The sequence below is a fragment of the Streptomyces sp. NBC_00250 genome, assembly GCF_036192275.1.
GTDB lineage: Bacteria > Actinomycetota > Actinomycetes > Streptomycetales > Streptomycetaceae > Streptomyces.
In genome coordinates this window covers 974431-1030978 of record NZ_CP108088.1, presented here as the reverse complement: position 1 = coordinate 1030978, position 56548 = coordinate 974431, and the positions used below count along the sequence as shown (strand labels likewise).

The window sequence follows — 56548 nt, the reverse complement described above, 5'->3', positions numbered from 1 at the left end:
AGAGCAGCACCGGGTCGGGGTCGACCAGCGCGGCCGACAGCACGTGGCGGGCGTCGTCGATCGTAGCCGGCGCCAGGACACGGAGGCCGGGGATGTGCGCGTACCAGCCTTCGAGGCTGTGGGAGTGCTGGGCGGCCAACTGCCGCCCCGCGCCCGTCGTCATCCGGATCACCAGCGGCACGCCGAGCTGCCCGCCGGACATGTGTCGCAGAGTGGCGGCGTTGTTGAGGATCTGGTCGAGGGCCAGCAGGCTGAAGTTGACCGTCATGATCTCCACGACCGGCCGCAGCCCGGCCAGCGCGGCGCCGATCCCGGCTCCGACGAACGCGGACTCCGAAAGAGGCGTGTCCCGGATTCGCTCCGGGCCGAACTCCTCCAGGAGACCGAGGCTCACCCCGAAGCAGCCGCCGTAGCGGCCCACGTCCTCGCCCATCAGGAAGACCCGGTCGTCCGAGGTCAGGGCCTCGCGCAGAGCCTCGCGCAGGGCCTCCCGGTACGTGGTGGAGCCGTCGTCGGGATGCGCCCGCGGTCGCGTACGCGTGCTCATGCCAGAGCCTCCTCGTGTCGGCCGGTGACATGCAACAGCAGATCCTCGGCCGGCTCCTCGGGGGCCTGTTCGGCCGCCCGGACGGCGTCGTCGATCTCCTCGGCGACCTGGTGCTCCAAGTCCTCCAGCGTGGCGGCGTCGAGGAGTCCAGCCGTACGCATGCCGTCGGCGAGGCCGGTGACGGGGTCGTGCCGCTTCCACTCCTCGACCTCGTCCTTCGGCCGGTACCGGTCCGGGTCGTACATCGAGTGCGCTCGGAATCGATACGTCCGCATCTCCAGGAAGTGCGGTCCGCTGCCGGCGCGCATGGACTCGACCGCCCCGCGCGCCGCCTTCTCCACGGCGTGCACGTCCATGCCGTCGACGGCCCAGGCAGCCATGCCGTACGACGCCGCCCGCATCGCCAGGTCCGTCTGGGCGTGTTCGCGGGCGAGGGCCGTCCCCATCGCGTACAGGTTGTTCTCGCAGACGAAGAGCACGGGCAGCCCCCAGAGCGCCGCCAGATTGGCGGTCTCGTGGAACTCGCCCTCGGCGAAGGCCCCGTCACCGAAGAAGCAGCAGGTGACCCTCGGCTCGCCGCGCAACCGGTCGGCGAGCGCCAGGCCCGCCGCGAGCGGCAGCCCGCCGCCCACGATCGCGTTGCCGCCGTAGAAGCGGCGATCGGCGTCGAAGAGGTGCATGGACCCGCCGCGGCCGTGGCTGCACCCGGTGGTCTTCCCGTACATCTCCGCCATCACGGCCCCGGGCGGGATCCCGCGGGCCAGGGCGTGGCCGTGTTCGCGGTACGTGGAGACGACCGCGTCCCGCTCGTCGAGAGCCTGGTGGACGCCGACCGCCACCGCCTCCTCGCCGATGTAGAGGTGGACGAAGCCCCGGATCGCCGCTGCGCTGTACAGCTCGACGCACCGCTCCTCGAACCGCCGGATGAGCAGCATCCGCCGCAGCAGGTCCAGGTCGTGGGCCGCCGCAGGTGTGCGGGAGGGTGCCGCGGATCCATGTGCGCGACGGGGGTGCTTCGTCTTCGGTGTTCCGGCGGACGTACCGCCGTGTGCGGTGGCCATCACGGTTCCTTCCCGGAGAGCTCGGCCGTCGCGGCCGGTCCGGGTGTCTCCAGCGTCGACACGTCGCCCTCGGGCAGGCCGAGTTCGCGAGCCCGCAGCAGGCGGCGCATCACCTTTCCGCTGCGGGTATGGGGCAGGTCCTCGACGAACTCGATCTCCCGGGGGGCGACGGCCGGGCCCAGGCGCCGGCGGGCGAACGCCAGGACATCGCGCCGCAGTTCGGTGTCGGGCGGATACTCGGGGCGCGGCAGCACGAACGCCTTGACGATCGCGCCGGCCAGCGGGTCAGGGCGTCCGATGACACCGGCTTCGGCGACGGCCGGATGCTCCATGAGCGCGCTCTCCACCTCGAACGGCCCGATGAGGTGCCCCGCGGACTTGATGACGTCGTCGGCGCGGCCCACGAACCAGTACCAGCCGCCGGTGTCGCGGCTGACGAGGTCGCCGGTCAGGTACCAGCCGTCGGCGAAGCACGCCTCGTATCGGCGCGGCTCGTGCAGGTAGGCCCGGAACATCGACGGCCAGCCCGCCCGCAGGGCGAGCTCGCCCTGGGCACCCGGTTCCCGGAGGACGTGGACCCGCCCGCCGGTGATCGCGGCCCGGCCGTCCTCGCCGCACGCCAGGACGGCGGCCTCGACGCCGGGAATCGGTCGGCCCATCGAACCGGGCCGCACGGGATCGGCCGGGAAGTTGGCGATCATGATGGCACCGGTCTCGGTCTGCCACCAGGTGTCGTGGACGGGTAGCCCGAGCGCCTCCCGGCCCCAGTGCACGGCCTCGGGGTTCAGTGGCTCTCCGACGCTCGCGACGAACCGGAGCGACGAGAGGTCGTGCCGCGCGGCGGGCGTCGGCTCGCCGCCGCGTGGTGCGGCCCGCATGAGCATGCGCAGGGCGGTGGGCGCCGTGTACCAGACGGTGACGTGCTGGTCGGCGAGGATTCCGTACCAGCGCTTCGGGGCGAAGTCCCCTTCGTCGACGACGGTCGTCACCCCGTGGGTGAGCGGGGCGATGATGCCGTACGACATGCCGGTGACCCAGCCGGGGTCGGCGGTGCACCAGAAGACGTCGCCCTCGTGCAGGTCCAGGGCGTAGGCGGCGGTGACGTGATGGGCGACGACCGCCTCGTGCACGTGTACCGCGCCCTTGGGGGTGCCTGTCGTGCCGCTGGTGAAGTGCAGCAGCGCCGGCTCCGCCGGATCGGTCGGTCCCACTGTGTACGCGTCCGGCGCGGCGGCCGTGAGAGCGGGGAAGGAGAGGGTGTCCGGGGGCGGGTCGGTCCCGGGGTCGAGAAGCAGGACGTGCCGCAGGTGCGGAAGACGGGACCGTACGGGGGCCACCTTGCGTTCGTACAGCTCGCGGGTCGTGACCAGCGCCCGGGCGTTGCCCAGCTCCAAGCGCAGTGCGACGGGTTCGGGCCCGAAGGCGCTGAACAGGGGACACACGACTCGGCTGGCCCGCAGCGTTCCGAGGACGGTGCTGTACAGCTCGAACCGGCGGCCGAGGAGGGTGAACACCCGCTCGCCGCGTTCCAGGCCGAGCGTCTCCAGAACGTGCGCGAAGCGGGAGCTCTCGGCTGCGAGCCCGGCGAAGCTGACCGTCTGGACGGATCCGTCGCGGGCGATGCAGCGCAACGCAACCTGTTCGCCGTGGCCCTCGCGCAGGTGCCGGTCGACCGCCTCGTACCCGATGTTGATGCCGCCGTCCGGCAGCCCGGCGAGCCGGGACCGCTCCCGTCGCCAAGAGAAGACGGCCCGGGCGCTGTCGTAGTCGGGCATGACCGGTGCGACCCACAGGGCGTTCATCGCGGTGGCTCCACGTCGAGCGCGAGGTTGTCGTAGGCGTACTCGATCGATTCGTGCAGGGCGACGACTCCGTCGACCGAACGGCAGAGCCGCACGATCACGCGGATGTCGGCCCGCTCGGCGACCCGGCCCGTCAGCCTGACGACTCCGTCGTCGACGGTCACGCGGATCGTATCGGGGGCCAGGCGCAGCGTGTCGGCCAGGACGTCGTGCTCGATCTCGTCACGGATCGCGGTGTCACTGCGCAGGAAGGGCCGCAGCAGGTCGCTTCGGCTGATGATCCCGACGAGTCGACCGGTCTCGTCGGTCACGGGCAGTCTCTTCACAGCCTTGCGCTGCATCGTCCGGGCCGTCTCGACGAGATTCCAGTTCGCCTGTGCCGTGACGGCCGGCGAGGTCATCAGCTGGGCGGCGGTCTCCGCATCGGGCAGCCCGCGCTCCTGGGACAGCAGCCGGACGCCCGCCCAACGGCCCTCCAGGTCGGGGAGCTCGGCGGTGGCCCGCAGCAGGTCGGCCTCCGAGACCACACCGAGCAGGCGGCGGTCGTCGGCGACGACCGGGACCGCCGAGACATCGTGTTCGGCGAAGAGCCGGGCGATCTCCTTGAACGGGGTCTCTGGGGCTGCGGTGACCACGTCGTGGGTCATGACCTCGAAAACCGTGCGGTGCTGCATGACGGTCCTCCTTCACGGGACGCGGCCGCCCCAGTTCTCACTCTGCTGCGCGAAGCCCACCCGGGGCAGTGCCGAATGGTCCCCTTCGGGGACTTTCGGCCCCTATGGCGACCGGCCGGCCGGGACGCACGGTGGAGAAGGCGAGAGAGCCCGTCTCGGGAGGACCGCGGCCGGGCGCTCGTGCCGGGAGGCGAGAACCATGACCGCGACCGGAGCACGACAAGGCCAGGAGAAGCCCCGCGCCGGGTTGTGGGCTCGCGTCGGTGACCGGCTGATCGTGGGTGGTGCCACGGTCGGGGACGAGGGGCGTGACGGTGAGATCGTCGGGCTCCACCATCCGGACGGCACTCCGCCCTTCGATGTCCGATGGTCGGACACGGGCCGGGTCACCGAGGTGTTTCCGGGCCCGGACGCGCGCGTCCAGCACTTTCCGCCACACGGCACGAGAGAGGCCGGACCCGTGAAGGCGGCTACGCGGTCGTGAACTCCGCCGTCGCAGCCACCACGCCAGGCACCGACCGGGTCAGGCGCAGGGCCAGATCCGCCGGAACGGACTGTGGCAGGCGTCCGGCGAGCGTCACCGCGCCGTTCTCGACCCGTACGGTCAGTGCCGCGTCACCTTCGGGGATCAGGTGCGTGAGGAGCTCGTGGCGTACGTCCTCGGCGAGCTCGGCGTCGGAGCGAAGGTAGATCTTGAGCAGGTCGCCCCGGCTGACGACACCGACCGGGCGGCCGTCCTCGTCCACCACGGGAAGTCGCTTGAGGTGGCCATGCGCCATCAGCCGCGCGGCCCCGGCGATCGTGGCATCGCGCGGAATGGTGACGGCCGGAGCCGACATCAGGCTGCCCGCTGTCACCGATCCCGCGTCGTCCCGGGCCTCTCCCGGAACCTTGCCGAGTACGTCCGCCTCGGACACCACGCCGACCACTCGTCCCTGGGCCGACAGCACGGGGACTGCGCTCACGCCCCAGCGCCGCATGGACCGGACGATCTCCTTGACCGGTGCGTCGAGCCTGGCGGAGACCACCGCATGGGTCATCACGTCGTCGACGGTACGTGGGTGCTTCATGACCGGCCTCCGGTGTTCCGGCGCCCAAAGTCCTGTTGCTGCGAGGGTGTCGACTTCGGGCGGCTGACGACAAGGGCCGAAAGGGGCACGTCGGGACCCGGGCAGCACTGGCACGGACCGTCTGCCGATGCTTTCCTGAAAGTGAGGAGGGGGCCCGAGTGACGCGGGGAAGCGGCTTCGAGCCGCGCACCGCGCGATCAGGATCCGCGAGAAGCGGTTGGCCCCTCCTCCCGTCGTGTCTCCGCGTCGCCGCCACATCTGGTCCGGGCGGGCCGCGCCCGGGACCGACCGGCCCTATTCGGTCACTCCCGCCCGGTGCGAGCGTGGCAGCAGACCACCTCACGACCCGGAAGGCGGTGGGCACGATGGAATCGCCCCTGGTGGTAGGAGTCGACGGGTCCGACGCCAGTCTCACGGCCTTGGACTGGGCCGTCGACGAAGCGGTACGGCACGGGCTTCCCCTGCGCATCGTCCATGCCTCCCTGTGGGAACGCTACGAAGGAGTCGTGCTGGCCTGGACCACGGACCGACCCTCGGGCCAGGTCCTCGCAGAGAACATCGTCGGCACGGCGGCCGAACGCGCCCGGCGCCGGGCACCCGACCTCCCCGTCACCACGGACGTCCTCGCCGAGGACGCGTCCACCGCGCTGCTCGGGGAGGGCCGGGAGGGCACGATCCTCGTCGTCGGATCCCGCGGGCGCGGCGAACTCGCCGACCTTCTGCTCGGATCCGTCGGCCTCGTCGTGGCAGCCCGGGCCCACTGCCCGGTCGTCGTCGTACGGGGGCACCGGCAAGCCCTCGAAGCACGCCACGGGCGTGTCCTGCTCGGCATCGGAGAGTACGACGTCGACTCGCCGGCCGTGCGCTTCGCCTTCCGCGAGGCAGCCGTCCGGGACGCGGAACTCGACGTCGTCCGCACCTGGCAACGGCCGGCCCATGAACCGGCCGACCACCTGCTGATGAGGCGCGCCGGGGCGGCCTACTTCACGGAAGGGTCCTCCGAACCGCTCGACAAGGCCCTTGAGGCCGCGGCGTCCGAACATCCCCAGGTGCGCCTGCGCAGGAGCACGGTCGAGGGCTCCGCCCACAAGGTACTGACCGAGCGCTCCACCGCCGCCGACCTGCTGGTCGTCGGCGCCAGGCGCCGGGACGCGCTCGTCGGCCTGGAGCTCGGCAGGGTCGCCCACCGCGCCCTGCACCACGCCTCGTGTCCGGTCGCCGTCGTACCCCAGCGGCGCCCCGTGACCACGGAAGGAGACCAGTGATGAACACGCCCGGTGAGCCGCACTCCTCGCACGCCACGAGCGACCTCGGCCGCCGCGTCGCGTCCAGGCGCACCCGGCTCGGCCTGTCCTGGGAGGACGTGGCCGAACGGGCCGGCTCGACGCCCGGCTACATCGCCTACGTGGAGGAGCAGGTGGCCACCCCAGGGATCGAGTTCCTGGTCCGGCTTGCGAACGCTCTGGAGACCACTGTCCAGGAGCTCACCGGGTACACGGCGGACCTCGCGCCAGGAGGAGCCCGCGCCGGGTACCGGGCACGGATGGAGGAGATCGGCGAGGCCGAGTGCTGGGAGCTGCTCGACGGCCACGGCGTCGGCCGGGTCGCTGTCGAAGGACGGGACGGGCTGACGGTGTTCCCCGTGAACTACCAGGTCGTCGACGGGGACATCGTCTTCATGACCGCTGCGGACTCGACCCTCGCGCGCGCCTCGACGTCCGGCGCGGAGGTCGCCTTCGAGGAGGACCACCTGGACGAAGCTTTCAGCCAGGGCTGGAGCGTGCTCCTTGTCGGTACGGCACGCACGGTGTTGGAGGAGACCGAGGTGCGGAGGATCAAGGATGCTGTCCACTCGGTGCCGTGGGCGGGGGACGGGCGGGACACCGTGGTGACGCTTTCACCGCGCCGAGTGACCGGACGGCGCATCCAGGTGTCGGGCGCGCCCGGCGCGCCGTGAGGTTCTGCTGACCGAGGGACCCTCCCGTACGTGGCATGGGTTCCGGCCCGTCAGTTCCCCTGGAGCATCTCGCGCATGTCGGTGATCTCGGCGGTCTGGGTCTTGATGATCCGGTCGGCGAGGTCCTTGGCGGGGCCGTATGCGCCGTGCTGCTTCTCGGCCTCGGCCATGTCGATGGCGCCTTCGTGGTGTTCGATCATCATGGTCAGGAACATGGTGTCGAAGGTGCGGCCGGAGGCGCGGTCGAGGTCCGTCATCTGCCGGTCGCTCATCATGCCTGGCATGGTGCCGTTCGGGTCGCCCCCGCCGGGGTCGTGCATGTCGTGCATGCCTTCGGGGACTTCCTCACCCCATGCCTTGAGCCAGCCGGTCATGGTCCGGATCTCCGGTTCCTGCGCCTTCTCGATCTGTTCGGCGAGGTCCTTCACATCCGGGGTGCCTGCGTGGCTGCGGGCCATCTGGGACATGACGACGGCCTGGCGGTGGTGGGGGATCATCTGCTGGGCGAAGGCGACGTCCGCCGCGTTGTGGGCGCCGGACTGGGCGGTGGCCGGTACCTCCGCGGAAGTGGCGGGCGAGGTACTGGCTGGGGGACTGGTGTCGTTGCTGTCGCAGCCGGCGAGGACGAGGCCGACGGTGAGTGCGGCCGCGGCGGTGAGGGCGGCGAGTCGGCGGGTGGACGTGCGGGTGGGGTCCATGGTGTGCCTCCAGCGGTGCGGCCGTACCGAGGTCCACGGGCGACCGCGGTCATACGCCGCTGATAGGGGGCCTTATCGAGACGGCCGCGGCAATCACGGCCTCCTTCTTCCCTCTCATCGTCTCGCCGGCCGGCGAGACGATGAGAGGGGCCGAACGGGTCCGTTCTGCGGGGCCGGTCAGGCCCTGCCCGGCCGAGGTGGCCGACGTGGATGCGGCGCGGGAGGCTGGAACAACCGGTGTGCGAGGAGAGGCGAGTGCCATGTCTGTCGCGGATGTGATCGTCGTCGTGGTTGCCGTCGGCCTCATCGCCGTGCTGGGCCGGTATTTCTTCGGCCCGCGCAAGGCCGGCACGGTTCGCGTGGAGGACGGGGTGCAGCGGGTCGACGTGACCGTGCGGGGCGGCTACAGCCCGAACCTGATCAAGGTCCGCCAGGGCACACCGGTCGAGCTCGTCTTCGACCGGCAGGAGGCCGGCGAATGCACTTCCCGCGTCGTCTTCCCCGATCTCAGGGTCGGGGCCGGCCTGCCCGCCCACACCCGCACGACCGTGCGGCTGAGCCCTGACCGGCCCGGCACCTACGGGTTCGCCTGCGGCATGAACATGATCCACGGGACCCTCGTCGTCGAACCCGCCGACGGCGGAGCACCGGAACCGGGCACGGTGTCAGGCGGAGAAGCGGCGCCGAGTGCGGGGGAGACGTCGGCCGAGGACGCGGAGGCGGCCGACATCGCCGAGCGCCAGGAGGAAATCAAGGACCTGACCCGCCGCGTCGTCGTGGGCGCAGTACTCACCGCACCGGTCCTCTTCGCTGTCATGGCGCACGAGCTGTTCGGCGCCGACTGGGTGCCCGGCTGGATGCTGAACCACTGGTTCCAGCTCGCACTGATCACGCCGGTGATGCTCTACACCGGCTGGCCCGTGCACTCCACCGGCTGGCTGGCCCTGCGCCACCGGTCGGCGGACATGAACTCCCTGATCACCCTGGGCACGAGCGCCGCCTTCGGATTCAGCCTGCTCGTCACCCTCGCTCCGGGGCTGCTCCCCGAGGACGTGCGGGAGGTGTACTTCGAAGCGGTCGGCGTCATCCTGACCCTGATAATGCTGGGCCGTCTTCTGGAGGCCCGGGCCAAGGCCGGCACGGGCGAGGCCATCCGCGCTCTGATCGGCCTGCAGGCCCGCACCGCGCGCGTCCTGCGGGACGGCACTGAGACCGAGATACCCGTCGAAGAGGTAGTCGTCGGGGACGAGGTCGTCATCCGCCCCGGGGAGAAGATTCCCGTCGACGCCGACGTCCTGTCGGGCTCGTCCGCCGTGGATGAGTCGATGGTGACGGGCGAGCCGATGCCGGTCACGAAGCACGCGGGCGACGGTGTCATCGGTGCCACCGTCAACACCACCGGTTCCTTGCGGGTGCGCGCGGCCAAGGTTGGCGCGGACACCACGCTCGCGCAGATCATCCGGTTGGTGCAGCAGGCCCAGGCGTCCAAGGCGCCGATCCAGCGTCTTGCCGACGCGATCTCCGCCTACTTCGTCCCGGCGGTCATCGCCATCGCGATCGCGACGTTCGCTCTCTGGTACACGATCGGACCCGCACCGGCGCTCACCCTGGCCCTGGTCTCCGCCGTCGCCGTCCTGATCATCGCCTGTCCTTGCGCCCTTGGCCTGGCCACCCCGCTCTCGGTCATGGTCGGCACCGGCAAGGGCGCGCAGGCGGGCATCCTCATCCGCTCCGCCGAAGCCCTGGAGACCGCCCACAAACTCGACACCGTCGTGCTCGACAAGACTGGCACGGTCACCATCGGCAAGCCGGTCCTCACCGACATCCGCCCCGCCGCGGGAGTCGACGAAGCCGAGCTGCTGCGGCTGGTCGCCGCCGCCGAGGCCGACAGCGAGCATCCCCTTGCCCAGGCCATCGTCTCCGGCGCCCGCGACCGTGGCCTTCAGCCGCCGACCGCGACCGGCTTCGACTCCGTCACCGGCAAGGGCGTCCACGCCAGGGCCGACGGCCACACCATCATGGTCGGCACCACCCGCCTCCTCCACGACACCGGCGTCGACACCTCCCCTCTCGACGCCGTCGCCGCGAGCCTCGCGGCCGAGGGCAAGACACCCGTCCTCGCCGCGGTCGACGGCCACCCCGCAGGGGTGCTCGCCGTCGCCGACACCGTCAAGAACGACTCCGCCCAGGCCATCGCGGCCTTGCGACAGCTGGACGCCGAGGTCGTCATGCTCACCGGCGACAACGCCCGCACCGCCGCCGCCATCGCCGCTCAGGTCGGCATTCCCCGGGTCCTGGCCGAGGTACTGCCCGAGCACAAGACCGATGAGATCCGCCGACTCCAGGCCGAGGGCCGGACCGTCGCCATGGTCGGCGACGGCATCAACGACGCCCCTGCTCTCGCCCAATCCGACGTCGGACTCGCCATCGGCACCGGCACCGACGTCGCCATCGAATCCGCCGACATCACCCTCATCTCCGGCTCCCTCGCCGGAGTCGTCACCGCCATCCGCCTCTCGAAGGCGACCATGCGCAACATCAAGCAGAACCTGTTCTTCGCCCTCGTCTACAACGCCGTCGGCATCCCTCTCGCCGCCGGCGCCCTCTACCCCCTGTGGGGCATCCGCCTGAGCCCGATCATCGCCGCGGCCGCCATGGCCCTGTCATCCCTGTCCGTCGTCACCAACGCCTCCCGCCTGCGCCGCTGGCACCCCGCACCGCTGCCGGTAGGGGGCGACGCACCGACGCGCCCCGAAGTCGAGACCGCCACCGACACCACGCGGCCCAGGGTCGGCCCGGACGGACGCGAGATGACCGTCGACCCCGTGTGCGGCATGGAAGTCGACCCCACGACCGCACCCGAACATCGGGACGGCCCCGCAGGCCCACTGCACTTTTGCTCCACTCAGTGCGCCACCGCCTACGATGCCGCTCCCGACCGTTACACGCCTTCCATCAGCCGCCGCCATCTGTAGAGCGTCGAGCGAGACGGTGTCCACCCGTGCGCAGTCCAAGGCCGAGTGGCCACCATCCGCTCACGTCAAGGGGACGACGGCGACCGGCGCGGGGCTGTGGTGGATGACCGCGTGAGCGACATGGCCCAGATGCGGGCCGAGGGGGACGCTCCGACTCCGGCGTCCCACGATGACCAGTTGCGCGGTCTGTGACGCCTCGACCAGCTGGTACGCGGGCGAGCCCACCACCGACTTGGCCTCCACTTCCACCCCCGCGTAACGCTTCCGCCACGGCTCCAGCGGAGCGTCCAGCCCCTCGAGGAGATGGCTGCCGAGCTCCTCGCCGATCCCCGGGTCCACGATGGCCGCGTAGCCGTACGAGGCGGGAAGCGTCCAGCTGTGGAGGAACCGCAGCGGCGTGCCTTTCCGGGCGGCTTCGGAGAAGGAGAATGCGAGCAGGGCTTCGCACGGGTGGTGGATGTCGACGCCCACCACGATGCCGCCTTCGGGAGCTTCCCGGTCGTCCGTCGCGCGTACGAGGACGACCGGCTGTCGGGCCGCGCCGACGACGGCAAGGGAGACCGAGCCGACGGTGAAGCCGCGGACGCCGCCGAGTCCGCGTGAACCGAGGACCGTCAGATCCGCCTCGTTCGCGGCGGCCGTCAGTTCCTCGGCTGCCCGGCCATGCGCATGCTCCGTGATGACCTCGAGGCCGGGATGGTTCTTCCGCGCTCGATTCGTCTCCTCTCGCATCAACCTCTCGGTCTGCTCGCCGTGGGCGAGTGTGCGGGCGTACGCCATGGGTACTTCCGGCATGCTCGGCCATTCCTCCACGTGCACCAGCCTGAGGGGCACTTCGCGCAGCACCGCTTGCGTCGCGGCCCAACGGGCGGCGGCGAGGCTTTCAGCAGAGCCGTCCAGACCTACGGTGACCTGGGCTGTCATGGCGTGCCTCCCTCGTCGAGCCTCTCCGCCCCGCCCCGACTCCGGATCGGACAGGACATCTCACCTTTCAGGTTGGTGCCCCGTCGCTTCCGGCAGCAGGGCCGGGCAGGCCTCGATCGGGGCCGAACGGCCCATCCCGAGGAGTCCCACCACGATGTCAGTGTGGGAGATGTCGCCCCTCGGGACGCGCTTCCGAGCCTCGGGTGTACCCCGGAGGAGGAGCCATGACCAGCGAGACCCCCGCCCGACCGGAGCTCGGCAACGTCGTCGTGGGAGTCGACGGGTCCCCCTCCGCGCGCACGGCCGTGCTGTGGGCCGCTGACGAGGCGGACCGACGGGGGCGGTCCCTGCATCTCGTGCACGCCGCCGACACCGACCGTCGGGCCATCTTCTCCAATGCCGAGACGATCCAGGCGGTACGCGAAGCGGGTCGCGACCTGCTGACCGAGACCGCGAACGCGGTCCGTGACCTCTTTCCGGACCTTGCCGTCACGAAGGAGCTGGGCCGTCAGGAGCCGGTCGCCGGTCTCCGGGCGGCCGCCGGGAACAGAGGCACGATCGTGGTGGGCAGCCGGGGGCTCGGCGGCTTCTCCGCGCTCATGCTCGGATCCGTCGGTCTGGGCGTGGCGGCCCGCGCCGAAGTGCCCGTGATCGTGGTCCGTGGTGCCGGTGACCGGCCGGCGTCGGGCTCGGTGACAGCGGCCGTGCACGGTGCTTCGGATCTGGGCTGGCTGCTTGTCGCGGCCGCCGAGGCCGACGCCCGTAAGGCGGCGTTGCGGCTGGTGAGCGTCTGGAACGTGCTCACCCATGTCGGCAGCGTCGCGACCATGCTGGACGACCTCGACGAGATCGCGCGGCAGCGCGTGCACGAGATCAAGTCGCTCGCCGACCTCGCGCAGGAGTTCTACCCCACCCTGACCGTCGGCCATCACGTCGAGACGGGCACCAGCACGCCCGGGATCCTGGTGGAGGCGAGTGCCCACACCGATCTGCTGGTGATGGGAAGACAACACCGCGCCCTGGGCGCCGGCCCGTCCCTGGGCCGCGTCGCCCACGTCCTGCTCCACCACGCCCACTGCCCGGTGGAGATCGTCCCACCTGCCTTCGCCACCCGGGTCGAGGAGACGTGAACGAGATGGTGCTCGGGGTCGACCCCCGGGAGCAGTCGGTCCCCGCTCTCGTCTGGGCCGCCGACGAGGCCGTACGAAGAGGGCTGGTGCTCCGGCTGGTCGTCGCCGTACCGCCTGCCCACGACGGGCTCAGGTACGACGCGATCGCCCGCCAGAGCGCCCTGTGTATCCGTGCGGAGTCGGCGATCGCCAACGCGGAGGACCTCGTCCGGGAACTGCACGACGGTCTGCGGATCGCGACGGAACGCGTGAACGGTGTGCCGGCGACCGTGTTGCGCGACATGGCGCAGCACGCCGCACTCGTCGTCGTGGGCTCTCGCCGTCTCGGCAGGCCGGCCGAGATGTTCAGCGAGAGCTCCGTGGTCGTCCCGCTCACGGCGCGGGCGGACTGTCCCGTCGTCGTGGTCCGCGCACCTGAGCACACCGCCGTGCATCCACCGACCGTCGTCGTCGGCGTGGACGGAAGCGCCTCCTCACAGGCCGCGGTCGCCTTCGCCGTCGAGGAGGCGAGCCTCCGCGAGGCACGGCTGCGGGCGGTCTGGGTCTGGCCCCGTTCCGTCCTCGCTCACGACGACGGTGAAGGGGGCCTGGCCGAGCGGCGTCGGCTGCTCGCCGAGTCGGTGGCGGGCTGGACGGAGAGGTATCCGGATGTCGCCATCTCCCAAGAGGTCCTGCGGGGGCACCCGGTCGAACAACTCGCCCTGGCGTCCCAGGAATCCCTCTCTTTGGTGGTCGGTCGCCGAGGCCGTGGCGGCTACTCCGGCATGCGGTTGGGTTCGACGGTTCACGGCCTGCTGCACCGTGCCCCGTGTCCGTTGATCACTGTCCCCCTCCCGCAACGCGAGCGCCGGACCGCCGACCCGGCATGGGCCGACCGGTCCCGTTCCGGTACGACCGACCGTCCCGGGCCCACTGCCCCGCTCGGCACTGGGGCGCGACCACCTCCACGCGGGACGGTGGGGCGAGAGGACGCCCCCGGTCCGTCGGAGGGTTCTGCGGAGAGATGAGCATCATGCAGCGCATCCTGATCAGCCCCCGGCCCCAGCATCCCCGCAGGCCCGCCCCCCTCGACCTGCGTACGCCAGCCGGCCGGCCGCTGCCGTACTGAGGAGGCCCGAGAGCAGTGGAGGAGACCATGGGACCGATACGATACGTCGTACCTTTCACGGAACTCGGGCGGCACGACGTCGGCCGAGCGGGTGGCAAGAACGCCTCGCTGGGCGAGATGACCACCCGGCTCGGAGGCGCGGGCATCCGCGTACCTCCGGGATTCGCCACCACCGCCGAAGCGTACGAGGAACTGCTCGGTTCCCGAGACCTCCGCCGTCGCGTGGAGGTACAGATCGAGAGACTGCACGCGGGCGCCCCACTCGATGAGGTCGGGGCGGCCATCCGGTCCCTCTTCCTCGCGGAGTCGTTGCCCGTGCCTCTGCGGGATGCCGTGCTCGCGGCGTACGAGGGGCTGGCCGAGGAGATCGGCCGGGAGTCGCCCGAGGTGGCGGTGCGCAGCAGTGCGACGGCGGAGGACCTGCCCGAAGCGAGTTTCGCCGGGCAGCAGGAGACGTATCTGAACGTCAGCGGCGCCGACGCGCTCCTTGAGGCATGCACCCGCTGCTACGCCTCTCTGTTCACCGACCGGGCGATCGACTACCGGGAACGGATGGGCTTCGACCACCTCGCCGTCGCCTTGTCCATCGGCGTCCAGGCCATGGTCCGCTCCGATCTGGCCGGCTCCGGTGTCGCCTTCACCCTCGACCCGGAGAGCGGCTTCCCGGACGTGATCGTGGTGAGTGCCGCCTGGGGGCTGGGGGAGACCGTCGTCAGCGGCCAGGTCGACCCGGACGAGTACACGGTGTTCAAGCCGAGCATGAAGGACCCGGAGCTCGACCCCGTCATCGATGTGCGGATCGGAGCCAAGCGGCTGAAGGCCGTGTACGCGGACACCGGGTTGACCCGCACGGTCGACACGCCCGACGGTGAGCGGAACCAGCGGGTCCTCGACGACGCGGAGATCCGCACGCTCGCCGGCTGGGCGGCGGCCGTCGAGGAGCACTACGGCTGCCCCATGGACATCGAATGGGCCAAGGACGGCCTCACCGGCGAGCTCTGGATCGTCCAGGCCCGCCCCGAGACGGTCCAGTCGCGTCGGCGCACCACCACCCTGACCCGCCGCCGGCTCACCGCCACTCCTGGCGAACCGCTCGTCGAAGGCATCGCCGTCGGCGAGGCCATCGGCCAGGGCCGTGTCGTGGCGCTCGACGCGCCCGTCGACCTCGACCGCTTCCCCCAGGGCGGCGTCCTCGTCACCGGCGTCACCGACCCGGACTGGGAACCCGTCATGAAGAGGGCCTCCGCCATCGTCACCGACCACGGGGGACGCACCTCACACGCGGCCATCGTCAGCCGCGAACTCGGAGTCCCCGCCGTTGTCGGAACCGGAAACGGGACACGGATCCTGCGTGACGGGCGCTCTGTCACGGTCTCCTGCGCCGAGGGAGGGAGCGGACGTGTCTACCAAGGGCTGCTCCCGTACGAGGAGACCCAGACCGACCTCGCGGAACTGCCTGCCACCCGAACCCGAGTGATGCTGAACCTGGCCGATCCATCAGCCGCGTTCCGCTGGTGGCGGCTCCCCGCCGACGGCGTGGGACTGGCGCGCCTCGAGGTCATCGTCGCCCACCAGGTGAAGGTCCACCCCATGGCCCTACTGCACCCGGAGCGGCTCGAACCACACGACCGGCATGTCATCGAGCGGCTCACCGAGGGCTACCTCGACCGAGGTGACTACTTCGTCGACCGGCTTGCCCACGGCATCGCCCGGATCGCCGCCTCCCGCTGGCCGACGCCCGTCGTCGTGCGCACCAGCGACTTCAAGACCAACGAGTACGCCAAGCTCCTCGGCGGCCGACCCTTCGAACCGGACGAGGCGAACCCCATGATCGGCTGGCGTGGCGCGAGCCGGTACTACAGCGACGGCTACCGCGAGGGCTTCGCCCTCGAATGCCGCGCGCTGCGCCGCGTGCGCGAGGGGATGGGGCTGACGAACGTGGTCGTCATGATCCCCTTCTGCCGCACCCTCGGCGAGGCCGATCAGGTGCTCGCGGTGATGGCGGACGAGGGACTGGTACGGGGCGAGAACGGGCTGCAGGTCTACGTCATGGCGGAGATACCGGCCAACATCATCCTGGCCAAAGAGTTCGCGGAACGCTTCGACGGATTCTCGATCGGCAGCAACGACCTCACCCAGCTCACCCTCGGCGTCGACCGCGACTCCGAGGCCCTCGCCCATGTTTTTGACGAGCGGGACCCCGCGGTCGTCCGCAGCATTCAGACCCTTGCTGTCCGCGCCCACGCGGCGGGCCGGCCGGTCGGGCTGTGCGGGCAGAGGCCGAGCGACGATCCGGCGTTCACCGCGATCCTGGTCGAGGCGGGCCTCGACTCGATCTCGGTGGCGCCGGACAGCTTCGCAGCGGTCAAAGGTCACGTGGCCAGCGCGGAGACGACGCGCGAGACCGGTACCGGACGAAGGGAGGAGTGACCGAACCGTCAACTGCCGCAGGAAGGGGCGATGGGGCGTCCCTGGCGCCCGGTGCACACCGTCAGGGTGCCGACGCTGATCGTCTGAACCAACGGCGAATCGGCACCGGATCGCGAGCAGGGGGGCGAAAAGGAGGACGTGGTCATGACGACCGCAAGGGAGATCATGCACTCCGGTGCGAGCTGCGTGCAGGAGAGCGAGAACCTCGTGGACGCCGCACGCCGCATGAGCGAACTGGATGTCGGCGCGCTGCCCATCTGCGGGCCGGACGACCGGCTGCACGGCATCATCACCGACCGGGACATCGTGGTGAAGTGCCTCGCCAAGGGCAAGGACCCCCACCGGATGACGGCCGGGGACCTGGCCCAGGGGAAGCCGGTGACCGTGGACGCGGGCGCCGACAGCGAAGTGGTGCTCCGCACGATGCAGGACCACCGTGTCCGCCGCGTGCCCGTGATCGACGACCACCGCCTGGTCGGCATGATCAGTGAGGCGGACCTGGCGCGTCACCTGCCGGAGGAACGGGTGGGCCATTTCGTCGAGAAGATCTGCTGCTGACAGCACCAGCGACGTGACGCCATGGGCCGGTCGGTCCCCTCCTGGTGAGGCCCGTTCGGCCCTGTCCTTCAGCCCCGTTGGGCACTGCGCCACGCGACGTCACGGGTGGAAGAGTGGGGTACGGAGTCGGACCGGGCTCCGCAACCCGATCCGCCGCCTGATCCGCACCTACTCGGGTCCACGACGACCGTCCTGGGCCCCGACACGAGGAGCAGAGCAATGGCCGGAGGCAAGGTGGAACGCAGGCACAGCCTCTTCCCCGACTTCAACGACTGGTTCAACCGGGAGTTTCCGGGGCTGCCCGGGTGGCGACCCGCGACGGCTGCTCACTCCATTCCCGTGGAGGTGACCAGCGGTCACGGCGTGTACGTGCTGCGGGCCGAGCTGCCGGGGATGGACCCGGACGACGACATCGGCATCACCGTCGACGACAACCTCATCACGGTGAGTGCGGAGCACATCGAGAGCACGGAGGACAAGGAGCATTCGGAGTTCCGCTACGGATCGTTCCGCAGGACCGTGCGCCTCCCGGGCACGATCCCCGCCGACGACGTCGAGGCGTCGTACGCGGACGGCATCCTCACCATCCGCATCCCGATGCCCGACGAGGAGACCACGTCCGTTCGGACCGTTCCGGTGAAGCGGGCCGACAAGCCGGCCGAGGGCGCGGAATCATGAACGCCAAGCGTGTCCTGGTCGCCTATGGCAGCAAGGCCGGCGCGACCGCCGGTATCGCCGAAGAGATCGGCCGGACGCTTCGGGACGACGGCTTCGACGCTGTCGTCCTGCCTGCCGACACCGTCACCGACGTGAGCGGCTACGCCGGCGTCGTTCTCGGCGGAGCCCTCTACGCCGGGCACTGGACCGGCAAGGCGCGACGGTGCGCCCGGCGCAACGCCGAACAGCTCAGGCACCGGCCTCTTTGGCTGTTCAGCAGTGGTCCCGTCGACAGTTCCGCGGAGCAGCACGACATCCCGCCCGTGCGAGGAGTCGCCCGGCGCATGAAGAGGCTCGGCGCTCGCGAGCACATGACCTTCGGTGGCGCCGTGACCGCCGAGACGCCGGGCCCGGTCGCCCGCGCTCTGGTGCGCCGGGGCAAGGGCGGCGACTTCCGCAATCCGGAACGGATCAGGGCATGGGCCCACCACATCGGAACGGAACTCGGCGCCACCCACTGAATCGGGCCTCTGACAGATGGGCGAGGCCACCCCGACGGGAGGTTCGGCATGCTCCACCAGGAGTCGGGGAGCGGGACCACCCCGCCCAGGAGACCCGCGAGGCGCGCCGCCCTGATCTTCGTGCTGTTGATCGCTGTGATCTGCGGTGCTGTGGCCGCCGGGAGCCTGTGGTCGGCGGGATCCACGACCGACCGTGAACTCGCCGCGCACCGACATCAGGTGACCGCGACCACCACCGGGCCGGCGAAGGACCCGCCCGTCGCCACCCGGTACGGCTCCAAGGCGCAGGCCGTCGCTCCGGCGGTGTGGGAACAGCCCGAGAACGTCCGCCGGTCCGGGAACATCCACGTCCCGTCCCGGACGCCGGAGGGACGCGCCGTGACGATCTGGGTGGACGACGCAGGGTCCCCCGCCCGGCCACCGGGCAGTTCCGCGGACCGCGCGTTTACCTCCCTGGCGGGCGGTACGGGGGCGGCGGGCGTGGTCGGGGTGGCAGGCGTCGCCGTCGTCCTCCTCGTACGGCGGCGGACCGAAGGCCACCGGCTCGCAGGCTGGGAACGCGAGTGGGAGCAGGTGGAACCCGTATGGTCCGGCCGACTCCACCGGGGCAGCGGTGCAGGGGACGACGATGACTGACCGTGCCGGCAGCCGCGCCGGACCGGAGCGGACCGCTTCCTCCACCCCCGCGCTGCCCTTCGACCCCAGTGAACCGCTGCCCCGGCTGCGTCGTGAGCTCGCCACGGGCCCGGATGGTCTCTCGGCCCGCGAGGCTGCCCGGCGCCTCGCCGTCCACGGACCGAACGAGGTACGGCGAAGAGCGCGCTCCTCCTTCGTGCGCGAGCTGGTCGGGCAGCTGATTCACCCCCTGGCCCTACTGCTGTGGGCTGCCGCCGCCCTCGCCTTCGTCGCGGACCTGGCGGTCCTTGGTTGGGCGATCCTCGCGGTCATCGCCGTCAACGCGGGTTTCGCCCTGCTCCAGGAACATCAAGCGGAGCGGGCGGTGGAGACGCTCGCCCGCTATCTGCCCGAGCACGCCCTGGCCGTACGCGACGGGCAGCCCCACGTCGTAGAGGCCCGTGACCTCGTGCCGGGCGATCTGATCCTCCTGGACGAGGGCGACAAGGTCCCCGCCGACGCGCATGTCACCGAGGGCGGGGTCGAGGTCGACCTGTCGATGCTCACGGGCGAGTCCGTGCCGGCTGAACGGATCGCCTCAGCCGGGATCCTCGGCGCCCCGCTGCTCGAGGAGCCGAACCTCGTCTTCAGCGGGACGACCTGTGTCGAGGGGCAGGCCCGCGCCATCGTGTTCGCCACCGGAAACCACACCGAACTCGGCCGGATCGCCGCGCTCAGCCAGCGGACGCGGCGTGAGGCGAGCCCTCTGGAACGGCAGGTCAAGCGGGTCGCGTGGCTCATCGCCGGCGTCGCGACCGGCATGGGTGTCGTGTTTCTCGTCCTCGGGGTGGCGGTCGGGCTTCCGGTCACCGACTCCCTGACGTTCGCCATCGGGCTGCTCGTCGCCAACGTCCCGGAGGGACTCCTTCCGACGATCACGCTGGCCCTGGCCGTCGGCGTTCGAGCCCTCGCCCGCCGGGGTGCCCTGGTCAAACGGCTCAGTGCCGTGGAGACCCTCGGTTCCACGAGTGTCATCTGCACAGACAAGACCGGCACACTCACCCGCAACAGCATGCGTCTCAGGGCGCTGTGGACGGTCGACCACGGGTCGGAGCCGGGCCCCTGGGCGGAGGACCTGGCGAGGGCGGGCGCCCTGTGCACCACGGTCACGCGAGAAGCCGACGGCGAACTGCACGGCGACCCCACCGAGGCCGCCCTCGTCGCCGGGGCCGCCGACCACGGGGCTCCGCTGGACCTGGGTCGGCGCGACGCGGGACGGCGGGCGCTGTTCCGCTTCGATCCGCGGCTGCGCCTGATGTCGGTCGTGCAGGGCGGGGAGACGCAGGGCGGAGAGACGCAGGGCGGAGAGACGTGGGGCGGGGAGACGCAGGGCCCCACGCGGATCGTGGTCAAGGGAGCGCCCGAGGCGGTGCTGGACCGCCTCCTGCCCGGAACCGCGGCGGACTCGGCCCGCGCGGCGGCCGAGGAGCTGGCCCGGGACGGCATGCGGGTCCTGGCCGTCGCCGTACGCGACGTGCCGAGTGGCGCGGAGCTGCCGTCACACCGCCAGGACGCGGAGTCGGGGTTGACCCTGCTCGGGCTTGTCGGGCTGTACGACCCGCCGCGCCCCGAGGTGGCGGAGGCTGTCCGCCGCTGCCACGAGGCCGGGATCCGGGTACACGTCGTGACGGGCGACAACGGTGCCACCGCCGCGGCCGTCGCGCGGGAGGTCGGCATCGGAGTGCCCCGTCTGCACGTGGTCGCGGCGTCGGAGTCGCTGGGCGACGACGAGCTGGACCGGCTCCTCGTGGAAGGCGACGACGAGATCGTCTTCGCCCGGTCCTCGCCCGAGACGAAGCTCAAGGTGGCGGACACCCTGCGGGAGCACGGCCGGATCGTCGCCATGACGGGTGACGGCGTCAACGACGCCCCCGCGCTGCACCGCGCCCATATCGGAGTGGCCATGGGACGCTCCGGCACCGACGTGGCCCGGGAGGCCGCCGCGATGGTGCTCACCGACGACGACTTCGCCACCATCGTGACCGCGGTCGAAGCCGGGCGCCGCGTCTACGACAACGTACGCAAGTTCATCGTCTACATCTTCGCCCACGCGACGCCGGAGATCGTTCCCTTCCTCGTCTTCGCGCTCTCCGCCGGCACGGTACCGCTTCCCCTCACCGTGCTGCAGATCCTCGCCATCGACCTCGGCACCGAGACCCTGCCCGCCCTGGCCCTCGGCCGGGAACGCTCCGAGCCCGGCATCATGCAGCGGCCCCCGCGGCCGCGCCACCAGGGCGTGATCTCCCGCGACATGCTGATACGGAGCTGGGGGTACCTGGGGCTCACGTCCGCGGTCCTCGTCATGGCGGGCTACTTCTACGTGCTGTGGCGCGCGGGCTGGCAGCCCGGCGACCCCACGGGTACCGGCAGTCCCTTGCACCACGCCTACGTGACGGCCACCACGGCCACCTTCGCTGGCATCGTCACCTGCCAGGTCGGCACGGCGTTCGCGGCCCGCACCGACCACGCGGCGCTGCGCGACATCGGGGTGTTCTCGAATCCGCTGCTGCTCGCCGGCATTGCCTTCGAGCTCGTCTTCACGGCCGCCCTCGTCTACGCGCCCCCGCTCCAGCACCTCTTCGGCACGGCCGCCCTTCCTCTGGACGTCGTCCTGCTCGTCGCGACGTTCCCGGTGCTGGTGTGGGGCACGGACGAGCTGCGGCGCGCCAGGCGGCGCCGTCAGCGGACGTCGGCCGTCCCCGGTTCGTGACCGCCCTGGTCGAGGCGGAAGGGCGGGTAGGCGTCCGTCATGAGGCTCGCGTAGGCGGCGACACGCAGGACCCAGCGGTTCAGGCCGACGATCAGGGAGAACAGGTCGCGCGGATACCGTTCGGTGAAGGCCACGGCGAAGCCCGCGATGATCGTGAGCAGGGTGATCAGGCCGCCGCTCCACCATCCCGCGTGCACGCCGCTGGTGAAGAAGGCGATCACGAGGTAGTGGGGGATGGCGAGCAGCCACCACTTGACCAGGACCATCGAGCGGGACAGCCGCTCCGGGTAGGCGATGTCGAGCCGGGCCGGGTAGTCAGGCTCGGGTCCGAGGCTGAAGGGCGGGTAGCGGTCGGTGCCGAGTGCGCCGTACGAGTAGTACGAGACGCGCCAGGACCAGCGGAGCACGCCGAGGTTGAAGTCGAACAGACCCCGTGGGAACCGCTCGGTGAAGAGGATCGCGAAGAACGCGATCACGCTGACGACGAAGAAGGCGATCCAGAGAAAGCACAGCACGATCCAGTGCGGGATCGCCAGGATCCACTTGACCAACCACAGCCAGCGGGACAGCCGGCTGTCGAGTTCGGCGGAGACCGCCACGGGACTTTGCGGGGCGCCAGGGGTGTCCATGATCGTCACTTCCTCGACAGGTCGTCGTCTTCGTACCTGAGCCGGTCGACGACCCCCACGACACCATCGACGCTGTTGCAGAGCCTGAGGAGCACCGGCACGAGGCTGCGGCGGCGGACCGTGCCACTGAGGGTGACCCGGCCGTCGTCGACCTCCACCGAGAGGGCCGACGGGCTCAGTCTCAAGGTGTGGGTGACCACGTCTTCGACGATCTCCTCCTGGATCGCCCGGTCCCGGCGCAGGAAGAGCTGGACGAGGTCGCTGCGGCTGAGCACACCCACGAGGCGCCCGTCGTCGTCGACCACGGGCAGGCGCTTGACGCTGGCCCGGTCCATCACACGGGCGGCCCGCACCACGCTCCAATCGGGTCGGGCGACGACGGCGGGGCTCGACATGAGTGCGCCCGCGGTGTCGAGCACGGCCCCGGCGGTACGGCGGCGTACCAGGTCCGCCTCCGAGACCACGCCCAGTGGCCGGTTCGACTCGTCCACCACGCACACCGCGGTGATGTCGAACTCGTTCAGCAGCCGTGCGATCTCCTTGAACGTCGTGCCTGGAACGACGCTGACGGCCGTGGGGGTCATCAGATCCGCGACGCTGCGGTGCCTCATCGCTCGTCACCTTCTCGCGCGTTCGACCGGTCCCCTCTTTCAGGATCGCCCGCTGTCCCCGTCCTGGGGAGGGCCGTCCGGTCCCTGGGGGGGCGAGTACGCGCAGCCATCCGGAGGTCGGCGCGATGTCGCCGAGGCCGTGCAGCGGTTCCAGGTCCTCGACGGGGCGACGCAGCGCCTCGGCGAACTCCAGGACGTCGGAGCGGCCCACCCGGAACCGGGAAAGGTAGTCGAGAGCCGGTTCGAGCCCCGCCGCGACCAGGAATCCGCGGCCCGGGGGAGGTCGCGGACGAAGAGGCTGAACGCGGCCGGTGCCCGCATGTCCTCCCGCAGGTAAGAGAGGGCCATCGTGACCTCGTACAGGTCGGTACTGGTGACCTGGGACATGCTTCGAGCATGCACGGCGGACGCGTGACCTGCACCGGAAGGGCCGGACATGGCTACGCCTCGACGAAGGTGGTGAGCTCGCACCGTACGTCCACCACGCCTTCGACGGCGCGGGCCAGGCGGGCGGCGAGCGGGACGAGCGCGCTGTCGCGGACCTCGCCGGACAGCGTCACGACCCCGGCGTCGACACGCACGTCGACCCGGTGCCGGGAGAGCGGGAACAGGTGCTCGACCACGTCGCGGCGCACGTCGGCGGCGAGATCCTCGTCAGGGCGGAGGAAGACCTTGAGGAGATCGGACCGGCTCACGATCCCCTGGATGGTGCCGCTCGCGTCGACGACCGGCAGCCGCTTCACGCGATGCGCGGCCATGAGGCGGGCGGCCCGGGGCAGGGACGCCCCGGGAGCGACGGTGACGGCGGGCGAGGTCATCAGGTCCTCGGCCCGGCGCGACCCCGCCTTGGCCGTGGCGTCGAGCCGTCGCATCTGCTCGACGAGACCGAGGCGGTGATCGTGGAACTCCTCCTTCAGGAGCAGGTCCGCCTCGGAGACCACCCCGACGACGCGGCCCTCGCCCTCGACGACGGGGACGGCCGTCACCTTCCACCGCTCCATGGCGGCGACGATCTCCTTGAACTCCGCGCCGGGCAGGACGGCGACGACTTTCTTGGTCATCACGTCGGCGACGGTGAACGGCTGAGGTGTCATCGCTCTTTCCTTCCCTGAGGCATCGGCGGGCGGGCGCTGTCGCAACGGCTGCGGCGCCCAGATGGGGCCGGGCAGGTCACAGCCCTCAGCGGACCAGGACGGCCTCCCCGGAGCGGGGTACGACGGCCGTCCAGCCCAGTTCGCGGTCGATGCGATCGCGCAGCGCCTCGGACGTCGTCGGCTCGCCGTGGACCAGGTAGGTGGTGTGCGGGGGAGGAGCGCCGCGGAGCCAGTCGATGATCTGTCCGGCGTCGGCATGGGCCGAGAAGTGGGGCACGTCGGCGATCTCGGCCCGTACGGGCACGTACTCGCCGAACATCTTGAGCGTCCGGGCTCCGTCAGCCAGGTCTCGCGCCCTGGTGCCGGCCGCCGCGAAGCCGACCACGACCACGGCGTTGCGCGGATCGGGGAGAAGGCGGTGGAGGTGGTGCAGGACCCGGCCGCCGGTGGCCATGCCGGCCGAGGAGACGATCACGGCGGGTCCGTGCGTGCTGTTGATGTCGATGGACTCCTGGACGGTGCGCGCCGCGAGGAACGGTTCCGGGCTCAGCGCGCCCTCTCCACGCGCGAGGATCTCGGGCCGCAGCTCGGCGGAGTGCTCGCGTACGGCGTCCCGGTAGACGTCCAGCGCGGCGAGGGCCATGGGGCTGTCCACGTACACGGGTACCGAGCGGGGCAGAACGCCCGTGTCGCGCAGGCGGCCCAGTTCGTGCAGGACGACCTCGGTCCGGTCGATCGCGAAGGCCGGGATGACGACGGTGCCGTTCCGCGCGAGGGCGCGGGCGATGACGGCGGCGAACTCCGACCGGGCGGACTCCTGGTCGTGGTGGCGGTCGCCGTAGGTGGACTCCATGAGGAGTACGTCGGCGCCCGAGAACGGCTCCGGCGGCAGCAGCAGTGGGTGACCTGGGCGGCCCAGGTCACCGGAGGTGGCCAGGGTGTGGCCGTCCTCCAGCGTGAGGTGGGCCCATGCCGAGCCGAGGATGTGCCCGCCGTGGTGGAGTGTGAGCCGGGTGCCGGCCATGATCTCCACGTCCTCGCCGACGGCCACGGGGTCGAAGAACGCGAGGGTCTTCTCGACGTCCGAGTCGTCGTAGAGCGGTTTGGCCGGGCGGTGCTTGGACCAGCCGTGTGCGTTGGCGTGCCGGGCGGCCTCCATCTGGAGCCGCGCGCTGTCGCGCAGCACGATCCCGGCGAGCCGGGCGGTGTGGGCGCTGGTCAGGATCGGCCCCCGGAAGCCCTGCCGCACCAGGCGGGGCAGATAGCCGCAGTGGTCCAGGTGGGCATGGGTGACGACCACGGCGTCCACGTCCGCCGCGTCGCGGGCGAACCGCTCCCAGTTGCGGTGCCGCAGCTTCGCGAAACCCTGGAAGAGACCGCAGTCGAGGAGGATCCGCGCATGGTCGCTCTCGACCAGGAACTTGCTGCCGGTGACCGTCCCCACGCCACCCAGGAAACTCAGCAGGGCCGGCCGCGGGGGCGTGGGAGCGGGATTCGGGGCTGCCTCGGACATGGCCGTCCCTCCTTCGGAACGTGTACCGGTCTCCACCCTCGCATCCTGACCCGGCACGCCCCGAGAGTCCGTACGGGCACATCGGGGGGCCGACCGGCCCATGCGTCGCCCGAGTGCCGGACGCAGCCTGGTGGACGAGGACCGCAGCGACGTGCGACAGGAAGTGGGTGGGCGCCATGAAGGCACTCGTCTTCCAGGGACCGGGGCGAATCGCCTGGCAGGACATGCCCGACCCGGTCGTCGAGGATCCCGCCGACGCGATCGTCCGGGTCGACGCCGTCACCATCTGCGGCACGGACCTGCACATCCTGAAGGGCGACGTCCCCGAGGTGACGCCCGGCCGGGTCCTGGGACACGAGGCGGTCGGCACGGTGGTGGAGACCGGGGGCGACGTCCGCACGGTACGACCGGGGGACCGGGTCCTGGTCTCCTGCATCACGGCCTGCGGAAGGTGCCGCTTCTGCCGTGAGAGCCGTTACGGGCAGTGCCGGGGCGGAGGCGGCTGGATCCTCGGCCACACCGTCGACGGCACCCAGGCCGAGTACGTCCGGGTGCCCTTCGCCGACCTGTCGGTCCACCCGCTACCGGAGGCGATCGACGACTTCGACGCCGTCCTGCTCGCCGACATCTTCCCCACCGCCTACGAGGTCGGGGTCCTGAACGGTGCGGTGCACCCCTCCGACACGGTGGTCGTGGTCGGCGCGGGCCCCATCGGCCTCGCCGCCGTCATCACGGCGGGCCTCTACAGTCCCGGCCGCATCGTCGCCGTCGACCTCGCCGAGTCCCGGCTGAGCGCCGCCCGCGCCCTCGGAGCGGACGCCACCGTGAACGCCGGGGAAGGACCCGAACAACTCGTCGCGGATCTCACCGACGGCCTCGGCGCCGACGTCGTCATGGAGGCCGTCGGTGTCCCGGAAGCGTTCGAGATGTGCACGCGCATGGTCCGACCAGGCGGCAGAGTCGCGAACATCGGAGTCCACGGCAAGCCCGCGACCCTTCACCTCGAAGACCTGTGGATCAAGGACGTCACGATCACCACCGGCCTCGTGGACACGTCGTCCACACCCATGCTGCTGCGCATGATGGCCTCGGGGCGGCTGCCGTCGGCAGCACTGCTCACCCACCGGTTCGAACTGGGGGAGATGGAGGAGGCGTACGACGTCTTCGGTCGCGCGGCCGAGACCGGCGCCATCAAGGTCGCGCTGGGCGGCCCGCAGCACACGGTCGTGAGCCTCCCCGACACGTCGGCGGCCTGATGAACGGCCGAGGCCCGGGCTCTCGGCCCCCGGAGAGTGTCGTCCTCGACACCGACGGTGTACTGCTCGACTCCGCCGTCGTGCACGCGGCGGCGTGGAAGATCGCCTTCGACGCCTGCCTCGACCGCCTCGCGCCCGACAACGGGACACAGCCTCCCTTCGACGCGGACGCCGAGTACCGCCGACTCGTCGACGGAAGGTCCCGGTACGACGGCGCCGCGGCCTTCCTCACCGCCCGCGGCCTTCACCTCCCACCGGGAGATCCTCATGACGCCCCCGGTCACGGCACGGTCTGGGCCGTCGCGGCACACAAGGAACGGGCGTTCGTCGAGCTGCTTCGTACGAAAGGCGTCACGGCCTTCGCCGACGCAGGGCCCGCCCTCACGGCTCTGCGCACGGCGGGCGTGCCGTGCGCAGCCGTCTCCGCCTCCCGGCACGCCCGGACGCTGATCGGCGCCGCCGGGCTCGCCGGTCTCCTCACGGTGATCGTGGACGGCGCGGACGCCGCCAGGCTCGGCCTCGCCGGCAAGCCGGATCCCGCGCTGTTCCTGCGGGCGGCCGCTCTCCTGGGCAGCCGCGCCCAGGAGACCGCAGTCGCCGAGGACGCACTCGCCGGAGTCGAGGCAGGACGTCGCGGCGGCTTCGGTCTCGTCGTCGGCGTCGACCGCACCCCGCTGCGGAGCACCACCGCCCTCCTGCGGGAGCAGGGTGCCGACCTGGTCGTTCCCGATCTGGCCACGCTGGTCCGGAGCGTGTGGGGTGAGCGCGGATGACCTCAGGCTGGACGTGGCACTACGACCGGTACGACCCGGAACGCGAGCCGCTGGTCGAAGCGCTCTGCACCCTGGGTAACGGCCGGTTCGCCACTCGGGGCTCCGCTCCCGAGCGCACTGCCGGGGGCGCGCACTACCCGGGTACTTACATGGCCGGCTGTTACGACCGGCTCACCTCGACTGTCGCGGGCCAGCAGGTCGAGAACGAGGATCTCGTCAACCTTCCGAACTGGACGCTGCTGCGCTACCGCTGCCTCCCGGACGACGGTCCGGCGGGCGACTGGCTCACCCCCGACGCCGGCGAACTGCGCCACTACGACGTGCACCTCGACCTGCGTGCGGGGGTTCTCACACGACGTCTGTTCTTCGAGGACGCTCACGGGCGGGGCCTGCGCGTCAGCCACATCCGCCTCGTTCACATGGGGGAACCCGGACTGGCGGCCCAGTGCACCCTCTTCCGGGCCTACGGCTGGAGCGGCGCCGTCGAGGTTCGGTCCCTCCTCGACGGCGCCGTCACCAACGCCGGAGTCGAGCGCTACCGGCATCTCGACGGGCGCCATCTCACCGCCCACCGGACCGGATTCGAGGCCGACGGCGTCGCCTGGATCTCCTGCCGTACGGTCGACCCAGGCATCCGGATCGCCATGGCCGTACGCACGGTCACCCGCCCCGCGCGGTCCGCGCGGGAGGTCGCCGGCTCGACCGGCACCGAACAGACGTACCACCTGCCGGTCGTTCCCCGCCGCTCGGCGATGGTCGTGAAGACCCTGGCGCTGCACACCTCGACGGACTGGCCCGCCGCAGACCCGCTCACGGCAGCCACCGACGTGATCGCTCGTGCTCCGGCCTTCCCCCGGCTGCTCGCCACGCACAAGGCGGCCTGGCAGCGCGTCTGGGAGCAGGGGGAGCTTCATGTGCCCGGGGACGCGGGCCGCGTCCTGCGGCTGCACGTGTTCCATCTGCTGCAGACGCTGTCCCCGCACACGGCGGACCTCGACGTGGGCGTGCCCGCTCGCGGACTGCACGGTGAGGCGTACCGGGGGCACGTCTTCTGGGACGAGCTCTTCGTCCTGCCCTACCTCGACCTCCACTTCCCCGAGGTGGCCCGGGCGCTGCTCATGTACCGGCACCGTCGACTGCCGGCCGCCCGCGAGGCCGCCCGCCTCGCCGGTCGGCAAGGAGCCATGTATCCCTGGCAGAGCGCGAGTTCGGGACGGGAGGAGACACAGGCCCTGCACCTCAATCCGCGCTCAGGAAGGTGGCTGGCCGACCACTCCCGGCTCCAGCGCCATGTGGGGTCGGCTGTCGCGTACAACGTCTGGAAGTACGCACAGGCCACCGGCGACCGAGGATTCCTCCACTCGGCCGGGGCGGAGATCCTGCTTGAGGTCGCCCGCCACTGGGCCGGGGCCGCCACGTTCGACCCGGCGATCGGCCGCTACCGCATCCGCGGGGTCGTGGGGCCGGACGAGTACCACGACGCTTATCCCGATGCCACGACGCCAGGGATCGACGACAACGCCTACACCAACGCGACCGCCGCCTGGGTGCTGGCCCGAGGCCTCGATCTGCTCGGCGAACTGCCGGAGGCCCGCCGCTCGGAACTCGGGGAGCAACTGTCGCTGGACGACGGTGAACCGGCCCGATGGGAGGACGTCTCCCGCCGCCTGTACATCCCGTTCCACCAGGGCGTGGTCAGCCAGTTCGAGGGGTACGGAGACCTGGCGGAACTCGACTGGGAGGCCTACCGGGCCCGTTATCGCGACATCCGCAGGCTCGACCGGATCCTGGAGGCCGAGGGCGACACGGTCAACCGCTACCAGGCGTCGAAGCAGGCCGACACCCTCATGCTCGGCTACCTCTTCCGGCCCGAGGAGCTGTACAGCCTGTTCGGCCGGCTCGGCTACGCGCTGGACGACGAGATGTGGCGTGCGACCGTCTCGTACCACCTGCGGCGCACCAGCCACGGCTCGACGCTGAGCAGTCTCGTCCACGGCTGGGTGCTGGCCCGGCAGAAGGGCGCCGACGCGTGGCGGTACTGCGAGGAGGCGCTGCTTGCCGACGTGGCCGACGTCCAGGGCGGAACCACGGGGGAGGGTGTCCACCTCGGTGCGATGGCGGGCACGATCGACCTCGTCGAACGCGGGCTCACCGGCCTGGAAACGGGACCGGAAGGGCTCCGAGTCGCTCCGGTGCCACTGGCGGAGATTCCGCGGTTCACCTTCACCCTGTGCGTCGGCCGTCATCGAGGGGTGCGCCTGCGGATGCTTCCCGGGCGGCTGGCCATTCGGGTTCCCGCCTCGTCCGAGGGCCCGCTCGCCGTCACGCTCCCGGGCGGCCGGCGGGTGACCGTCGCACCCGGGCAGGAGGGCTGGTTCCGTCTGTGAGGGGTGGCTCAGTCGAAGGCGAGCACCTCGGCGACGGGCCGACGCGGCGTGGCCCGCCCCTGGGGGCCGTAGCCCAGGCGGAGCACCATGTGGACGAAGGCCGCCGTCGAAGCCGGATCGCGTATGGCGGAGCGGAGTTCGGACCACTCCAGGGGTTGTGACATGAGGGAGGTGGACAGACCGTCGAGGGTGGCCTGGAGGAGGACCCGGTGCAGCGCCTGGCCTGCCATCAGCCACTGCTGCGGATTGTCCTCGACCGTGCTGAGGAGGGCGATCTGCGGCCGCTTCTCGAAGCGTGCCGAAGCGCGGTCTGGGACGTGCCGGGGTGAGTCGAAGTCCCGGACCGGAGAGGTGACGTCGTACTGCCGAGGGCCGAAGGCGTACGAAGGGATGCCTTCGGTCTCGGAGCCCTCGCCGGACGTACCCGTGCGCGTCCAGGCGGCGATCTCCGCGCGAACCGCCGCGTCAGCGGCCTCGAACCTTTCGGAGTCGTGGACGATCTCGAGGACGGCGTCGGTGTGCCAGTCGCCCGGCACGACCAGCTGGCAGCCCTCCAGGAGGGCCGAAGCCCGCAGACCGTCGATCACCTCGGAGGGGATTCGCTCCTCGGTGAAGGGGAATCGGCTGGTGTGGCGCCGCGACAGGGCGGCGTGGAGCGCGACGAGACCGCGGTCGACCTCGTCCACACCATGGAGTTCCACGTCGGCGAAGTGCCAGCGGTCCTCGGGGCGGGGCAGCAGCCGGACCGCGGCATGCGGGCCTCTGTACGCGGCGGCGACCCGCAGACCGAACAGGGCGGCGCCGCAGCCGAGGTGAAGGGCACGGTGGTCCGGGTCCTCCACCGGCATGCCGCGCAACGGATCGCCGTGCAGCTCGATGACGCCGGTACCCGTCTTGCAGACGAACTTCCACGGCTGTGCGTTGTGCATCGAGGGAGCCGTGACGGCGTCTTCGATCAGCGACGTCACGAGTGATCGGGTCAGAGCGGTGGTAGACACGGTTCGTCCTGTCTGCGCTGAGTCACAAGGAGATGTCGTGCGGAGTCCGGGTGGAGGACGCGAGACGCGTGTCGTCCTCGTGGAAGGACAGTCGGTCCACGACGGCGACGACGCCGTCGACGCTCTCGGCGAGTCCGACGAGCATCAGAGCCTGACTCCGCCGCCGGACCCGGCCCCCCAGCGTCACCACGCCGTCCAGGACGTGCACGTCCACCACGTCCGCGGGAAGATCCATGGCATCCGTGAGGACGTCCTCACGGATGCGGCGCCGGATCTCCGCGTCCGGGCGGAGGTAGACACAGAGAAGATCGCGGCGGGTCACGATGCCGACCAGTCGTTCCTCCTCGTCGACCACGGGGAGGCGCTCGACTCCGCGGCGCACCATCAGCCGTGCCGCGTCCGCCACCGTCTCCTCGGCGTGGATCGTGAGGGCCGGGGTGTTCATGAGCTCCCGCGCGGTCAGTTCGCGGCGGGCCAGGAGGTCGCTCTCGGAGACGACTCCGACGACATGGTCGTCCTCGTCCACGACGGGAACCCCGCTGATGTCGTGTTCGGCGAGCATCTTCGCCACCTCCCTGAACGACGCCGCAGGGACGGCGGAGACCACCTCATCGGTCATCAGGCCCCCGACCTTCATGTGCTTCATCACCGCGCCTCCTGTTCGAGGGTTCGGCCGGTGTGCTGTCCCGTGACACCACCCTCCACCGCATGCTCGGGGGCGGCGAGGGCCGAATGGTCCACCCTCGGGCCCGAACGGGCTCGTCGCTGCCGACCCGAGCTCAGCCCCGCCCGGTGTAGGACCTTTGGTCCCGTCGTTGGCCCCAGCGGCCCTCCGGCCGCTCGGGGCCGGCTGCCAGGGTGGAAGGAGTCCCCCGGAGCGCGTGAGGAGGAGCCATGGACGCAACCCCAGCCCGCCCCGGCCCCAGCAGGGTCGTCGTCGGCGTCGACGGATCACCGTCCGCACGCACGGCGGTGACGTGGGCGGCAGCGGAGGCGGCCCTGCGGGGCAGCACTCTCTTCCTCGTCCATGGAGCCGACACGGACACACAGGCCCCGTTCCTGTCCCACGCGGAGATCGTCAGGAGCCGGCAGGAGGGAACGGAACTGCTCGACCGGACCGCCGAGGCGATCACGGCGCGCCACCCCGAGCTGACGGTCGTCACGGAACTCACCTACGGCGGGGCCGCCGACGGGCTGCGCGGCGCCGCCGCCCTGACCGGCATGATCGTCGTCGGGCACCGGGGCCTCGGCGGGTTCCCCTCGTTGTTGCTCGGATCCGTCGGCCTTCAGGTCGCGGCCGGCGCCACCACGCCCGTGGTCGTGGTGCGCGGTACCGCGGAGCCCGTCGAGGCCGGCGTGGTTCTCGCGGCGGTGCGGGACGAGGCCGACGTGGGATGTGCCCGCGCGGGGTCACGCGAAGCCCTGCTGCGCAAGGTACCCCTGCGGCTCCTGCACGTCCGGAGTGCCGGGCTGTCCGCCCGCTCACGGGCCGTGCTGCCCCACGGCGACGATGGGATCGCCCGCGATCACGTACGCGTACTGTCCTCGCTCTCGGAACGGGTCCGGGAGGAGTTCCCGGGACTCACCGTGCACGCCGACGGACAGAAGGGGCGCAGTGTGCCCGGGGCCCTCGTGGACGCGTCGCACCACGCAGACCTTCTGGTCGTCGGTGGCCGGCGTTCGCCCGGATACCTCGGCCCCACCCTCGGCCGGACCACGCTCAGCCTGCTGCAGCACGCGCACTGCCCTGTGGAGCTCATCCCCCGGCAAGGGCCCGGACACGGGAGCACGTCATGACCAGCACCACGGATCGCCGTGACATCGTCGTCGGCATCGACCCGGTCAAGAACTGGCACATGGCCCTCGCCTGGGCCGCGGACGAGGCTCACCGGCGAGGCGTGGGACTGCGCCTGGTGGTCGCGGTGCCCCCGCAGCACAACACCCAACACGTCGACGACACCCCTCGTCACCTGGCACAGCGGCAGGCCGGTACGGAGGCGCTGCGTACGGCACTCGCCTGGGCGCACGCCCGGCAGCCGGACATCGAAACCACTTCCTCCCTTCTCGACGGGTTCCCGGCGGCATCCCTGGCCGCTCTGTCGCACCGGGTCGGCCTGATCGTGCTCGGATCACGGCACCTCAGCCGCCCCGAGGAGTTCCTGAGCGCCGGCTCCCTGGTCGTCCCGGTCACCGCGAAGGCGCACTGCCCGGTGGTCGTCGTGGGCGACGCGGAGCACGTCACGCAGGAGACGCCCTACCTCGTGGTCGGCGTCGACGGCAGCGAGTCCTCACGAGCCGCCCTCGCCTGGGCCTTCGAGGAGGCGGACCTCCGGTGCTGCGCCCTGCGGGCCATCGCCGTCTGGCAGCCCCCCGTCTTCTCCCTGCACAGCGGTGACACGCTGTTCTCCGCCGAACGCCGCCTGCTCTCGGAGACCACCGCCGGTTGGGCGGAGAAACACCCCGACGTCCGGCTCACACACGAGGTGCGCATCGGTTCGCCCGTCGAGACGCTCGCGGACGCCGCCGAACACGCCCTGGCCGTCGTCGTCGGCCGCCGGGGCCGGGGCGGGTACTCCGGGATGCGCGTCGGCTCCGTCGTCCACGGGCTGCTCCACCGCGCCCACTGCCCGGTGATCACCGTCCCCGTGGGGTGAGCGGGCCATGACCGCGTCGGCAGCGGACCGGGCACTCGCCTTGGTTCGGGACACCACGGGGCTCACCGAGGCGGAGGCCGCCCGTCGGCTCGCCGACACCGGCCCCAACGAGGTCACCGCGAGAAGGCCCGTCCGGCTCCACAGCAGGGTCCTGGCCCAACTGACCGACCCGCTGATCATGGTGCTGCTCGGGGCCGTCGTACTGACCCTCGCGATCGGTGACCATCCCGACGCGATCGTCATCGGAGTGGTCGTCCTCGTGAACACGACCGTCGGTGTGGCGCAGGAGATCCGGGCGGATAACGCCGTCGCCGCGCTCTCGGCCCTCACCGCCCCGCACGCACGCGTGCGGCGCGACGGCGTAGTCCGCGACCTCCCGGCAGCGGCGATCGTCCCAGGCGACGTCCTCCTGGTCGGTGAGGGCGACATCGTCGCCGCTGACGCCGAGCTCGCCGAGGCCTTCGCCGTCCTGGTGGACGAGTCCATGCTCACGGGGGAGTCCGTGTCCGTGGACAAGGACCCCGGGGCGACCCTGAGCGCGGGCACGGTCGTCGTCCGCGGCCGAGGCGTGGCCGTGGTCGAGGCGACCGGGGCATCGAGCGCGCTCGGCCGCATCGCGGCTCTTCTCGACGAACGCCGCGAGCCGACCCCGCTGCAGCGCCGACTCGCCGCCCTCGGGCGCGTCCTCGCGGCCGTGACGCTCGCCCTGTGCGTCCTGGTCTTCGCCCTCGGCCTGGTCCGGGGGCTCCCGCTGGGCACGATGGCCGTCACCGCCATCAGCCTGGCCGTGGCGGCGGTCCCCGAATCCCTTCCCGCCGTCGTCACCCTGGCCCTGGCGCTCGGAGCCCGGCGCATGGCCGCCCGGCACGCTCTGGTGCGGCGGCTGCCCGCGGTGGAGACACTCGGCTCGGTGTCCGTCCTCGCCACCGACAAGACCGGCACCCTGACCGAGGGCCGCATGGTCGTCCAGCACGTCTGGTCACCGCGGGTGCGCGCCGAGCTCACGGGCGTGGGGTACGAACCCGAGGGTGAGGTCCTCGTCGCCGGGAGACCGGCGGAAGCGGACGCGCTCGAACCGCTGACGGAGCTCCTGACCGTGACCGCCCTGTGCAACGACGCCACGCTGCGCCCGGCGGACGACCGGAGGCCCGACGGCCGCTGGACGGCTCTGGGCGACCCGATGGAGGCCGCCCTGCTGGCGGCCGCTGCCAAGGCGGGCTGCCCGGAGCCGGCGGAGCTGTCGGTGACCCGCCCCCGGATCGGAGAAGTGCCGTTCGACAGTCTCCGCCGACGCATGACCACGCTCCACAAGACCGGCGGAGACGAGGTGCTCGTCTGCATGAAGGGCGCTCCCGAAGCCGTCCTCGACCCTGCAGTCCTGCAGGATCCTCCGGACGTGCTCGCGGCGGCCCACCAGGAGGCCGCAGGCCTGGCCGCCCGCGGATACCGCGTGATCGCAGTGGCCTCGGGTGTGCGGAACGACCTCCCGAGCCCGCTCACCGATGCGGAGTCGGGGCTCGCCCTCCTCGGCCTCGCCGCGCTCAGCGACCCACCCAAGCCGCATGCCGCAGCGACCCTCGCCTCCTGCCGGGCGGCCGGCATCACCCCCGTCCTCATCACCGGGGACCATCCGGCGACGGCTCGGGCGGTGGCGTCCCACGTCGCACTCCTGGGTGACGGCGCCGAGACGGAAGGCCACGTCGTCACCGGGGCGGACGTGGCCGCAGGTCGAGTCGCCGACCTCACCTCCGTACGGGTCTTCGCCCGTACGGACCCCCAGCAGAAACTGGACATCGTGGAGGCGTGGCGCGCCAGGGGAGCGGTGACCGCCATGACCGGCGACGGGGTCAACGACGGCCCCGCCCTGCACCGCGCCGACATCGGCGTCGCCATGGGCGCACGGGGGACGGAGGTCGCCCGGCAGGCCGCCGACCTCGTCCTCACAGACGACGAGCTCTCGACGGTCGTGGCGGCCGTCGAGGAGGGAAGGCGGGTCTACGACAACATCCGCCGCTTCCTCGTCTACGGGATGGCCGGCGGCGCGGCAGAGATCCTCGTCATGCTCATCGGCCCGCTGCTCGGGCTGCCGCTGCCCCTTCGCGCCGGCCAGATCCTGTGGATCAACCTCCTGACACACGGCCTCACCGGCGTCGCGATGGGCGCCGAACCCGCGTCCCCGGGAGCGATGCACCGCCCGCCGCGCCAGCCTGACCAGCACATTCTCGGCGGTGGCGCCTGGCAGAGGCTGCTCCTTCTCGCGGCCGTCGTCACGGCGGCCTCCCTCGGCGCAGGCCTCGCCGCCCAGACCCTGGGCCTTGCCTGGCAGAGCGTGCTCTTCCTCGCCCTGCTCGCCGCGCAGCTCGGCGTCGCCCTGGGACTGCGCACCCGATTTCTGACCAAGGAGAACCCGTTCCTCCCTCTGTCCGTCCTCGCCTCTGCCCTTCTGGCAGCGGCAGCGCTGTACGTGCCGTTCCTGAACTCGATCCTGGAGACCGAGCCACTCGGCTGGGCGGGTGCCGGCATCGCTCTCGCGTGCGCGCCCGCCGGATTCGTCGCGGCCCGCGTCGTACGGACCGCCTTCCACCCGGGGGGCCCGACAGGAACGGGCGGTTCATCCGGACTACGGTGAGAGTGCGCGCTTAGGGTGCAGCCCGTGCGCTCGATGCAGCCGGAGGTCTCGATGGGCCGGGAGGACACCAAGCCCGCAGGTACACGGCTGCCACGGCTGCGCCTCGACGAGCTGCTCGACGAGGTCCAGGTGCGTATCGACGAGGTGCGTGGCACCAGGGACCGGCTCAACGGGCTGCTCGAAGCCGTCATGTCCGTGGGCCGTGAGCTCGACCTGCCGCAGGTGCTGCGCGACATCGTGGAGTCCGCCGTCACTCTGGTGGACGCAGAGTACGGAGCTCTGGGCGTCATCGGTGACGACCTGAAGCTCTCCGAATTCCTCCCCATCGGCATCGACGACGAACTCCGTGAGCGGATCGGCGCTCTGCCGTCCGGACACGGCATCCTCGGCGAACTGATCCGCAACCCGAAGGCGCTGCGCCTCGCCGAGCTGTCCGAGCACCCGGCCTCGTACGGCTTCCCGGCCCATCATCCGCCGATGCACACGTTCCTGGGCGTCCCCATCCGGGTCCGCGACGAAGTGTTCGGCAACCTCTACCTCACGGAGAAGCGCGGAGGAGCCGACTTCGACGCCGAGGACGAGGCCGTCGTGACGACCCTGGCCGTCGCGGCCGGCATCGCCATCGAGAACGCCCGCCTCTACGAGGAGGGCCGCCTGCGCCAGCGCTGGCTCGCCGCCAGCTCCGACTTCACCAGTGCCCTCCTGTCGGGTGCGGAGGAGACCGAGGTCCTCGGCGGGATGCTGGAGCAGGCGGTGGACATCGCGGGCGCCGACATGGGGGTCTTCTACCTGGTCGGACCGAACGGCGAACTGCGGGGCTCGCTGGCCAGCGGCGAGGGCGCAGAGACGCACCGGGGCGTCGTACTCCCGAACACCGAAGGGACCCTGATCGAGGCCGCCCTCGCGCAGGACGGTCTGGTCACGGTCGCCGACGTCGAGAACGAACCGACCATCACGATGCAGACCGAACGGTGGAAGGGGTACGGACCGGCGGTGGCCGTCGCGGTCGGCACCAAGGAGCTACTCAGAGGGGTACTGATCCTCGCGCGGTGTCACGGGCGACCCGCCTTCACGACCGCCGAGGTCACCGCTCTTCCCGGATTCGCGGGGCAGGCGGCACTGGCGCTCGAACTGGCCGACCGCCGTCGTGACGCCGAACAGGTGAGTCTTCTGGAGGACCGCGACCGGATCGCCCGAGACCTCCACGATCTGGCGATCCAGCGCTTGTTCGCCACCGGGATGACGCTGCAGAGTGCCCGGCGCTTCGTCGAGCACCCGGAGGCTCTGGACCGATTGACCCGGGCCATCGACGACCTCGACGCCACCATCAAGATCATCCGATCGACCATCTTCGGCCTCCGGGAACACGACACCCCGGGAACCGCCCCGAAACTGCGAAAGCGCCTGGTCAAGGCCGTGGATTCGGCGGCGACGACGCTCGGATTCACTCCGGCGCTGCGTATGGAGGGCCTGATCGACACCGACGTACCGACGGCAGCGGCCGAGGAGGTGCTCGCCGTCCTCGGGGAGGCCCTCACCAATGTGGCACGGCACGCCCGGGCCCGAAAGGCGGAGGTGTCGGTCGTGGCCGACGACGGCGTGCTGGCGGTGACGGTGAGTGACGACGGCGTCGGCATACCGCACGGCGGCAGCCGCAGCGGACTGCAGAACCTGTCCGAACGGGCCGAGCGGCTGGGCGGCACGCTATCGGTCCACGCGCGAGCGGCGCCGGGCAGCGGCACGGTCCTCGAGTGGAGGATCCCACTCCCGACCGAGCGGGAATGAGGGCTTCTACGTCCCCTCGGGGTCGTGCTCGTGGACCTGCGCTGCGATGACGGCCGCCTGTACGCGGCGTTCTACGCCGAGTTTGCCGAGCAGCCGGGAGATGTGGTTCTTGACGGTCTTCTCCGACAGATAGAGCCGCTTGGCGATCTGCCGGTTGGTAAGACCCTCGCCGATGAGTTCGAGCACCGACCGCTCCCTGTCGGACAGCACCGCGAGCCGCTCGTCCTCCGGCGGCTTCGCCGCCTCGGGGTCGCGCAGCGAGTGCATCAGCCGGGCGGTGGTGGCCGGATCCAGCATCGACTGACCGGTGGCCACGGTCCGAACCGCCGACACCAGATCCGACCCCTTGATCTGCTTCAGGACGTACCCGGCCGCCCCAGCCATGATCGCGTCGAGGAGAGCGTCCTCGTCGTCGAATGACGTCAGCATCAGGCACGCCAGGTCAGGCATCCGAGACCGCAGCTCCCGGCACACGGAGATGCCGTCCCCGTCGGGCAGTCGCACGTCGAGGACCGCCACGTCCGGGCGTAGGGCGGGGCCCCTGGCCAGTGCCTGCTCCGCACTCGCCGCCTCGCCGACCACTTCCATGTCGGGTTCGTCGTCGATCAGGTCACGAAGGCCCCGGCGGACGACCTCGTGGTCGTCGACGAGGAAGACCCGCGTGGGTGTGGCGGCTGCCTGCAGATCGGACATGGCGACCCCTGCGGTCGGTGGGTTCGTATCCGCCCCCACAAGGATTGTCCGTCATGCGGCGTCTTCGTGGGCGCCGAGATCCATCCGCACGTCGACGACGCCCTCCACCGCCCGCACAGCGCGGGCGAGGAGCGGAACCAGCGACTGTTCAGCGAGCGCGCCGTGAAGGGTGGCCACGCCCTCCAGTACGGACACGTCGAGCCCTGCCGGGGCGGCCGACTCGCCGAGGATGGAACGGCGGATCTCCTCCTCGATCTCGCCGTCCGTTCGGAGGAACACCTTGAGCAGGTCACTCCGGCTGACGACCCCTTCCAGCATTCCGATCTCGTTCACCACCGGCAGCCGCTTCACCTTCCGGGTGGCCATGATGCGTGCCGCCTCGGCGAGCGTGGCGTCCGGGTGGACGGTCACGGCCGGACTCGACATGAGTTCGCCCGCCCGTAGGGCTCCGGCCTTGGCTGCCTCGGCGAATTCGTCGGGGCGGGGCTCGTCGAGGCGGAACTCCTCCTTCGGCAGGAGATCCGCCTCCGACACGACTCCGACGACACGTCCCTCTCCCTCAAGGACGGGCAGGGCACTCACCTTCCACTGGTCCAAGAGCGCGACGATCTCCTTGTAGGGCGCATCACGGCCGATCGCGATGGCGGTGTGGGTCATGACGTCGCTGACGGTGTAGTGCGAGGCAGGCATGACGTTCTCCGGGAGGTGGGCGAGGGTCTACAGGCCGCTGCCGTGCGGGGCGTACAGATCGAGCAGTCGTACTCGGGCGGAGACGAGGCGACGAGCGAGCGTCTGCCCGACGAGATGCCCGAGGGCGGAGCCGAGAGCAGGGTCGGCGTCCATCATCATGCGCACGGTCAGTGCATCGAACTCGTACGCCCGCACACGCGTCATGGCCTCCGCCCCGAAGTGCCAGCGATACGGGGCGAACAGCCACGACCATCCGAGCAGCTCACCCGCATTCACGGTGTCGATCACCGCCGGCTGTGTGCCAGGCACGGCGAAGTCCAAGGTGACCGTGCCCGTCCGAAGGATCCAGAAGCGCCGGGCGGGATCGCCCTCCTCGAACAGCCGGGTGCCTTCAGGGAGGTCCACCGGGCGGCCGCATGCCATCAGCCGTTCTTGTTGGTCGGCGGACAGAGCTGTCGTGAGCCGAGGGGAAGGAAGAGAGCTCATCGGGGACCTCCTCGTCGGTGTCCGCATCCAGTTTCCGCTCCACTTCACGGGGAGAGGGAGGGCCGGATGGCCCCCTCTTCGTACCTCGTGGCGTGGGAGCTTCTGCGGCTGTCGATCTGATGCCGTACACCGAAGCCGACGCACTCGGGTGGCGCGGTCGTCGAGGCCGGCGCCGATGCCCGGGCGCTTGTCGATCAGTCGGGTGGTGGCGTGGCCGACAACGTTGACGTGTGGGGGAGTGCTCCAAGGTCACGCAGCGGTCGAAGGCGTCGATGAACATGCTGGGTCAGTCTCAGATCGCGGCCGGTGCTCAATTCGGTGCCGCGCAGCAGCCGCATCGGGTGGTGTCTGCCGTCCTGCACGGGCCGGCCGGTGCATGGTCGACGGCCGCTTGGTCCGGCCGCTGGGCGCCCGCTGTCATGCCCCGCGTGAACGGCTGCCCGCGGAGGGCGGCCCGGGGGGTTCCTCGAGGATGCTCCAGGCGACCGGGCCCAACAGGTCGGCCGCCGCTGGAACACGTCGATGAGCATGTCGTCGACGGTCAGCATGCCCACGACCCGCTGACCGTCGAGTACGGGCAGACGCCGGAACCCGGATCCTCGGAAGGTCCGGTAGGCCGCGTGGATGTCGTCCGTGACGCTTACGGTGACGACGGGCGAGGTCATCAGCGAATCCACCGCGTCGTTCGCGTCCAGGCCCCCGGCGACGGCACCCAGCGCGAGGTCGCGGTCGGTGACGATGCCGCGGAGGGTCCCGCCCTCGGTCACCAGTACGGAGCCGACTCCGTACTCGGCCATCTCACGGGCCACATGACGCAGCGGTGTTCCTGTCGGTACGGACACCGCCGGATGGCTCATCGCCTCGGATACCGTCATCGGCCGGCTCCTACAATCCCTGGGACAGCAGGAGTTCGTGCCCCAGCCGGGCTCCGCGAGCCGCCTGCTTCTCCCTGTCGGTGTCCTCCGAGGGGATCTCCTCCAGCCCTGCGGCCAGAGCTCTGACGGCCTGCGCCAGGACCTGCACTTGGGCCTCCACGGTACGCAGCTTCTCATGATCGTTCGGGGCGATGTTCTCGGTCATCAGGGTTCGCCTTCCTTCGGGGGTGGGGGACGGGGGATGTTCCCGGGCGATGGGTGAGTCGTGGCGTGGGCCTGGTCGTGGACGGCCGCATCCGCGTCGTCCTAGTCCGCCGTCATGTAAGGCCGCCGGAAGACCAAGGGGCTGGAGCCGAAAGGGCGTACCGCCGACAGCGCTTGGGCGACAGCGGCCTCCAGGGGACCGCTCGTGTCGATCGCGACAGCCTCTGCCCAGGGCGGCTCCCGCTCGGCCATGGCGGTGGCTACGCCGAGCTCGGCGTCTGACGGTCCGGCGGCCCGTGTGCCGAGGCGGGCTGCCGTCGTGTCGTACGGGACCTGGCAGTGCAGGGCTACGAGGTCGGCGCTCGTTCGTTCGGCCACGAGCCGGGCGGCTTCGCGCTGCCTCCCGTCCGACCAGCTGGCGTCCAGGACGACGGATTCGCCACGGGACAGCAGGGTGGATGCGCGCTCGAGCAGGGCCGCGTAGGTGTGGTCGCTCCATTCGGGTGTGTAGAGGCCCTCGCCGTACGGAGCGGGAGCGGGCCGGTCGACAGGGATGCCCGCGAGTTCCTTGCGGAGACGGTCGCTGCTGAGCAGGGTGACGCCCAAGCGGTCGGCCAGCGCGCCGGAGAGCGTGGATTTGCCGCTGCCGGGGAGCCCTCCCACGAGCGTGAGGCTGATGACGGAGGCCCGCAGGTGACGCAGAGTCGTCGTGATGAGGTGCTGTGCGGCTGGGGCGGCACCGGGCGCGCCTTGGCCTGCTTGGATCAAGGCCACCTTGGCGCGGACGAAGGCGCGGTAGGCGACGTAGTGGTGGTGCAGTGAGGGGGGTGAGGGGTCCCCGGAGTACTCGCTGTAGCGGGCGAGGAAGAATGCCGCGGCTTCTGGTGCGTCGAGCTGTTCGAGGTCCATGGCGAGGAAGGCGGCGTCGTCGAGGGCGTCGAGGTAGCGGAGGTGGTCGTCGAACTCCAGGCAGTCCAGCACCCGGGGGCCGTCGTCGAGGCAGAAGATGTCGTCGGCGAGTAGGTCGCCGTGTCCGTCGACGATCCGGCCCTCTTCGATGCGCATGTCGAACAACGACTCGCGGCCGGCGAGGTAGCGGCGGACCAGTTCCTCGATCTCCTCCACGCCCTCGGGCGCGTGGCCATCCGCATCGAGCGCTCGGACCTGTGCGAAGCTCGCCTCCCAGCGGGAGGACAATGCGTCCCGCGTGCCCTGCGCGTCCACGTCCGGAGTGCGGACCGCCTTCGCGTGGTGCGTGGCGAGCAGCCGGGCGACGGCCCGCAGCGCATCCTCGACAACAGCACCCTCCCGTACGAGCCGGGCCAGGCGGCGCTCCGCCGGCATGCGGCGCATCACCACGAGAGGTTCGGGTGATGCCGCGTGCGGGACACTCAACTCGCCCACGCCCAGGTAGACGTCGGGGGCGAAGCGACGGTTGGGAGCGACCTCCCGCTCGCACGCCACCCGCCGCGCCTCAACGGTGGTGTAGTCCAGGAACGTCAGGTCCACCGGCTTCTTGAGCTTGTAGGCCCGCTCGCCGACGAAGAACACCACCGCGGTGTGGGTCTCGTACACCTCCGCCCGCGGAAGCGAGCCGGCGCCGGTGCCGGAGGCGGCGGTCCGTAGCACGGACGCGTCGTCCTGACGCGCTGACGTGATCGCCTCCCCGAGGCGGTTCGACTCAGCCATGGGGACGGCTGAATGAACCGAGCACTGTCGGCGCGAACTCCGAGGCCGCCTTGAGCGGGGCGTGCCGGGTGTCGTCGGCAACCGGGTTGCCGGCGATCACGAGGCCCGGGTGGAGCTCCTGGTCGGGGGACCGGCGAGCGGCGGCCATGCTTTCGGGTGAGCCGTCGAGGCCGACCGTGACGAATGGCTCCATGGCGACTGCTTCCGTCTCGTACGACTCCGGGATGGACGGACGGGTGGACATCGGCAGCCCACGGCCGACGCTCACGTCCCTCACCCCCGAGGAGTACCGCACATCGTCGTGCCGCGCATGCGGGCGGCGTGGAGACCCGGCTCGGAAGCGGGGTGGGCCTGGTCCCGGGCGCTGCCGTGCGGGCCCTTGTCCGGGCAGGCGAGGCCGGGCACTCCACGGTCGGCATCGTCCTCGCAGCCGTCGCCCTGGCCCTGATGCCGTTCCTGTCCGCCGCCCCGCGCCGCGCCGGACGCGAACGGCCCGGCGCCTGGCTCGCCGGGCTCCACGTGCTTCTCCGGTGCGTCCTCCTTGACGAACTGGCGGGCGGCGCGGTCGAAGTAGCGGAGAAGTTCCACCGGGAAGGGCATGACGAGCGTGGAGTTCTTCTCCGCGGCGACCTCGACGACTGTCTGCAGCAGGCGCAGTTGCATGGCCTCCGGGGTGTCGGCCATGATCCGCGACGCGTTCGCCAGCTGCTGAGCGGCCTGGAACTCACCGTCCGCGGTGATCACTCGGGCCCGCCGCTCGCGCTCCGCCTCGGCCTGCCGGGACATCGATCGCTTGAGTGACTCCGGCAGCTGTACGTCCTTGATCTCGACCCGGTCGATGTGGACGCCCCAGCCGGCCGCCGGGCTGTCGATCATCAACGCGAGGCCCTCGTGAAGCCGTTCGCGGTCGGAGAGAAGGTCGTCCAAGTCGCTCTTGCCGATGATCGAGCGGAGGGAGGACTGCGCGACCTGGCCGACGGCGAAGACGTAGTCCTGTACCTCGATCGTGGCCTGTGCCGGATCGACGACCCGGAAGTAGACGACCGCGTCGACCTTGACCGAGACGTTGTCCGGGTGATGCCCTCCTGCGTCGGTCGACGGCACAGTTCAACCGCGACCCGAAGTAGACACGACCGTGCCGGCCGCCTCCCGTAACTCGTCCCGCCCCGTCTGCATCAGACGGGGCGGCCCCCAGGGCTGGGTTTGGGCAGCGTTTGATCACCAAGCTGGCCGCCACATAGGCGGCCTCTGACAGTTGGAGTACACCTTGAGTGCTGAGCCGCCGCGACCTTGGTGAGGATCTCCGCAACCTCCTCGGTGCTTTGATCCTTGGCGGGGACGATGTGGCGCTGTTACGAGCAACTCACCACCACCCCCTGCTTGAGCTGCCGATGATCTGAGCGCCGTTCCTGGCCAGACGGGCCAAGTTCGGCGCCCAGTCACAGCCGCTAGGCACAGCACCCGGACGGCGCATCACATCACAACAGGGCAAACGTTGCCCGATCCGGCCCTAGGGAGCGTCTTGTCGATCATGTGTCGAGCCAGATGAGGGTGCTGGCGAGGGTGACGGCAGCGAGGTAGCGGTCGGGACGCTTGTCGTAACGGGTGGCGATGCCGCGCCATTGCTTGAGGCGGTGGAAGCAGCGTTCGACGACGTTGCGGCGCCGGTAGGCGCTCTTGTCGAATCCGCAGGGCCGTTCACGACGCCGTTTGCGTCCCGCGAGCTGGTCGACGCGCTCGGGAATCGTGGCCTTGATCCCGCGCCGGCGGAGATAGGCGCGGAAGGTGCGGGCCGAGTATCCCTTGTCGCCGACCACGCGGTCGGGCCGGGTCCTGGGTCTGCCCGGACCCGGCCGGGGCACGCGAATGAGACCGATGACGGCCTCGGCCTGAGTGCAGTCGTTGCGGTTGCCCGCGGTGACCAGGAAGGCCAAAGGCCGGCCTCGGCCGTCGCAGGCCAGGTGGATCTTGCTGGTCAGCCCGCCGCGGGAGCGTCCGAGCCCGCGTTCTTCGAGCCCCCTTTGGCGGCCGTGTGCTGGTGGGCCCGCACGATCGTGGAATCGATCGCGACCAGCCAGTCCACCTCCGCCCGGGACTGGGCCGCGGCAAGGAGGCGGTCGAAGGTGCCGTCGACGGCCCAGCGGGCGAACCGTCCGTGGACGGTCTGCCAGGGGCCGAACCGCTCGGGCAGGTCCCTCCAGGGCAGCCCGGTGCGGAACTTGAACACGATGCCCTCGAGGACCTGGCGGTGGTCCCGCCACCGGCCACGAGCCCGACCGACGGGCGGCAGCAGTGGTTCGATCACCGCCCACGCAGCGTCAGAAATCTCCCCATCCCTCACGACCGGACCAACGATCCGATGATCGGCAAGACACCCCCTAGAGCAGGTGCAGGTTGGGTGCCTGCGCGACACTCCCGTATTCGGGCAGTACGACGACCGTGACGCCGGCGTCTTCGAGGATCCCGGTGCCGTTGGCGTCGGCGACGAAGGTGTCGGGTTCGGTCCAGGCGGTGACGACGCGGCGGAGGCCGGCGTCCTGGATGAGCCGGGTGCAGGGGCGGGGGCGGGAGGCTCGTTTGGCGCAGGGCTCCAGGGAGCTGTAGATCGTGGCGGTGGCGAGCCGGGGGTCCCCGATGGGGAGCTTGGCGAGGGCGCCTTCCTCAGCGTGGTCGTGGGGGTCGTTCTCGCGGGAGTATCCGCGGGCGAGTTCGCTCCCATCGGCCGCGACGATGACGGCTCCCACGCTGAAGGCGGTCGTCGAGGGTGGGCAGAGGGCGGCCAGCCTGCAGGCGAGGGTGATCCAGTTCCGGTCCGCGGTGTTGGGCTCGTGGCCGGTGCCTGGGGCAGTGGGGGAGGGGGTGGTGCTCATCGGGGCTCCGTCGAGGTGTCCTTGGGGGCGTACCTCAGGAGTACCACATCGCCGATCTGGCGGGTCTCGAGGAGGCGGAGACGGGCTGCGGGGCCGCCGGGGTAGTGCGCCGGACTGAGCATCCGTACCGCATCGGGCTGGCCGACCAGAAGCGGGGCGATGACGAGCTGCAGCTCGTCGGCGAGCTCTGCCTCCAGGAGCTGCGTGTGGATGGTGCCGCCGCCTTCGACCATGAGCCGTTCGACGGCGTACTCGTCGCCGAGGAGGTCGAGCGCGGTCGGCCACACGGCCTCGACGGGGACGCTCTGTACGGTTGCCAGGTCGCCGAGGTTGGCGCGGGCCTTCGCGGCGGCTGCGTCGCCGACGGCCAGGACGAGCTTGTCCCCGCCGTGGTGCCAGAACTTCCAGTCGGGGTCGAGATCACCGGTGCCGGTGATGGTGACCTTGAGCGGGTACTCCGGCTTGCCTGCTGCGATCCGTGCCGTCCTGTGCTCTGCCGAGTTGACGAGGAGGCGGGGGTTGTCGGCACGGAGTGTCCCGGCGCCGACGAGGATCGCGTCGGCGCTTGCCCGTACGGAGTCGACGCGGTCGAAGTCCTCCTTGTTGGACAGCAGGAGCCGGTCCTCGCCCGGACGGGTGTCGAGGTGGCCGTCGAGCGACACGGCTGCGGACAGCAGTACGTACGGGCGGGGCACGCGATCTCCAGAGGGTGTGTGCGGTTGGGTCAGGCGGGATGCAGGACGATGCGATCGAGCGCGGCGCGGAACTCCGCGACGCCGTCCTCCGCAGCTGCGGGGGCGAGCATCCGGTCGAGCCGGTCGAGCTGGCCGATGATCCGTGCGGACCCGGTCTCGGCGGCAATCCCCACGGCCTGCGCGCCGATACGGGCAGCCAGGGGCATATTGCCTGTGCCCGCATGGGCACGTGCTGCGCGGGCGAGGTAGACACCGCGATCCCGGCGATAGGAGGGGGGAAGCGCCGCGATGGCGCTGTCGAAGCCGGCTGCGGCCTGCTCGTATTCGCCGAGTGCGGCGAGGGAGCGTGCGCGGGCGGTGTTGACATAGGCGGTGTCGAGCCAGGAGCCCCAAACGCCGTCGGTGTCCGCGCTACCGAGGAGGGTGAGTGCGGAGTCGTAGGCCCTGCGGGCTTCGTCGCCTTCACCCAGCACGGCGTGGGCATGGGCCTCGTGCAGGATGGCGATCACTTCGAGACGACTTCCGGCCCGGGCGGTGCGCCGGGCAGCGGTGGCGAGGCCGAGGGCGTCGGAGGGATGTCCGGTGTCGACCGCGAGCTGTGCCTTGCGCCCGAGGATGTACGCGGTGAGGTCGGAGTCTCCGGCGATGTGGGAGGCGTCGAGTGCCTTCGCGGTATGGCCGCGGGCGGCGCGCTCATCGCCTATGTCCTGGGCGAACCAGCCCGCCAGTTCCTCGTATCGCGTCTCCAGGGCGAGGAATGCGACGGCGTCGGCGCCACGGGCCGCTCGGCGCCTAACGGCCAGGGAGACGAGGTGCTGCTGGAGCGCGGGCAGCACGTGCCGGGGGCCGATCAGGTTGTCTGCCTGGATCATCACCCGGCGGAGCTGCGCGAAGTGCTCGAAGGGGGATCCCAAGTCGGCGAGTTCGGTGGCAGCCGTTGCCGTCGTGGCCGGGACGGCCGTCGCAGCCAGGCCGGCGAGCCCGGAGGCGAGAACAACACGGCGGGGCACGGGCACGAAGAGGATCCTTCCGTGGATGCGGGCGGGGACGACGACCGTGTCTTCGTCGTCTCCGCCAGAGCCTGCCTGCCCGAACTCGCTCACGGCCAGTGTTCCCGGGGCACTGGCCCCATAGTCCCGTGTTTTGGCCCCATGATCAGTCGTCCTGGCCCTGGACACGACACCGGAGTCGTCCTGGGGAGCCATGCGCTCCGCCTCGTCCCAGCACCGAACCAGGGCGCCGGCGGCGTCGAGCACCTCGTCGAGGACGACGGCTACGTGCCGGGGGACGGGACGCTCAGCACGCTCGAAGCGCCCTAGATGCGAGCGGTCGATCAAGGCCCGGTGCGCGAGCGCCTGTTGTGACAACCCACGAGCCTCGCGGAACTGGCGGAGTTCGTAACCCCAGCGATGCCACGGGCCGGCATCCGGAGTCAGCTGGTTCGGCTGCTGCCCCATGCGCTCCCCCTCACCGTCAACGTCGGCTCGCCCCATGGTCGCAGCCGGCTGCACCGGCTCTCGTCGAAAGGGGCCTGCGGAGCCAACGAGCGAGGCTCCATCCAGGGGCTCCCGCCCGCGGCCCCGCTCGGATTCCATCGTTGCCACGAGCTGGTCACACGGTATCCGAACGACCCGTGGGACAGCCCTGATTCACGTCAGTGCTCACGGAGCGGCCGTCGATTCGAACGCTTCACCGCAGTCGTCGGAGTGAGTTCGGCGAGGACTGAGCGCGATCCCAGGAAGGCGACCTATGAGAAGAACCAGAAGTGTCGATGACGTGATCGCTTCGCCGATCCCGCCGGAGCCGTCGTCGTACAGCGACCGGCTCGCCCGGCTCCGTCTGCAGTTCCGGCGCGAGGCGGCTGAGAGACGCAACCGTCAGTCCGCCGGTCGTCCACTTCGGGTTCTGGCCTACAGCTTGGTACTGGGCAGGGGCGCCGACCCGGGCGACGACTGGAGCACCCTCCAGGCCGAGGCTGAGCAGCGCGGGTACGAGCTGGGAGCAAGGCTCCACGACGTGGCTGTTCCCGTGGTCACGATGCGCCTGCCCGGCGCGCATGCCGGCCGTGGCGTCTACACGCCGCCCCAGGACCGCCCTGGTTGGAGGGAAGCCGAACGACTGATCCGAGGCGGGTTCGCGGACGGCGTGATCGTCATGGACCGGCACGACATCAGCTCCGACGACGACGAGTACCACGCCGTGATTAAGGGGCTGGGCGAGCGATACCAGGCGTTCGTGCACCTCGTGATCCCTGAGGAGCCGGCTGCACCGACCTGAAGGCGTCCGGGGCGCTGGATGGACGCCAAGGGATGGGGCTGGAGACAGGTCAGCGCCCAAGTCCTTGTCGTCGTCACCGTGTTCGCCGCCTTCATCGCCGTCTATTACTCCACCTGATCAGAGGGCCAGCATGACGTTCGAGGGACACACCGACCGGGCCCCATGCCTCCTGCCGCACCGCTTGTGGGACAAGACGCTCGTGATCCCGGAAGCGGCACCGAGGCCGCCCGACCCGGCTGGAACCAACCTCTTCGCCACCTCCGCCGCCGAGGCGCGGCGCGCCGGCTCCGAACCCTTCCACCTGCCCGCTCCCGGGACCACGACATCCGACGGTGCCTGCGACGGTCCGCAGGGTTCGGAATGAAGACGATCACGCGCCGCCTCAGCCCCGCCCAGTGGGATAGCTGGTATCGCGGGGGCCGAGCCGTGGACCGCAAGGTGACCGACGCCGAGGCCGACCGCTTCCTCAGGCACGTCAGTCTCTATGCGGGGTCGTCCGTACTCGACGTCGGGTGCGACATCGGCGGCTTCAGCAGACAGCTCCTCCGCTGGGGCCACGACGTACTGGGGCTGGACGTCTCCCCGGCCGCGGTCGAGATCGCACAACGGCGAGGTACCCAAGAGCGGTTGCGGTACGGCGTTCACGACTTCGGCGCGAGTACCCGTGCACCACACCCGAAAGGCAACGTCCCCATGTACGCGTTCGGCCTCTGCATCGATCAGCAATACCTCCTCCCCGGCCTCGCCACCCTTGCCGGCCTGGCGGACAGCCTCACACCGGCTGCCCGTCGCAACGCGGCCGTGCGGGTGCTCACCCTCGACCTCACCCCGGCACAAGCCCTCCTTCTCTCCAACCTCGCCAAGCGGGTCGGATTCGGTTCCTTCGACGTCCGCCGCTGCGCCCCGATGCGCACCTCCCGCATGGCGGACGCTTCGTACATCACCGTGACTACCTACTTGCGGTTCGAGTTCACGCCGGGCTTCGTCCGCAGGCCCTACCTGATCTACGTGGACGCGGACGTGCTCGTGCGCGGAGATCTCACCGAGCCGCTCGACCTCCTGGCGCCGGACGAGACCGGCGCGGTCAGGGACGAGTTCAACCCGGCAGTCGGGGCGTGCCCGGCCCTGCCGGGTGCCGCCGAGCGCTGGCCCCATCTGCGCGGCCACCCCTACTTCAACGCGGGCGTCCTCTGGACACACACCAGCCACATGCCCGCAGTCCGCAAGGGCGTCCAGCACGCGCTGACCCACGCCCGTCGCCACATCCTCCACAACGACCAGGACGCACTGAACCTGTGGCTCCTGCACTCCGGCCGAGTGCGACCGGTCGCCGCCGGATTCAACCGGTTCGAGACTTCCCGTTTCCTTGAGCGGGGGAACTGGGTGCGCAGGGTCGTCACACGACCTCTCAGGCCGGACCCGAGCGCGGCCCTCGTGCACTTCGTCGGTCCTGAGAAGCCGTGGCAGGCCGACTGCCCTGCCACCGAGGACGTGGCCGAGTACCGGCGGCACCTGTCGCGCACCCTGCGTCACGTCCGCCGGCTGGGCGCGATCGGTGCGGAACCGGCGGGTGCATGGTGAACAGGGACGTACCTGCGGCCGTCGCGCGGGCCGCCTCCGGTCTCGTCGGGGTTCCCGTCCGCGCCGCACACCGCCTGTCCGCACGATCGAGGACGGTCGTGCACCGGGCGCTGCTGACCGACGGCCGGAGCGTGGTGATCAAGCTGTACGAAGCCACCGCCCGCCGCAACGCGATCACCGAGGCCGCGGCGATCCGGGCCGCAGCCACCCATGTCCCCGTACCAGCCGTCCTCGCCTACGGACATGTACCCGGTCACGAGGTGACCGCTCTCGTCACCGCCGACCTCGGCCCGCTCACCCTCGGCAGCGCTGTGCACTCCGGCCGGGTGAGCGACGAGCGAGCTCTGAGAGACCTAGGCGGCCTGCTCGGCCGCCTGCACCGGGCGCCCGTCCAGATGTGGGCCCCGCGCCGGCCGCTCCACGAGCAGGTCACCTCGCTCGGCCGTCGCTGCCCGCCCAGCACCCTGGACCGCATCGCGCCCGCCTTGGCCGCCATCGCCGACGCCCCTGCAGCGGCCCCGGTGTGGTGCCACGGCGACCTGCACGGCGACAACGTCGTGATCGCCGGCCCCCGAGCTGTCCGTCACCTCGTCGACTTCACCGATGCCGCAGCCGGACCCCGTGAATCCGACGTGGCCCAGACCCTGGTCATGATCGGCGACCTCGCCTCCGTCCGGGCCCGCCAGCTCACCGACGCCTACCCGCTCGCCCTGGACCATCACCAGCTGGCGGCCTGGTTCGTCTTCCACACGGTGCGCTGCTGGGCGCACTCGGCACCTAGGGACGATCGCACACGGTGGGCCGGCCGCCTGGACGAGCTGAGCCGGCGGACCCCTCATCTCTTCCGCTTACCCCGCCCGGAAAGGACGTACCGATGAGCGCCCCTGCCCTGTCGGTGGTGATCCCGGCCTTCAACGAGGCCGCCTACCTGCCCCGCTATCTGCCCTCCGTCCTCAACTCCCTCGCCCGCTGGGAGGAGATCACCGGCCACACAGGGGAGGTGATCGTCGTCGACAACGCCAGCACCGACGCCACCGCCGACATGGCCGCCTCCTTCGGCGTCCGCGTCGTCACCGAGTCCGTCCGCAACATCGGCCGGGTCCGCAACACCGGAGCGACTGCCGCCCGCAGCGGCCGGCTCTTCTTCACCGACGCGGACGTGGCCCTGCCCCTGGAAGCCGTCAGCGCCGCCGCGGCCGCCATGGACGCCGGTGCCATCGGTGGCGCCATCCCGCCGCTCTACACGCCCGAACGGCTCGGTGCCCGCCTGCTGTGTGCGTACTGGGATCATTACCGCACCCGGCGCGGCGGAGCCCAGGGTGTCAACCAGTTCTGCACCACCGACGCGTTCCACCACGTCGGCGGGTACCGGGACGACCTGTTCATGAGCGAGGACGTGGAGTTCTTCGCCCGCCTCACCGCCCACGGCCAGGGCACCGGTCGGCCCGTGGCGATCCTCGACGAGCTGCGCGTACGCCCATCCACCCGCCGGTACGACCAGTGGTCGAGCCTGCGGATGCTCTGGTGGCAGAACCCCGTGACCGCCCGCCTGCGCCTCCGGTCGCCCCGCATGTGGCGCCACTGGTACGAGAGCACCGTGCGATGACGAAGGAGACCCCTGTGCAGCCCCAGCCTCTGGCCGACCTGCCGGTTCCCGACGGGCACGGCATCTACACCTTCCCCGACGACCTTCACCGCGCCCACCAGGCGCACACCAAGCAACTCGCCGCCCGCCACCGGACCCACGACCACCGCGTGCTGGAGGTGACCGCGCCCCACACCCGCGTCCCGTACTGCATCGAGGCCCGCACCCCCGCCGGCCGCCCAGTCCTTGTCATCGAACCCCACCACGACGACTTCGCCCTCTCCGCCTCCGGCACCTTCCTCGCGCGCCCCCGACCGCTGACCGTGGCCACCGTCTTCACCCGGTCCCGGAGCGTGCACCCTGCCCTGGAGGCCATGTACGCCGACGTCGGCGCCGTGTCCGAGCTGCGGGACCGAGAGGGCGCCGCCGCGCTCGCACCGTTCGCCGCCCGACGGCTCCTCCTCGGTCACAAGGATGCCGAGCCCCCGTACCGTCCCTACGACCCCGGACTGCTCGACCAGGTCACCGAGGAGCTCCGCCGGATCGCCGCGGCCCACCCCGGCGCCGAACTCCTCGCACCCGCCGCCGTCACTCGCCACCCCGACCACCTCCTCGTCCACGAGGCGGCCGTCCGCGTCGGCTGTACCTGGTTCTGGGAGGACCTCGCCTTCTGGGCCACGTACGCCCTCGCCGGCTGCGACCAGCACCTCTTCCGAACGCGTACGGGGGCGACGATGCGGCCCGAGCTGGTCGACATCACCGACGTCGTCCTGGACAAGGTCACCGTCCTGCGGATGCACGGCTCGCAGATGTACCCGGCCCGAAAGATGTACCGGCCGATCCGGCACGCCTTCACCACCGCGGCCGACCTCGTCGACGGGACCGGGCTCTACGCCGAACGCTTCTACCGGACGGAGGAGTCGACGTGCTGACCATCGCCCTGGAGGGACCTTCCTACGCCGGCAAGTCTACGGCGATACGCCACCTACGCCACACCGCCCTTGGCTCGCGAGCGTTCGTCTCCGACTGCTACGTCAAGCACATCGCCCACCGCGATGACATCCCTCCGGCCCGGACCGACTCTGCGGCTGCGCAACTCGCCGCCTTCGAACGGTTCATGGAGATCGAGGCCGCCCGAGTCGCCGAAGTCGCCGCGAGCGGCAGGCGATTCGTCATCCTCGACCGCTCCGTGGACACGCTCCTCGCCCACGCGTACGCCCTGGACGCCCTGTTCGGATTCGGCGTCCACTACCAGCTCCGTGACCGGCTCAAGGCACTCCCGTTTCTGTGTCCCGACCACACCCTCTACCTCGACGTACCGGCCGAGACGCTCCACCTCCGCCGCAAGACCGCCGGCCACACAGCCGCCGAGTCCGAGTACTTCCTCCACGAGCCCGGCTTCCTCCACCATGCACGTGACTACTTCGTCCACACTCCCAGGCGGCCCGTGACGCGAGAACTGGCCGTTCTGGCCGCCGACGCGGGCCCGGACGATGTCGCCCGGGCCGTGGAAGCCCTCGTCGCCTTCTGGGCGAGGTGACCGCCGGTGCCCACAGCTCTCTTCGCCTGGCGCCGCACCCCGCCCCCGTTCCTCATCGGCGGCGCCGAGGTCACCCAGCAGCTCCTCGCCGAAGAGCTCGCCGCCGCCGGCTGGCACGTCACCTACCTCGGCTCGCACGAGGCACCTTGGAACGGAGAGGACCAGCTCTCCGCGATGCGCACCCACCTGACCACCCAGCGCGTTCCGTACGAGGAGAGCGGTGAATCCCTGCGCTACCGCTGGCAGGGGCTGGACTGCTTCTCCCTTCCGCAGGAGCGGCTGGAGCCGGAACTGAGCTGGCTGCTGGGGTGGTTACGCCCCGACGTCGTCTTCACGTCCCAGGAGGGCTCGGCCGAGCTGGCCGCACTGGCCCGGCCGCACACGCTGGTGGCCGGCCTGCTGCACTCCGTCTCCGCCAACGGCCTGGGCGTGCTCGCCGGCCGCCCCCACTACGGGCTGGCAGTGTCGGAGTTCGTCCGGACCTGCGCGCGTCACACGGCCGACACCCGTGTCGCCGTGATGTACCCGCCGTTCCTACGGCCCGGACCGGCCGTGGACGTAGCCCGCACAGCGGCCGTCCTCATGGTCAACCCAATTCCGGCCAAGGGCGCCGGTCTCCTGCATCAGCTCATTCGCCTCATGCCGGAACAGCTCTTCACCCTCGTCGAGGGCTGGTGGGACACCGCCGCCGACTTCGCCGCGTACCCGAACGTCACCTACATGCCCCGCGTGTACGACATGACGCCCGTGTACCGCAGCCATCGACTGCTGCTGGTGCCCTCCACCGTGGAAGACGCCTTCCCGCGCGTGATCGTCGAGGCAGCCCTCCACGGCGTACCGAGCATCGGCACCGACCGGGGCGGCATCCCTGAAGCCATCGGCGACACCGGGATCGTCCTGCCCGTCACCGCCGGCCCCGAGGTATGGGCTCGGGCAATCCGCGCCCTCAACCACGAAACTCTGGGTCGGCGAGCCAGGCGCCGGGCGGTGCGGTTCACCCGGCCATGCCTGCCCGAGCTTCGGGAACTGGGGATCTAGTACTCCAGCCGTAGATCGTGATCTTCATGGCTGGGCGGCTGCTTGCCGTTGGTAGTGGCAGTCGCGGGCGCGGGCCTGGTGTAGGCGTCGCCAGTGTGACCAGCGGAGTCGGTGCGCGAGGTCGTGGGCCCGGCTGGCCAGGGTGGTGAACAGGCGTTGGATCTCGGTGCAGGTCGGTATGGACCGAGGCCAGCCTGTGGCGTCGGCTGCACAGGGCGGTGCTGGACGAACTCGGGAACGAACGGCTCGTTGGATCTCGAAGGATGTGAGGGCCGTCGGGAGCGGCCCGGAACTGAACTGGTGCAGCACACGTCTCCCGCACCATGATCTCAAGTGAGCGCCAAGAGCACGCGATCTCCACCAAGCTGGTCTCGCCGTCCGCAGTGAGTGCGGAACCGTCGAAGACCAACGACTACAACAGCTTCGCCGAGGCGTACGCGGCCGCAAACGAAACCAACCTGGTCAATGCCTACTACGAGCGGCCCGCGATGCTGGCCCTCGCTGGAGACGTGGCCGGCCGACGGATTCTCGACGTCGGCTGCGGCTCGGGGGCCCTGTTTGCCGCGCTGCGCGACCGTGGCGCCGTTGTGAGTGGCTTCGACACGAGTGCCGGGATGCTGGAGCTGGCTCGGCGGCGGCTCGGCGACGGTGCGGACCTGCAGGTGGCGGACCTGGGCAGCCCGCTTCCTTACGCTGATGACACATTCGACGATGTAACGGCGTCCCTGGTGCTGCACTATCTGGAGGACTGGGGGCCGGCGCTGGCCGAGCTGCGACGCGTACTCAGGCCCGGCGGTCGGCTGATCGCATCTGTCGACCATCCCTTTGCCATCAACCTCATACACCGCGAGGCCGGTCGCGAGGCCGAGCACAACTACTTCGACACCACCAAATGGACCGTGGAGTGGACCATTGGCGGCCATACCGCCCTGGTGAGCAGGTGGAACAGGCCGCTGCACGCGATGATCGAGGCTTTCATCGGGGCCGGTTTCCGGATTACGGTCATCAGCGAGCCGGAGCCTGATCCCGCCGCCCGCGAGATGTTCCCCGAGGCCATCGCGGCCAAGCCGCGCTTCCTGTGCTTCCTGTTCTTCGTCCTGCAGGCCGACTAGTACTCCAGCCGTAGGTCGTGATCTTGCTGGTCGGGGCCGGTGCGGAGACGGCTGCGGCCACCGTTGATCATCGTGAGTTGTGTCGACCAACGAAGATCAGGCGGTGGCCGCAGGTCACAGCGTAGTGCCTGCCCGGTGGCGGTCGATGTTCGACCAGCTGACGGGCCGTATCGCGGGACGGTTCGCGCGGGTCGAACCACGCCGCCACGCAACGGCGTTGGTGCTGGGCCTGCTGGCGGACCTGCCAAGGAAGAACTGCTGGACGCTGGCCGAGCACGCGGGCGACTCCACCCCGGACGGCATGCAGCACCTGCTGCACCGCGCGAAGTGGGACGCCGACGCGGTCCGCGACGACCTACGCGCCTACGTGGTCGAGCACCTGGCCGATGACGAAGCCGTGCTGGTGGTCGACGAGACCGGCGACCTGAAGAAGGGCACCGCCACGGTCGGCGTCCAGCGCCAGTACACCGGCACGGCGGGCCGGATCGAGAACTCCCAGGTCGCCGTCTACCTCGTCTACTCCGCCGCCTGCGGGCATGCCGCGATCGACCGGGCCCTGTACGTCCCGCGCTCGTGGACCGACGACCTCGACCGCTGCCGGACCGCCGGCATCCCCGAAGACCTCACCTTCACGACCAAGCCGGTACTGGCGGCTCGGATGATCACCCGGGCCCTGGATGCGGGAACGCCCGCCCGCTGGGTCGCCGGCGACGAGGTCTACGGCGACAACCCGCACCTGCGGGCCGCGCTGGAAGACCGCCGGACCGGCTACGTCCTGGCAGTCTCCAGCACCCACCAAGTCACCACGGTGGCAGGGAAGTTCCCGGCCAAGGCCATCGTGGCGAAGATCCCGAAACGGGCCTGGCAGCGGCGCTCGGCCGGAGCGGGCGCCAAGGGCGAGCGGTACTACGGCTGGGCCCAGGCCGACATCCACGGCCCCGCCGACCGGCCCGGGCACTGGTGGCTGCTGGTCCGCCGCAACCGGAGAAGCGGCGAACTCGCCTTCTATCGCTGTTTCTCACCCCACTCCGTCCCATTGTCCGACCTGGTGCGGGTGGCCGGACGGCGCTGGACGGTGGAGGAGACCTTCCAGGCTGGCAAGGGCCTGGCGGGGCTGGACGAGCACCAGGTCTGCCGCTGGACCTCCTGGCACCGCTGGGTCACCCTCGCGATGCTCGCCCACGCCTTCCTCGCCGTCACCGCAGCCGCCGAACGCCGCGACCACCCCGCCCCCGACGACCTGATCCCCTTGACCTGCAACGAGATCCAACGTCTGTTCACCACCCTGACCAGCCGGGCCCACGACCTCGCGCACCGACTCCGCTGGTCACACTGGCGACGCCGACACCAGGCCCGCGCCCGCGACTGCCACTACCGACGGCAAGCA

At 70.9% G+C, this 56548-nt stretch carries 51 protein-coding genes and 7 pseudogenes (2 of these 58 running past the window's edge); 31 read left to right on the top strand and 27 right to left on the bottom strand.

Going from position 1 to position 56548, the window contains the following annotated elements:
• The 4 genes in view from OG259_RS04490 to OG259_RS04475 are tightly spaced (each overlapping or abutting the next) and all read right to left on the bottom strand, a layout consistent with a single transcriptional unit that may run on beyond the window.
• On the bottom strand, positions 1–547 hold the 5' portion of the coding sequence (locus OG259_RS04490) for an alpha-ketoacid dehydrogenase subunit beta (RefSeq protein WP_328940986.1). The gene continues 464 nt to the left of window position 1, outside the view; the window shows 547 of its 1011 coding nt (coding positions 1–547); the start codon lies at positions 545–547; its stop codon lies off the left edge, out of view.
• On the bottom strand, positions 544–1608 hold the full coding sequence (gene pdhA / locus OG259_RS04485) for a pyruvate dehydrogenase (acetyl-transferring) E1 component subunit alpha (RefSeq protein WP_328940985.1): 1065 nt from the start codon (positions 1606–1608) through the stop codon (positions 544–546). The genes OG259_RS04490 and pdhA overlap by 4 nt, the downstream gene beginning before the upstream one ends.
• Positions 1608–3410, bottom strand: a complete 1803-nt coding sequence (gene acsA, locus OG259_RS04480; RefSeq protein ID WP_328940984.1) for an acetate--CoA ligase — start codon at positions 3408–3410, stop codon at positions 1608–1610. The genes pdhA and acsA overlap by 1 nt, the downstream gene beginning before the upstream one ends.
• The gene (locus tag OG259_RS04475) at positions 3407–4084 is read right to left on the bottom strand and encodes a CBS domain-containing protein (protein ID WP_328940983.1); all 678 of its coding nucleotides are present in this window, start codon (positions 4082–4084) and stop codon (positions 3407–3409) included. Before OG259_RS04475 ends, acsA begins: the two co-directional genes overlap by 4 nt.
• Between OG259_RS04475 and OG259_RS41740 the strand changes: the two genes are divergently transcribed.
• Complete coding sequence (locus OG259_RS41740; RefSeq protein WP_443051912.1) at positions 4056–4568, top strand: DUF1918 domain-containing protein; 513 nt, start codon at positions 4056–4058, stop codon at positions 4566–4568. The two genes, OG259_RS04475 and OG259_RS41740, sit on opposite strands and share 29 nt — an antisense overlap.
• On the opposite strand, the gene OG259_RS04465 is transcribed toward OG259_RS41740, so the two are convergent.
• Positions 4555–5154 (bottom strand): CBS domain-containing protein, encoded by a 600-nt coding sequence (locus OG259_RS04465; RefSeq protein ID WP_328940982.1) that lies wholly within the window; start codon positions 5152–5154, stop codon positions 4555–4557. The two genes, OG259_RS41740 and OG259_RS04465, sit on opposite strands and share 14 nt — an antisense overlap.
• Before the next feature lie 365 nt (positions 5155–5519).
• Here OG259_RS04465 and OG259_RS04460 point away from each other — a divergent pair, with 365 nt between their 5' ends.
• Together OG259_RS04460 and OG259_RS04455 are read left to right on the top strand one after the other, a co-directional pair.
• Positions 5520–6419: a universal stress protein gene (locus OG259_RS04460; protein WP_328946991.1), complete on the top strand. Its 900-nt coding sequence runs from the start codon at positions 5520–5522 to the stop codon at positions 6417–6419.
• Positions 6419–7111 carry a helix-turn-helix domain-containing protein gene (locus tag OG259_RS04455; protein WP_328940981.1) on the top strand — a complete coding sequence of 231 codons (693 nt, stop codon included), beginning with the start codon at positions 6419–6421 and terminating at the stop codon, positions 7109–7111. The genes OG259_RS04460 and OG259_RS04455 overlap by 1 nt, the downstream gene beginning before the upstream one ends.
• Positions 7112–7161: 50 nt before the next feature.
• Here OG259_RS04455 and OG259_RS04450 read toward each other — a convergent pair whose 3' ends face one another.
• Positions 7162–7809, bottom strand: coding sequence for a DUF305 domain-containing protein (locus OG259_RS04450; protein WP_328940980.1), 648 nt, complete (start codon positions 7807–7809; stop codon positions 7162–7164).
• A 260-nt stretch (positions 7810–8069) separates the two neighbouring features.
• Between OG259_RS04450 and OG259_RS04445 the strand changes: the two genes are divergently transcribed.
• Positions 8070–10784: a heavy metal translocating P-type ATPase gene (locus tag OG259_RS04445; protein WP_328940979.1), complete on the top strand. Its 2715-nt coding sequence runs from the start codon at positions 8070–8072 to the stop codon at positions 10782–10784.
• 60 nt (positions 10785–10844) lie between these two features.
• On the opposite strand, the gene OG259_RS04440 is transcribed toward OG259_RS04445, so the two are convergent.
• Complete coding sequence (locus OG259_RS04440) at positions 10845–11708, bottom strand: universal stress protein (protein WP_328940978.1); 864 nt, start codon at positions 11706–11708, stop codon at positions 10845–10847.
• A 224-nt stretch (positions 11709–11932) separates the two neighbouring features.
• On the opposite strand from OG259_RS04440, the gene OG259_RS04435 reads away from it, so the two are divergent.
• From OG259_RS04435 to OG259_RS04400, 8 genes are all read left to right on the top strand, one after another.
• On the top strand, positions 11933–12838 hold the full coding sequence (locus OG259_RS04435) for a universal stress protein (RefSeq protein ID WP_328940977.1): 906 nt from the start codon (positions 11933–11935) through the stop codon (positions 12836–12838).
• 5 nt (positions 12839–12843) lie between these two features.
• Positions 12844–13845, top strand: a complete 1002-nt coding sequence (locus tag OG259_RS04430; RefSeq protein ID WP_328946990.1) for a universal stress protein — start codon at positions 12844–12846, stop codon at positions 13843–13845.
• Between the two features lie 128 nt (positions 13846–13973).
• Entirely contained in the window at positions 13974–16376 is a 2403-nt protein-coding gene (ppsA, locus tag OG259_RS04425) for a phosphoenolpyruvate synthase (protein WP_328940976.1), read from the top strand.
• 144 nt (positions 16377–16520) lie between these two features.
• The gene (locus tag OG259_RS04420; RefSeq protein ID WP_024755136.1) at positions 16521–16934 is read left to right on the top strand and encodes a CBS domain-containing protein; all 414 of its coding nucleotides are present in this window, start codon (positions 16521–16523) and stop codon (positions 16932–16934) included.
• A gap of 219 nt (positions 16935–17153) precedes the next feature.
• Positions 17154–17612 (top strand): Hsp20/alpha crystallin family protein, encoded by a 459-nt coding sequence (locus tag OG259_RS04415; protein ID WP_328940975.1) that lies wholly within the window; start codon positions 17154–17156, stop codon positions 17610–17612.
• Positions 17609–18112: a flavodoxin domain-containing protein gene (locus tag OG259_RS04410; protein ID WP_328940974.1), complete on the top strand. Its 504-nt coding sequence runs from the start codon at positions 17609–17611 to the stop codon at positions 18110–18112. Before OG259_RS04415 ends, OG259_RS04410 begins: the two co-directional genes overlap by 4 nt.
• Positions 18113–18160: 48 nt before the next feature.
• Positions 18161–18748 (top strand): Rv1733c family protein, encoded by a 588-nt coding sequence (locus OG259_RS04405; RefSeq protein ID WP_328940973.1) that lies wholly within the window; start codon positions 18161–18163, stop codon positions 18746–18748.
• Positions 18741–21497 (top strand): cation-translocating P-type ATPase, encoded by a 2757-nt coding sequence (locus tag OG259_RS04400; protein WP_328940972.1) that lies wholly within the window; start codon positions 18741–18743, stop codon positions 21495–21497. Before OG259_RS04405 ends, OG259_RS04400 begins: the two co-directional genes overlap by 8 nt.
• Here OG259_RS04400 and OG259_RS04395 read toward each other — a convergent pair.
• The 5 genes and pseudogenes from OG259_RS04395 to OG259_RS04375 form a co-directional block, all read right to left on the bottom strand.
• Positions 21467–22126 (bottom strand): DUF4389 domain-containing protein, encoded by a 660-nt coding sequence (locus OG259_RS04395; protein ID WP_328946989.1) that lies wholly within the window; start codon positions 22124–22126, stop codon positions 21467–21469. The two genes, OG259_RS04400 and OG259_RS04395, sit on opposite strands and share 31 nt — an antisense overlap.
• Before the next feature lie 5 nt (positions 22127–22131).
• Positions 22132–22737, bottom strand: coding sequence for a CBS domain-containing protein (locus OG259_RS04390; protein ID WP_328940971.1), 606 nt, complete (start codon positions 22735–22737; stop codon positions 22132–22134).
• 133 nt (positions 22738–22870) lie between these two features.
• Positions 22871–23124: pseudogene (locus OG259_RS04385) on the bottom strand (nicotinate phosphoribosyltransferase); the annotation flags it as partial.
• Positions 23125–23177: 53 nt separating this feature from the next.
• A complete protein-coding gene (locus OG259_RS04380) occupies positions 23178–23831 on the bottom strand; it encodes a CBS domain-containing protein (protein WP_328940970.1) in 654 nt (217 codons plus the stop codon).
• Positions 23832–23916: 85 nt separating this feature from the next.
• Positions 23917–25344, bottom strand: coding sequence for an MBL fold metallo-hydrolase (locus OG259_RS04375; RefSeq protein WP_328940969.1), 1428 nt, complete (start codon positions 25342–25344; stop codon positions 23917–23919).
• Between the two features lie 176 nt (positions 25345–25520).
• On the opposite strand from OG259_RS04375, the gene OG259_RS04370 reads away from it, so the two are divergent.
• From OG259_RS04370 to OG259_RS04360, 3 genes are read left to right on the top strand one after another with little or no spacing between them, the layout of a single operon-like run.
• Positions 25521–26600 (top strand): zinc-dependent alcohol dehydrogenase family protein, encoded by a 1080-nt coding sequence (locus OG259_RS04370; RefSeq protein WP_328940968.1) that lies wholly within the window; start codon positions 25521–25523, stop codon positions 26598–26600.
• Positions 26600–27373 (top strand): HAD family hydrolase, encoded by a 774-nt coding sequence (locus OG259_RS04365; RefSeq protein WP_328940967.1) that lies wholly within the window; start codon positions 26600–26602, stop codon positions 27371–27373. Before OG259_RS04370 ends, OG259_RS04365 begins: the two co-directional genes overlap by 1 nt.
• Positions 27370–29760: a glycoside hydrolase family 65 protein gene (locus OG259_RS04360; RefSeq protein ID WP_328940966.1), complete on the top strand. Its 2391-nt coding sequence runs from the start codon at positions 27370–27372 to the stop codon at positions 29758–29760. The genes OG259_RS04365 and OG259_RS04360 overlap by 4 nt, the downstream gene beginning before the upstream one ends.
• A gap of 8 nt (positions 29761–29768) precedes the next feature.
• Here the strand turns inward: OG259_RS04360 and OG259_RS04355 are convergent, their stop codons facing one another.
• Both OG259_RS04355 and OG259_RS04350 read right to left on the bottom strand, forming a co-directional pair.
• The gene (locus tag OG259_RS04355; protein ID WP_328940965.1) at positions 29769–30758 is read right to left on the bottom strand and encodes an Acg family FMN-binding oxidoreductase; all 990 of its coding nucleotides are present in this window, start codon (positions 30756–30758) and stop codon (positions 29769–29771) included.
• A gap of 22 nt (positions 30759–30780) precedes the next feature.
• Entirely contained in the window at positions 30781–31404 is a 624-nt protein-coding gene (locus OG259_RS04350; protein WP_328940964.1) for a CBS domain-containing protein, read from the bottom strand.
• 248 nt (positions 31405–31652) lie between these two features.
• Between OG259_RS04350 and OG259_RS04345 the strand changes: the two genes are divergently transcribed.
• Genes OG259_RS04345 through OG259_RS04330 form a run of 4 tightly spaced genes read left to right on the top strand, consistent with a single transcriptional unit; the run spans position 31653 to position 37826 of the window.
• Entirely contained in the window at positions 31653–32555 is a 903-nt protein-coding gene (locus OG259_RS04345; RefSeq protein WP_024756518.1) for a universal stress protein, read from the top strand.
• Positions 32552–33412, top strand: coding sequence for a universal stress protein (locus tag OG259_RS04340; protein ID WP_328940963.1), 861 nt, complete (start codon positions 32552–32554; stop codon positions 33410–33412). The genes OG259_RS04345 and OG259_RS04340 overlap by 4 nt, the downstream gene beginning before the upstream one ends.
• A gap of 7 nt (positions 33413–33419) precedes the next feature.
• Complete coding sequence (locus OG259_RS04335) at positions 33420–36041, top strand: cation-translocating P-type ATPase (protein WP_328940962.1); 2622 nt, start codon at positions 33420–33422, stop codon at positions 36039–36041.
• Between the two features lie 51 nt (positions 36042–36092).
• Positions 36093–37826: a sensor histidine kinase gene (locus OG259_RS04330; protein ID WP_328946988.1), complete on the top strand. Its 1734-nt coding sequence runs from the start codon at positions 36093–36095 to the stop codon at positions 37824–37826.
• 6 nt (positions 37827–37832) lie between these two features.
• Here OG259_RS04330 and OG259_RS04325 read toward each other — a convergent pair whose 3' ends face one another.
• The 7 genes from OG259_RS04325 to OG259_RS04295 all read right to left on the bottom strand — a co-directional run bounded on the left by OG259_RS04325 (position 37833) and on the right by OG259_RS04295 (position 42731).
• Entirely contained in the window at positions 37833–38519 is a 687-nt protein-coding gene (locus OG259_RS04325) for a response regulator transcription factor (protein WP_328940961.1), read from the bottom strand.
• 51 nt (positions 38520–38570) lie between these two features.
• Entirely contained in the window at positions 38571–39209 is a 639-nt protein-coding gene (locus OG259_RS04320) for a CBS domain-containing protein (RefSeq protein ID WP_328940960.1), read from the bottom strand.
• Between the two features lie 27 nt (positions 39210–39236).
• Positions 39237–39695, bottom strand: a complete 459-nt coding sequence (locus OG259_RS04315; RefSeq protein ID WP_328940959.1) for a Crp/Fnr family transcriptional regulator — start codon at positions 39693–39695, stop codon at positions 39237–39239.
• 194 nt (positions 39696–39889) lie between these two features.
• Positions 39890–40552, bottom strand: a complete 663-nt coding sequence (locus OG259_RS04310; protein ID WP_328940958.1) for a CBS domain-containing protein — start codon at positions 40550–40552, stop codon at positions 39890–39892.
• Between the two features lie 28 nt (positions 40553–40580).
• Positions 40581–40775: a hypothetical protein gene (locus OG259_RS04305; RefSeq protein ID WP_328940957.1), complete on the bottom strand. Its 195-nt coding sequence runs from the start codon at positions 40773–40775 to the stop codon at positions 40581–40583.
• A gap of 101 nt (positions 40776–40876) precedes the next feature.
• A complete protein-coding gene (locus OG259_RS04300) occupies positions 40877–42349 on the bottom strand; it encodes a bifunctional aminoglycoside phosphotransferase/ATP-binding protein (RefSeq protein WP_328946987.1) in 1473 nt (490 codons plus the stop codon).
• Positions 42350–42455: 106 nt separating this feature from the next.
• Entirely contained in the window at positions 42456–42731 is a 276-nt protein-coding gene (locus tag OG259_RS04295; RefSeq protein ID WP_328940956.1) for a hypothetical protein, read from the bottom strand.
• A 98-nt stretch (positions 42732–42829) separates the two neighbouring features.
• Between OG259_RS04295 and OG259_RS41735 the strand changes: the two are divergent.
• Positions 42830–42952 (top strand): annotated as a pseudogene (locus OG259_RS41735) (cation transporter); the annotation flags it as partial.
• 69 nt (positions 42953–43021) lie between these two features.
• On the opposite strand, the pseudogene OG259_RS41730 reads toward OG259_RS41735, so the two are convergent.
• The 4 genes and pseudogenes from OG259_RS41730 to OG259_RS04275 form a co-directional block, all read right to left on the bottom strand.
• Positions 43022–43557: pseudogene (locus tag OG259_RS41730) on the bottom strand (SPFH domain-containing protein); the annotation flags it as partial.
• A 435-nt stretch (positions 43558–43992) separates the two neighbouring features.
• Positions 43993–44804 (bottom strand): annotated as a pseudogene (locus OG259_RS04285) (IS5 family transposase).
• Positions 44805–44841: 37 nt separating this feature from the next.
• Positions 44842–46028: pseudogene (locus OG259_RS04280) on the bottom strand (dihydrofolate reductase family protein).
• A gap of 29 nt (positions 46029–46057) precedes the next feature.
• The gene (locus tag OG259_RS04275) at positions 46058–47131 is read right to left on the bottom strand and encodes a DNA-binding protein (RefSeq protein ID WP_328940954.1); all 1074 of its coding nucleotides are present in this window, start codon (positions 47129–47131) and stop codon (positions 46058–46060) included.
• 48 nt (positions 47132–47179) lie between these two features.
• Here OG259_RS04275 and OG259_RS04270 point away from each other — a divergent pair, with 48 nt between their 5' ends.
• Positions 47180–47347: a hypothetical protein gene (locus OG259_RS04270; protein ID WP_328940953.1), complete on the top strand. Its 168-nt coding sequence runs from the start codon at positions 47180–47182 to the stop codon at positions 47345–47347.
• Here the strand turns inward: OG259_RS04270 and OG259_RS41725 are convergent.
• A pseudogene (locus OG259_RS41725) lies at positions 47315–47485 on the bottom strand (helix-turn-helix domain-containing protein); the annotation flags it as partial. The gene OG259_RS04270 and the pseudogene OG259_RS41725 overlap by 33 nt on opposite strands.
• A gap of 292 nt (positions 47486–47777) precedes the next feature.
• Here OG259_RS41725 and OG259_RS04265 point away from each other — a divergent pair.
• The 8 genes from OG259_RS04265 (at position 47778) to OG259_RS04230 (ending at position 54049) form a co-directional block, all read left to right on the top strand.
• The gene (locus OG259_RS04265; protein WP_328940952.1) at positions 47778–48305 is read left to right on the top strand and encodes a hypothetical protein; all 528 of its coding nucleotides are present in this window, start codon (positions 47778–47780) and stop codon (positions 48303–48305) included.
• Positions 48306–48435: 130 nt separating this feature from the next.
• Complete coding sequence (locus OG259_RS04260) at positions 48436–48669, top strand: hypothetical protein (RefSeq protein ID WP_328940951.1); 234 nt, start codon at positions 48436–48438, stop codon at positions 48667–48669.
• 62 nt (positions 48670–48731) lie between these two features.
• Positions 48732–49886 (top strand): glycosyltransferase, encoded by a 1155-nt coding sequence (locus OG259_RS04255; protein ID WP_328940950.1) that lies wholly within the window; start codon positions 48732–48734, stop codon positions 49884–49886.
• Positions 49880–50764 carry an aminoglycoside phosphotransferase family protein gene (locus OG259_RS04250; RefSeq protein ID WP_328940949.1) on the top strand — a complete coding sequence of 295 codons (885 nt, stop codon included), beginning with the start codon at positions 49880–49882 and terminating at the stop codon, positions 50762–50764. Before OG259_RS04255 ends, OG259_RS04250 begins: the two co-directional genes overlap by 7 nt.
• The gene (locus OG259_RS04245) at positions 50761–51492 is read left to right on the top strand and encodes a glycosyltransferase (RefSeq protein ID WP_328940948.1); all 732 of its coding nucleotides are present in this window, start codon (positions 50761–50763) and stop codon (positions 51490–51492) included. Before OG259_RS04250 ends, OG259_RS04245 begins: the two co-directional genes overlap by 4 nt.
• A complete protein-coding gene (locus OG259_RS04240; RefSeq protein WP_328940947.1) occupies positions 51489–52403 on the top strand; it encodes a PIG-L deacetylase family protein in 915 nt (304 codons plus the stop codon). The genes OG259_RS04245 and OG259_RS04240 overlap by 4 nt, the downstream gene beginning before the upstream one ends.
• Positions 52397–53011 (top strand): hypothetical protein, encoded by a 615-nt coding sequence (locus OG259_RS04235; RefSeq protein ID WP_328940946.1) that lies wholly within the window; start codon positions 52397–52399, stop codon positions 53009–53011. Before OG259_RS04240 ends, OG259_RS04235 begins: the two co-directional genes overlap by 7 nt.
• A gap of 6 nt (positions 53012–53017) precedes the next feature.
• Complete coding sequence (locus OG259_RS04230; protein WP_328940945.1) at positions 53018–54049, top strand: glycosyltransferase; 1032 nt, start codon at positions 53018–53020, stop codon at positions 54047–54049.
• Positions 54050–54073: 24 nt separating this feature from the next.
• On the opposite strand, the pseudogene OG259_RS04225 reads toward OG259_RS04230, so the two are convergent.
• Positions 54074–54223 (bottom strand): annotated as a pseudogene (locus tag OG259_RS04225) (IS701 family transposase); the annotation flags it as partial.
• A 149-nt stretch (positions 54224–54372) separates the two neighbouring features.
• On the opposite strand from OG259_RS04225, the gene OG259_RS04220 reads away from it, so the two are divergent.
• Both OG259_RS04220 and OG259_RS04215 read left to right on the top strand, forming a co-directional pair.
• A complete protein-coding gene (locus OG259_RS04220) occupies positions 54373–55161 on the top strand; it encodes a class I SAM-dependent methyltransferase (RefSeq protein WP_141292848.1) in 789 nt (262 codons plus the stop codon).
• A gap of 145 nt (positions 55162–55306) precedes the next feature.
• A protein-coding gene (locus OG259_RS04215; RefSeq protein ID WP_328940944.1) for an IS701 family transposase crosses the window boundary here: on the top strand, positions 55307–56548 show its 5' portion. The gene runs 15 nt beyond the window's last position; only the first 1242 of its 1257 coding nucleotides appear in the window; it begins with the start codon at positions 55307–55309; the stop codon falls past the right edge of the window.

Coding starts and splice junctions, on each gene's coding strand:
- OG259_RS04405 (WP_328940973.1), top strand. CDS start 18,161: ATGCTCCACCAGGAGTCGGGGAGCGGGACCACCCCGCCCAGGAGACCC.
- OG259_RS04430 (WP_328946990.1), top strand. CDS start 12,844: ATGGTGCTCGGGGTCGACCCCCGGGAGCAGTCGGTCCCCGCTCTCGTC.
- OG259_RS04330 (WP_328946988.1), top strand. CDS start 36,093: ATGGGCCGGGAGGACACCAAGCCCGCAGGTACACGGCTGCCACGGCTG.
- OG259_RS04420 (WP_024755136.1), top strand. CDS start 16,521: ATGACGACCGCAAGGGAGATCATGCACTCCGGTGCGAGCTGCGTGCAG.
- OG259_RS04270 (WP_328940953.1), top strand. CDS start 47,180: ATGATCAGTCGTCCTGGCCCTGGACACGACACCGGAGTCGTCCTGGGG.
- OG259_RS04445 (WP_328940979.1), top strand. CDS start 8,070: ATGTCTGTCGCGGATGTGATCGTCGTCGTGGTTGCCGTCGGCCTCATC.
- OG259_RS04395 (WP_328946989.1), bottom strand. CDS start 22,126: ATGGACACCCCTGGCGCCCCGCAAAGTCCCGTGGCGGTCTCCGCCGAA.
- OG259_RS04350 (WP_328940964.1), bottom strand. CDS start 31,404: ATGAAGCACATGAAGGTCGGGGGCCTGATGACCGATGAGGTGGTCTCC.
- OG259_RS04365 (WP_328940967.1), top strand. CDS start 26,600: ATGAACGGCCGAGGCCCGGGCTCTCGGCCCCCGGAGAGTGTCGTCCTC.
- OG259_RS04335 (WP_328940962.1), top strand. CDS start 33,420: ATGACCGCGTCGGCAGCGGACCGGGCACTCGCCTTGGTTCGGGACACC.
- pdhA (WP_328940985.1), bottom strand. CDS start 1,608: ATGGCCACCGCACACGGCGGTACGTCCGCCGGAACACCGAAGACGAAG.
- OG259_RS04220 (WP_141292848.1), top strand. CDS start 54,373: ATGATCTCAAGTGAGCGCCAAGAGCACGCGATCTCCACCAAGCTGGTC.
- OG259_RS04305 (WP_328940957.1), bottom strand. CDS start 40,775: ATGACCGAGAACATCGCCCCGAACGATCATGAGAAGCTGCGTACCGTG.
- OG259_RS04360 (WP_328940966.1), top strand. CDS start 27,370: ATGACCTCAGGCTGGACGTGGCACTACGACCGGTACGACCCGGAACGC.
- OG259_RS04415 (WP_328940975.1), top strand. CDS start 17,154: ATGGCCGGAGGCAAGGTGGAACGCAGGCACAGCCTCTTCCCCGACTTC.
- OG259_RS04450 (WP_328940980.1), bottom strand. CDS start 7,809: ATGGACCCCACCCGCACGTCCACCCGCCGACTCGCCGCCCTCACCGCC.
- OG259_RS04260 (WP_328940951.1), top strand. CDS start 48,436: ATGACGTTCGAGGGACACACCGACCGGGCCCCATGCCTCCTGCCGCAC.
- OG259_RS04345 (WP_024756518.1), top strand. CDS start 31,653: ATGGACGCAACCCCAGCCCGCCCCGGCCCCAGCAGGGTCGTCGTCGGC.
- OG259_RS04380 (WP_328940970.1), bottom strand. CDS start 23,831: ATGACACCTCAGCCGTTCACCGTCGCCGACGTGATGACCAAGAAAGTC.
- OG259_RS04340 (WP_328940963.1), top strand. CDS start 32,552: ATGACCAGCACCACGGATCGCCGTGACATCGTCGTCGGCATCGACCCG.
- OG259_RS04245 (WP_328940948.1), top strand. CDS start 50,761: ATGAGCGCCCCTGCCCTGTCGGTGGTGATCCCGGCCTTCAACGAGGCC.
- OG259_RS04370 (WP_328940968.1), top strand. CDS start 25,521: ATGAAGGCACTCGTCTTCCAGGGACCGGGGCGAATCGCCTGGCAGGAC.
- OG259_RS04250 (WP_328940949.1), top strand. CDS start 49,880: ATGGTGAACAGGGACGTACCTGCGGCCGTCGCGCGGGCCGCCTCCGGT.
- ppsA (WP_328940976.1), top strand. CDS start 13,974: ATGGGACCGATACGATACGTCGTACCTTTCACGGAACTCGGGCGGCAC.
- OG259_RS04315 (WP_328940959.1), bottom strand. CDS start 39,695: ATGAGCTCTCTTCCTTCCCCTCGGCTCACGACAGCTCTGTCCGCCGAC.
- acsA (WP_328940984.1), bottom strand. CDS start 3,410: ATGAACGCCCTGTGGGTCGCACCGGTCATGCCCGACTACGACAGCGCC.
- OG259_RS04400 (WP_328940972.1), top strand. CDS start 18,741: ATGACTGACCGTGCCGGCAGCCGCGCCGGACCGGAGCGGACCGCTTCC.
- OG259_RS04455 (WP_328940981.1), top strand. CDS start 6,419: ATGAACACGCCCGGTGAGCCGCACTCCTCGCACGCCACGAGCGACCTC.
- OG259_RS04310 (WP_328940958.1), bottom strand. CDS start 40,552: ATGAGCCATCCGGCGGTGTCCGTACCGACAGGAACACCGCTGCGTCAT.
- OG259_RS04465 (WP_328940982.1), bottom strand. CDS start 5,154: ATGAAGCACCCACGTACCGTCGACGACGTGATGACCCATGCGGTGGTC.
- OG259_RS04435 (WP_328940977.1), top strand. CDS start 11,933: ATGACCAGCGAGACCCCCGCCCGACCGGAGCTCGGCAACGTCGTCGTG.
- OG259_RS04320 (WP_328940960.1), bottom strand. CDS start 39,209: ATGCCTGCCTCGCACTACACCGTCAGCGACGTCATGACCCACACCGCC.
- OG259_RS04325 (WP_328940961.1), bottom strand. CDS start 38,519: ATGTCCGATCTGCAGGCAGCCGCCACACCCACGCGGGTCTTCCTCGTC.
- OG259_RS04460 (WP_328946991.1), top strand. CDS start 5,520: ATGGAATCGCCCCTGGTGGTAGGAGTCGACGGGTCCGACGCCAGTCTC.
- OG259_RS04440 (WP_328940978.1), bottom strand. CDS start 11,708: ATGACAGCCCAGGTCACCGTAGGTCTGGACGGCTCTGCTGAAAGCCTC.
- OG259_RS04375 (WP_328940969.1), bottom strand. CDS start 25,344: ATGTCCGAGGCAGCCCCGAATCCCGCTCCCACGCCCCCGCGGCCGGCC.
- OG259_RS04265 (WP_328940952.1), top strand. CDS start 47,778: ATGAGAAGAACCAGAAGTGTCGATGACGTGATCGCTTCGCCGATCCCG.
- OG259_RS04410 (WP_328940974.1), top strand. CDS start 17,609: ATGAACGCCAAGCGTGTCCTGGTCGCCTATGGCAGCAAGGCCGGCGCG.
- OG259_RS04475 (WP_328940983.1), bottom strand. CDS start 4,084: ATGCAGCACCGCACGGTTTTCGAGGTCATGACCCACGACGTGGTCACC.
- OG259_RS41740 (WP_443051912.1), top strand. CDS start 4,056: ATGACCTCGAAAACCGTGCGGTGCTGCATGACGGTCCTCCTTCACGGG.
- OG259_RS04390 (WP_328940971.1), bottom strand. CDS start 22,737: ATGAGGCACCGCAGCGTCGCGGATCTGATGACCCCCACGGCCGTCAGC.
- OG259_RS04240 (WP_328940947.1), top strand. CDS start 51,489: ATGACGAAGGAGACCCCTGTGCAGCCCCAGCCTCTGGCCGACCTGCCG.